The following is a 54,323-nucleotide window of genomic DNA, read 5'->3' on the forward strand; positions in this document are numbered from 1 at the left end:
CACTCATGGTTTCGCTCCTTGTTGGGCGGCAGCGCGTTTCTGTGCCAAGATGGTCTTGGCGCGGGCAATGGCGCGCCGGGTTTCGCCCAGCGTGGCGCTGTTGTTGAGCTGCTGGGTGGCTTTTTGCATGCGCAGGTTGAAGTGCGCTTTTTGCAGCGACTTGACCTCGGCTAGCAGGGCGGTTTCGTCTTTTTGACGCAGTTCGGCGGTGTTCATGCGGTGCTCCGGTTTACTGACCCAACATGCGGGTCACAAAGGTGGTGCGCAGCGGCAGCTTGGCGGCAGCCAGCTCGAAAGCCTCGCGCGCCAGTTGCTCGGGTACACCGACGATTTCGTACAGCACCTTGCCGGGCTGGATTTCGGCCACGTAGTACTCGACCGCCCCTTTGCCGTTGCCCATGCGGACTTCGGCTGGCTTTTTGGAGATCGGCTTGTCGGGGAAGACACGGATCCAGATGCGGCCACCGCGCTTGACGTGGCGCGAAATGGCCCGGCGGGCCGACTCGATCTGGCGAGCCGTCAGACGGCCACGGTCTGTGGACTTCAGGCCGAAATCGCCAAAGGCCACGGTGGCGCCACTGGTGGCGACGCCCGTGTTGCGGCCTTTTTGCTCTTTACGGTATTTACGGCGTGCAGGTTGCAACATGTGTTATTTCTCCTTAGGCCTGCGGTTTGGCAGCGCCATCGGCTGCGGTGCCACTGGCGCGGCGCGGCGCACCGGCGCCAGCGCCTGGGCGGCCACGGCCGTCGGGGCGGTTGTCACCGCGGCCATCGCGGCGCGGGCCACGCGGCGGGCGGCGCTCGTCGTCGGGGCGCGGGGTGCTGTCGAGCGTGGGCGCATCGCTGCGGCCCAAGTTGTCGCCCTTATAGACCCAGACCTTGACGCCGATGACGCCGTAGGTGGTTTTGGCTTCCGAGGTGCCGTAGTCGATGTCGGCGCGCAGCGTGTGCAGCGGCACCCGGCCTTCGCGGTACCACTCGGTGCGTGCGATCTCGATGCCGTTCAGGCGCCCAGCCGACATGATCTTGATGCCTTGGGCACCCAGACGCATGGCGTTTTGCATCGCGCGCTTCATGGCGCGGCGGAACATGATGCGCTTTTCGAGCTGCTGCGTGATCGAGTCGGCGATGAGTTTGGCATCGACTTCGGGCTTGCGCACTTCTTCGATGTTCACCGCCACCGGCACGCCCAGCTTGGCGGCCAGATCCTTCTTCAGCTTCTCGATGTCCTCGCCTTTTTTGCCGATGACCACGCCCGGACGCGCCGAGTAGATGGTGATGCGGGCATTTTTGGCCGGGCGCTCGATCACGACGCGCGACACGGCGGCGTTTTTCAGCTTGGCTTTGAGGTACTCACGCACCTTGATGTCTTCGGCCAGCATGCCGGCGAAGTCGCGTTCGCTGGCGTACCAGCGGCTGGCCCAGTTGCGGCTCACCGAAAGGCGAAAACCGGTCGGATGGATTTTTTGTCCCATGGCGTTTCCTGTCGGTTTAGGTGCCCACCGTCACGTAGATGTGACAGGTCGGTTTGCTGATGCGGTTGCCGCGGCCCTTGGCGCGAGCCGAGAAACGCTTGAGCGTGGTGCCTTGTTCGACGTGGATGATTTTCACCTTCAGTTCGTCGATGTCGGCGCCGTCGTTGTGCTCGGCGTTGGCAATGGCCGACTCCAGCGCCTTCTTGACGATGCCAGCGGCCTTCTTTTGCGTGAAGTTGAGAATGTGCAGCGCCTGATCGACTTTTTTGCCTCGAATCAGGTCGGCCACCAGGCGGCCCTTGTCCACCGAGAGGCGGACGCCGCGAGCGATTGCGCGTGTTTCCATGGTGCGTGTCCTTACTTCTTGGCTTTCTTGTCGCCGGGGTGGCCCTTGAAGGTGCGCGTGAGCGAGAACTCGCCCAGTTTGTGGCCCACCATCTGGTCGGTGATATACACCGGCACGTGCTGCTTGCCGTTGTGCACGGCGATCGTCAGCCCGATGAAGTCGGGCAGGATCATGGAGCGGCGCGACCAGGTCTTGACCGGCTTTTTGTCTTTGGTAGCGACGGCCTTTTCGACCTTGGCCATCAGGTGATGGTCAACGAAGGGGCCTTTTTTGAGTGAACGCGTCATGTCGTCAGCTCCTTACTTCTTGCGCCGCGAGACGATCATGGTCTGCGTGCGACGGTTGTTGCGGGTGCGGTAACCTTTGGTCAGGTTGCCCCACGGATCAACCGGCGGCATACCGGTGCCGGTGCGGCCCTCGCCCCCGCCGTGCGGGTGGTCGATCGGGTTCATGGCGACGCCGCGCACGGTCGGGCGGATGCCCATGTGGCGCTTGACGCCGGCCTTGCCGAGCTGGCGCAGGCTGTGCTCGGGGTTCGAGACTTCGCCGATGGTGGCGCGGCAGTCCACGTGCACCTTGCGCACTTCGCCCGAGCGCACACGCACTTGGGCATAGATGCCCTCGCGCGCCAGCAGCACCGCCGAGGCGCCGGCCGAACGCGCGATCTGCGCGCCCTTGCCCGGCAGCATTTCGATGCAGTGGATGGTCGAACCCACCGGGATGTTGCGGATCGGCAGCGTGTTGCCGACGCGAATCGGCGACTCCGGGCCCGACAGCAGCGTCGCACCCACGGCCACGCCGCGCGCGGCGATCACGTAGCGGCGCTCGCCGTCGGCGTAGCACAGCAGGGCGATGTGGGCGCTGCGGTTGGGGTCGTACTCGAGGCGCTCGACCTTGGCCGGAATGGCGTCTTTGTTGCGCACAAAGTCAACCACGCGGTAGTGGTGGCGATTGCCGCCCCCACGGTGGCGCACGGTGATGTGGCCGTTGTTGTTGCGCCCGGCTTTTTGGAACTTGGGCTCCAGCAGCGGTGCGTAGCCCTCGCCCTTGTGCAGGGTTTCGCGCGTGACTTTGACCATGCCCCGGCGGCCGGGGGAGGTCGGTTTCATCTTGATGACGGCCATGATCAGACTGCCTCCCCACCAAAGCTGATTTCTTGTCCGGCTTGCAGCGTCACGTAGGCTTTGCGCACGTGGTCGCGGCGACCGATGGTTTTGCCAAAGCGCTTGCTCTTGCCTTTTTGGTTGAGCACGTTGACGGCCTTGACCTTGACGTTGAACATCTGCTCCACCGCCGCCTTGATTTCGGTCTTGGTGGCGTTTTGCAGCACCTTGAACAGAATCGCATTGGTTTTTTCGGCCGTGGCGGTGGCTTTTTCCGACACGATCGGCGCCACCAGCACTTGCATCAGGCGGCCTTCGTCAAACTGGATGTTGCTCATGCGAACATCTCCTTGAATTGGTCGATGGCACCTTTGGTGACGATCACCTTTTTGTAGTGCACCAACGAGAGCGGGTCGGCGTAGCGCGGCTCCATCACCAGCACGTGGGGCAGGTTGCGCGCAGCCAGATAGAGGTTGTCATCGACCTGATCGGCGATCAGCAGCACCGATTGCAGGTTCATGGCCTTGAACTTGGCGGCCAGCAGCTTGGTTTTGGGCGCTTCGAGGGTGATCGAATCGACCACGGCCAGACGGCCTTCGCGCACCAGCTGCGACAGGATCGAGGCCATGCCGGCGCGGTACATCTTCTTGTTGAGCTTTTGGCCGAAGTTTTCGTCCGGGCTGTTCGGGAAGATGCGGCCGCCCCCACGCCACAGCGGCGAGGAGGTCATGCCGGCGCGGGCGTTGCCGGTGCCTTTTTGCTTGAACGGCTTGCGCGTGCTGTGCTTGACCATGGCGCGGTCTTTTTGCGCCCGCGTGCCTTGGCGCGCGTTGGCTTGGTAGGCCACCACCAGCTGGTGGATCAGCGCTTCGTTGTAGTCGCGGCCGAACACGGTTTCGGGCACATCGACGTGCGAAGCGGCTTGGCCTTGCTCATTGAGGAGTTCGACTTGCATCAGTTGCCTCCTTTGGGCGCTGCTTTGACGGCCGGACGCACGGTCACGAAGCCGCCTTTGGAACCCGGCACTGCGCCCTTGATGAGCAGCAGCTGGCGCTCGACATCGACGCGCACCACGTCCAAATTCTGCGTGGTCACGGTCTCGTCGCCCATGTGGCCGGTCATTTTTTTGCCGGGGAACACGCGACCGGGGTCTTGCGCCATCGAGATCGAGCCCGGCACGTTGTGCGAACGGCTGTTGCCGTGCGTGGCGCGCTGCGAGGCAAAGTTGTGGCGCTTGATGGTGCCGGCAAAGCCTTTACCGATCGAGGTGCCCTGCACGTCGACCTTTTGGCCGGCGGCAAAGAGCTCGGCCACGGGCAGCACGGCACCGGCGGCGTATTTGCCGGCCAGTTCGGCGCTGACGCGGAACTCTTGCAGGATTTCACCGGCTTCGACGCCGGCTTTGGCCAAGTGCCCAGCGGCGGGCTTGCTCACGCGCGAGGCGCGCCGCTTGCCGTAGGCCAGTTGCAAGGCATCGTAGCCATCGTTGGCTTGGGTTTTGACTTGTGCCACGCGGTTGTTCGATACATCCACCACCGTGACAGGAACGGCGTCCCCATCGTCGGTGAATAGGCGCATCATGCCCACCTTGCGGCCCAACAACCCCAGGGAGTTGCTCAGACTCATTTTTTCTCCATTTCCGCGTTGTGCGCGTGTCCGACTGCAATTGGCCGGAGCTTAGAAACCAGCGCAGCGCCCTTGAAGGCGCCTCTGCCGGTGCAAACGATTTAAAAACCTCTCCCTTGTTTCACATGGCCGCACAGCTGCAGCCACCCAAACACGGGCGAAGCCTTGAATTATAACCCGCTGAAAAATTTCACACAAGGCCTGCGGCGTGTGTGGCTGCCCATCTCTGCTGCCACAGACCCTGTGTGCGTTGCCTTATTGCAACTTGATCTCCACATCGACGCCGGCGGGCAGGTCGAGCTTCATCAGCGCATCGACGGTTTTGTCGGTCGGGTCCACAATGTCCATCAGGCGCTGGTGGGTGCGGATCTCGAACTGGTCGCGGCTGGTTTTGTTGACGTGCGGCGAGCGCAGGATGTCGAAGCGCTTCATGCGCGTGGGCAGGGGCACGGGGCCCTTGACGATGGCCCCGGTGCGCTTGGCGGTTTCGACGATCTCGGCCGCCGAGGTGTCGATCAGCTTGTAGTCAAAGGCTTTGAGGCGAATGCGGATTTTTTGCTTGCTCATGGTCGGTGTTTCCTGCTGGGTTCGTCCGGGTTCGCATCAATCCAAAATCTTCGCCACCACGCCGGCGCCCACGGTGCGGCCGCCTTCGCGGATGGCAAAGCGCAGGCCTTCTTCCATGGCGATCGGGGCGATCAGTTTGACGGTGATGCTGACGTTGTCGCCCGGCATGACCATCTCTTTGCCTTCGGGCAGCTCGATCGATCCGGTTACATCCGTGGTGCGGAAGTAGAACTGCGGCCGGTAGTTGTTGAAGAACGGGGTGTGGCGCCCGCCTTCGTCTTTGCTCAGCACATAGACCTCACCGGTGAAGTGGGTGTGGGGCTTGATGGAGCCGGGCTTGCACAGCACTTGGCCGCGCTGCACGTCTTCGCGCTTGGTGCCACGCAGCAGGATGCCGACGTTGTCGCCGGCTTGGCCTTGGTCGAGCAGTTTGCGGAACATCTCGACGCCGGTGCAGGTGGTTTTCTGGGTGGTGGCGATGCCGACGATTTCGATCTCTTCGCCGACTTTGATGATGCCGCGCTCGATGCGCCCGGTGACCACGGTGCCGCGGCCGGAGATGGAGAACACGTCTTCAACGGGCATGAGGAAGGCGCCATCGACGGCGCGTTCGGGCTGCGGGATGTAGGTGTCGAGGGCGTCGGCCAGTTTCATGATGGCTTGTTCGCCCAGCGGGCCTTTGTCGCCTTCGAGGGCGAGTTTGGCCGAGCCGTGCACGATCGGGGTCTGGTCGCCGGGGAAGTCGTATTTGTCGAGCAGCTCGCGCACTTCCATCTCGACGAGTTCGAGCAGCTCGGCGTCGTCCACCATGTCGCACTTGTTGAGGAAGACGATGATGTAGGGCACGCCGACTTGGCGCGCGAGCAGGATGTGCTCGCGGGTTTGCGGCATCGGGCCGTCGGCGGCGGAGCAGACCAGAATGGCGCCGTCCATCTGCGCGGCACCGGTGATCATGTTTTTGACGTAGTCGGCGTGGCCGGGGCAGTCGACGTGGGCGTAGTGGCGGTTGGCGGTCTCGTATTCGACGTGCGCGGTGTTGATGGTGATGCCGCGCGCTTTTTCTTCAGGGGCGGCGTCGATCTGGTCGTAGGCCTTGGCCTGTCCGCCAAACTTGGCTGCCAGCACGGTGGTGATGGCCGCCGTGAGCGTGGTTTTGCCGTGGTCCACGTGACCGATGGTGCCCACGTTGACGTGCGGCTTGGTCCGCTGGAATTTTTCCTTTGCCATGATGCAAAAATCCTTCAATCAAAAAAAGAACAAAGCCCGTGCGGGTTTAAGGTCTGCGCTGGCGGCGGCGTCACGGGCAACGCCGCCTCACCCAAAGGGGCAACTCAGACCGGGGCCAAGGGCGCCGCCGCCCAACTAGGGGGCCGCGCCGCTTGGCGACAACTTACTTGGCGCGCGCCGAAATGATGGCCTCTTGCACGTTGCGCGGCGCTTCGGAGTAGTGCTTGAACTCCATGGTGTAGGTGGCGCGGCCCTGCGACATCGAGCGCAGCGTGGTCGAGTAACCAAACATCTCGGACAGCGGCACTTCGGCCTTGATCACCTTGCCGCCACCGACCATATCGTCCATGCCCTGCACCATGCCGCGGCGGCTGGACAAATCGCCCATCACGTTGCCGGCGTAGTCTTCGGGCGTTTCGACCTCGACCGCCATCATGGGCTCGAGGATCACCGGCTGGGCCTTGCGGCAGCCTTCTTTGAAGCCGAAGATCGCCGCCATTTTGAACGCCTGCTCCGACGAGTCCACGTCGTGGTAGGAGCCGAAGTGCAGCGTCACCTTGACATCGACCACCGGGTAGCCGGCCAGCACGCCGGTGTTGAGCGCTTCGACCACGCCCTTTTCCACCGCCGGGATGAACTCGCGCGGCACCACGCCGCCTTTGATGGCATCGACGAACTCGAAGCCTTTGCCCGGCTCTTGCGGTTCGATCTTGAGCACCACGTGGCCGTACTGGCCCTTGCCGCCCGACTGGCGCACGAATTTGCCTTCGCTGTCCTCGATCGTGCCGCGGATGGTTTCGCGGTAGGCCACCTGCGGCTTGCCGACGTTGGCCTCGACGCCGAACTCGCGCTTCATGCGGTCGACGATGATCTCCAGGTGCAGCTCGCCCATGCCGGCGATGATGGTCTGGCCCGATTCTTCGTCGGTCTTGACGCGGAACGACGGGTCTTCGGACGCCAGCCGGCTCAGGGCGATGCCCATCTTCTCTTGGTCGGCCTTGGTTTTGGGCTCCACCGCTTGGGCGATCACGGGCTCGGGGAACACCATTTTCACCAGCGTGATCACGGCCGCCGGGTCGCACAGGGTCTCGCCGGTGGTGACTTCTTTGAGGCCGACGCAGGCGGCGATGTCGCCGGCGCGGATCTCTTCGACTTCGTTGCGGTTGTTGGCGTGCATCTGCACGATGCGCCCGATGCGCTCTTTTTTGCCCTTGACCGGGTTATAGACCGTGTCGCCTTTTTTGATCACGCCCGAATAGACGCGCACAAAGGTCAGTTGGCCGACGAAGGGGTCGGTCATGAGTTTGAAGGCCAGCGCCGAGAGCTTCTCGCCGTCGTCGGCTTTGCGGCTGATGGGCTGGTCTTTTTCGTCGCTGCCCACCACCGGTGGAATATCGACTGGCGAGGGCAGGAAGTCGATCACGGCGTCGAGCATGCGCTGCACGCCTTTGTTCTTGAACGCGGTGCCGCACAGCATGGGCTGGATTTCGCAGGCGATGGCGCGGGTGCGGATGCCGAGCTTGATTTCGTCCTCGCTCAAGTCGCCTTCTTCGAGGTACTTGTTCATCAGCTCTTCGCTGGCCTCGGCGGCGGCTTCGACCATTTTTTCGCGCCATTCGGTGGCGCTGGCGGCGAGCTCGGCGGGGATATCTTGGTACTCGAACTTCATGCCTTGCGAGGCTTCGTCCCAGATGATGGCCTTCATCTTGAGCAGATCGACCACGCCCTTGAAGTGCTCTTCGGCCCCGATCGGGATCACCACCGGCACCGGGTTGGCCTTCAGGCGCAGGCGCATTTGGTCGTAGACCTTGAAGAAGTTGGCGCCGGTGCGGTCCATTTTGTTCACAAAGGCCAAGCGCGGCACTTTGTACTTGGTGGCCTGGCGCCAAACGGTTTCGGACTGCGGCTGCACGCCGCCCACGGCGCAATAGACCATGCAGGCACCGTCGAGCACGCGCATGCTGCGCTCGACTTCGATCGTGAAGTCCACGTGACCCGGGGTGTCGATGATGTTGAAGCGGTGCTCGGGGTAGGACAGGTCCATGCCCTTCCAGTAGCAGGTGGTGGCTGCCGAGGTGATGGTGATGCCGCGCTCTTGCTCTTGCTCCATCCAGTCCATGGTGGCCGCACCGTCGTGGACCTCGCCGATTTTGTGGTTGACCCCGGTGTAAAACAGGATGCGCTCGGTGGTGGTGGTCTTGCCGGCGTCGATGTGGGCCGAGATACCGATGTTGCGGTAACGCTCGATGGGCGTGGTGCGGGGCATGAAAAAATCTCCGAAAGATACGGGCCAAGCCCGCCCACTCGGGTGCTCGAGTGCGGCGGGCTTTGGGGATGGGCGATAAGCTGGGTGCCTGTAATGTGCGCCGCTAGCGTGACGGACGGCAGCAGGCCAGCGTGGCTTAGAAGCGGAAGTGGCTAAAGGCCTTGTTGGCCTCGGCCATGCGGTGCACCTCGTCGCGGCGCTTCATGGCGCCGCCACGGCCTTCGTTGGCCTCGAGCAGCTCGTTGGCCAGACGCAAGGCCATCGATTTTTCGCCGCGCTTGCGTGCGGCCTGCTTGATCCAGCGCATCGACAACGCCAGCCGGCGCACCGGGCGCACTTCGACCGGCACCTGGTAGTTGGCACCGCCGACGCGGCGCGACTTGACCTCGACCATCGGCTTGACGTTGTTGATGGCGGTGGTGAACAGCTCCAGCGGGTCTTTGCCGGATTTTTTCTCCATGGTCTCGAGCGCGCCGTAAATGATGCGCTCGGCGACCGCTTTTTTGCCGCCTTCCATGATCACGTTCATGAACTTGGACAGCTCGACATTGCCGTACTTGGGGTCCGGCAGGATTTCACGTTTAGGGACTTCGCGACGACGTGGCATTTTTACACCTCAAAAACTTCAGTTGGCCGCACCCTTGGGTGCTGCCGCGAGAGCCATGCGCGGCTCCCACTTACTTGACCCGCGCACACAGCGTGCGTTTGGGGCCTACACGCTCAAGACACACGCGCTGCGCGCTGGCCTTGGGCAACGAAACACAAGCTACAGCCTCTGGGCTGCGGCTTATTTGGCTTTGGGCCGTTTGGCGCCGTATTTGGAGCGCGACTGCTTGCGGTCTTTCACGCCTTGCAAGTCGAGCGAGCCGCGCACGATGTGGTAGCGCACGCCGGGCAAGTCTTTGACCCGGCCGCCGCGCACCAGCACCACGCTGTGCTCTTGCAGGTTGTGGCCTTCGCCGCCGATGTACGAAATCACCTCAAAGCCGTTGGTCAGGCGCACTTTGGCGACCTTGCGCAAGGCCGAGTTCGGCTTTTTGGGCGTCGTGGTATAGACGCGGGTGCAGACGCCACGGCGCTGCGGGCAGTTTTCCATGGCCGGGCTCTTGGATTTGGTCTGTTCGACCTCCCGGCCCTGGCGCACGAGTTGATTAATGGTTGGCATTGAAAAAAACGTCCCTAAACGTTTGAAAAACGGCTGACCCTCTCGGCCAAATGCCGAAAAGCCCGTGAATGTAGCACGAAAGGCGCGCAGCGGTCAAGCCAAAGGTGGATAGACCGACCCCCAAGCACGCCAAGCCGCCAGCACGGCCACCGCCACGATGCCCGAGGCATAGGCGCTGCCGATGGCGCCGACGAGCAGCGACAGCAGCAGCAGCAGGCCGTCGCGGTGCATCCAGCCCAAGCAGAGCGCGATCAGGCTCAGGCCGGGCAAGATGTTGCCCAAAGGCAACGGTATAAAGATCAGCAGCGCCATCCAGACGATCCACAGCGCCCACAGGCCGCTCAAGCTGTGGTGCGCCAACCACGTCAGGCGCGGGCGTATCCAAGCCGCAGCGCAGTCGTGCAACCAGGCCAGCGCGTGCAGCGTGCGCCGGCTCCAGGCGGGGCTCAGGCGCGCGCGCGCCAGCCGCTGTGGCAACGCCGCTGCCGTGGGCTGCCCCCACTGCCAAGCAATGGCGATGATGGCCACACTCATGGCGGTGCCCAAGCCCATGATGGGAGGCAGGCATAGGCACGCCAGCAGCATGAGCAACAAGGGCCGCGAGCCGCCATGGCCGTGCAGATCGACCAACTCAGCGATGCTGATGCCCGGCGCGCCCCGCGCAGAAGCTTCAGCACCCACTGCAGCTGGTGCGCCCGGCGCCTCTGCCGGGCCCGATGCCGCAGCGCCCAGCCCCCCCGCCCCCAAGCCTTCGGCCCAAGCACGACAACGCTGCGCCCAAGTGCGCGGGCAGTTTTCGGGGCCGTGGTTCATGCGGGCAGCAGCGTGGCTAAAGGCGAAAAGCGGGGTTTGGCGCCAAACGCGGGCAGGTATGCGGGCGGAGCGGGCAACTTCAGGTGGTGCGCAAGTTGGTGCGCAAGCGCTGTGCCTTGCTCAGCGCCCAGTGGCCCAGCAAAGCCAGCACCACGATCAGGCCGGTGACGATGAACCAGACGATCCACAAAATCACCGACAAAATCCCCACCAAGCCCGGCAGGAAGGGCAGCAGCGACTCCAGCACCCCCACGGTCCAAGCGAACAGGTCGCGCAGCGGCAGCAAAAACGCTTCGCCGATCCACGGCGCCAACTCGGGCGGCACCGGCCACTGCGCGATGATGTCGGCCAAGTTGGCGGCCTCGCCGGTGGCGACCTGCGCCGCCAGCCAGTCGGCCAAGCCGGTTAAGACCCAGATGGTGCCGGTCCAGAGAGCCAGAACGAGAAGGGTCACGACCCAAAGCAGTAGTTTCACGCAGAGCTTTCAAAATAATGAGCACAACCTAGGAGGCCGCGCAGCCGCCCCAAGTTCCGTGCCGCACTATAACGAAAATCCGCGACCGTTGTTGCAGCGCATCAAAAGCGGCCCGCTCTGCGCAGCCTCTCAGGGTTTGATCGCCACCTTGAGCACGCCGTCGCGCTGGTTGGCAAACAAGTCGTAGGCGGCGACGATGTCGTCGAGCCGGTAGTGGTGCGTCACCAGCAGGCCCAGATCGAGGCGGCCGCTGGCGACCACGTTCATCAGCCGGCGCATGCGCTCCTTGCCGCCCGGGCACAGCGCGGTGACGATGCGGTGGTCCCCCAGCCCAGCGGCAAAGGCCGAGAGCGGAATCTTCAGGTCTTCGGAGTACACCCCCAAGCTCGACAGCGTGCCGCCGGGTTTGAGCACGCGCAGCGCGGCCTCGAAGGTCGATTGCAGGCCCAGCGCCTCGATGGATGAGTCGGCACCCTTGCCGCCAGTGAGGCGCATGACCTCGGCCACCACGTCGCACTGCTTGAAGTTGAGCGTGATGTCGGCCCCCAGCTGGCGCGCGATCGCCAGCCGGTGGTCGTTGCCATCGACGCCGATGATGGTACTCGCCCCTAATAAACGCGCCCCGGCGGTGGCGCACAGGCCGATGGGGCCTTGGGCGAACACGACCACGGTGTCGCCGATTTTGATGTTGGCGTTCTCGGCCCCCTTGAAGCCGGTGGACATGATGTCGGGGCACATCAGCACCTGCTCGTCGCTCAGGCCCTCGGGCACCGGGGCCAGGTTGGCTTGGGCGTCGGGCACCAGCACGTACTCGGCTTGGGTGCCGTCGATCATGTTGCCAAAGCGCCAGCCGGCGGTGGCCTTGTAGCCGTGACAGCCGCAGCGCCCCGACGGCACCAAGTAGCTGCCGTCTTGCGACGGCGCCCCGTCCTGGGCGGCGTAGGAGTTGAAGTTGGGGCAGATGGCGCCGGCGATCACGCGCTGGCCCTCTTGGTAGCCGATCACGGCCGAACCGAGTTTTTCGATCACGCCCACCGGCTCGTGACCCACCGTGAGCCCCTTGGCGACCGGGTACTCGCCTTTGAGGATGTGCACGTCGGTGCCGCAGATGGTGGTGGTGGTGATGCGCACCAAGGCATCGTTGGGCCCCACCGCGGGGATGGGTTTGTCGGCCAGCTCGATGCGGCCGGGTTCGACGAAGATGGCGGCTTTCATCATGGCAGTCATGCTTGCTCCTTGGGGTTGTGGGCACCACACGCGCCCAGCCGCCAAGGCTCGACCCCGCCTTCAGCGCTGCCACGTGTACGGCCCCAGTCTGGCACGAAACGCGGCGCTTGACCAGCGCGTACCCGAGCGCGTTGCTCGGCTACTGACACGCTCGGCTACTGGATCCAGAGCCGCAGCGCGCCCCAGAAGCGCCCCAGCAGGCCGGCTTGCGGCACCGCCTCGAGCACGAACAGCGGCACTTCGGCCACCACGTCGCCACGGGCGTTGCGCACCCGCAGCGTGCCCAGCGGCTGGTCTTTGAGCAGCGGCGCCAGCAGCGGCTCGGGCCGCAGCAGCTCGGTGCGCAAACCCGCCGCTTGCCCGGCCGGCACCGTGACCACCACGCCCTCAGGGCGACCGAGCGGCACCGTGGAAGCGCGGCCCTGCCACACCGGCGGCTGCGACACCACTTGGCCGGGCGCAAACAGGCGCACCGCCTCAAAGGCCGCGTAGCCCCAGTTGAGCAGGGTCTGGCTCTGCGCGGCGCGGGCGTTTTCGCTGTTGGCCCCCAGCACCACGGCGATCAGCCGGCGCTGCCCGGCATCCCCGGGGCCGAGCGCGGCAAAGGGGCGCTGCGCGCTGGCCACGATGCCGTAACCCGCGGCCTCGGTGTGGCCAGTTTTCATGCCATCGACGGTGGGGTCGCGCAGCAGCAGCAGGTTGCGGTTGTTGACGTTGACCGCCGGCGCGCCGGGGTAGTGGTAGCGCTGGATGGCAAAGTAGGGCATGAACTCGGGGAAGTCGCGGCTCAGGCGCGCCGCCAGCTGCGCCAGGTCGCGCGCCGTGCTGCGGTGGCCGGGGGCGCTCATGCCCTCGGGGTTGACAAAGCGCGTGCGCGTCAGGCCCAGCGCCTGCGCCTGCTGGTTCATGCGCTCGACAAAGCGCTCCACCGAACCCGCCACGCCCTCGGCCAAGGCGACGGTGGCGTCGTTGGCCGAGAGCACGATCATGCCCTTGAGCAAGGCTTCGACGGGCACTTGCGCGCCTTGGGGCGCAAACAGGCGCGAGCCCGGCATGCGCCAGGCGCGCTCGCTCACGGTGAGCGTTTGCGTGCGCTCGATGCGGCCGGCGCGCAGCGCCTCGAACACCAGATAGGCGCTCATCAGCTTGGTCAGCGAGGCCGGCTCGACCTCGCGGTCGGCTTCCCGCTCGGCCAATACCTGGCCGCTGGTGGCGTCGAGCAACACAAACGCGCGCGCCGCGATTTCGGGCGGCTGCGGGCTGCTGGCCCAAGCCGGGCTGGCCGCGCCCAGCAGCCAGCCCACGCACAGCAGAACGTAAAGGAACACGCGATTCAGTAAGGGCAGCGTCATGGTGAGGCGGTGGGCAAATAGTCGGTTCGGTTGTGATCGGCCTAGAGGCGCGAGGAGCGCCGTCGTGGCCGCTATCGGCCACATGGCTTATCAGAAAGCTGGCTCGCAGGCGCGCAAATGCCGCAGCGTCAGCGCTTTGAGCAAGCCGAGGCGGCCGTGAAAAAAATGCTCGACCCCGGGCACCACGGTGACCGGCAGGCTTTGCGGCCGCGCCCAGTCGAGCACGGCGGCCAAGGGCACCGTGTCATCGGTCTCGCCGTGTATGAGCGCCGTGCGCTCGTGAAGTTCAGCCGCCAGCACGGGCAGCTCGAAGCGGCTGGCCGCCGCCCCCACCAGCAGCACCGATTGCGGCAAGCGCTGCGCCGGCAAGCGCTCGAGCGCGCGCAGCACCACGTAGGCGCCAAAAGAAAAGCCGGCCAACGCCAGCGGCCCGTGCGCGGCCTCGAGTTGCAGCAGCGCCAGCAGGTCGTCGGTCTCGCCCACGCCGTGGTCGTGGACACCGGCGCTGGCCCCAACACCGCGAAAATTGAAGCGCAACACCCGCCAGCCCTGCTGCACGTGCGCCCGCGCCAGCGTCTGCACCACTTTGTTGTGCAGCGTGCCGCCAAACAGCGGGTGTGGGTGCGCGATCAGCGCGAGTCCGCCACCGGAACGGGGCTGCGCCGGCTCGTCGATCGCCACCTCCAGCGCCCCTTGCGGGCCCGGGAGCAGACGGGTTTGGGTGTGCGCGTTCATGCTGGCTGCGGGGCTCAACCTCTCAGCGCCCGACCTCGGGATCGAGCAACAGGCGCTGCACCGGCACGCCGTCGCACAGATGCGAGTCGATGATCTCATCCAGATCGGCGCGGTCTAGGTAGGTGTACCACGTGCCTTGCGGATAGACCACCGCCACCGGCCCGCCGGCGCAGCGGTCTAGGCAACCGGCCTTGTTGACCCGCACCCGGCCCGGGCCGTCTAGGCCCAAGGCCTTGACGCGCGCCTTGCAGTGGTCAAAGGCTTGCTGGGCGCCGAGCGCGGCGCAGCAGGCTTGGCCGTTGTCGCGCTGGTTGAGGCAAAAGAAAATATGGCGCTCATAATAGCTTGGCGCGGGTGTGGCGGGGTTCATGCGCGGCGATTGTAGACCTGCCTTGGCGCGGCCCGCAAGGCCAGCCGCAAGCCCACCCACAGCGCCGCAAAGGGCCACAGCGCCCCCAGCCACTGCGTCAGGCCGTGCAACTGGATGAAGCGGCCCCACTCCCACAGCTGCAGCGACTGGGCGAAATACGGCTCAGCGGGCGCGCGGTTGAGCAAGGTCAGCGCCAACACCCAGGCCAGCAGCGACAAAACGGCCGCAGCCCGGTGTCCCAAAGCCAGGCTCAAAAACGCCAGCGCCACAGCAAAACTCAACCCCAAAGACGCCGACGGCGTGAGCCAGGCCCAGGCGTGCGCTGGCCCCCACGTCAGGCTGGCAGACAGCAACAACGCCCCCAGCACCAGCGCCAGCGCCAGCAGCATAAACAGCAAACGCTGCCCAACCCGGCGCAGCACCGCATAGCCCAGCAGCAGCGGCGCCCAGACGCACAAGGCCACCACAATCGCCTCGGTGAGCGGGCTCAGGGGCGGCTCGGGCAAAGGCACAGGCAGCCAAGGTTGCAAAAAACTGCCCTCGGCCCACGCGTAAAGCGTGCCCTCGAGCCGGTACCAGACCTGACCCAGACCAAAGGGCACCGAAGTCGGGTAGACCAAGGCCAGCGGCCACAGCGCCAACAGCGCCGGCGCACCGTGGTTCTGCGGCATCAGTCCGGTCTGGCGAAAGGCGTTCCAGCGCGCCGGCCAGCGCGAACGCAACAGCCACAGCGCCAGCCCCACCCCCAAGGCCGCACCCACCGTGTTCAGGATCCAATCCACTTGCGAAGGCACCCGGTGCTGCACCAGCAGCCCTTGGGCACTCTCGAGTGCCAGCGACAACAGGCACGGCAGCAGCAAGCCCACGCTGGCCGCCAGGCGCGCGCTGCCGCTGCGCGCAACGGCCAGGGTCAGCAAAAGCCCCAGCGGCACGTAGGCCAGCAGGTTGGCAGCCACATCAAAACTCGTCCAGTGGGCCGGCCAAGGGGCAAACAAAAACGCCCACAGCGCCACCCCCTGGTAGCGCCAGCCACTGAATGGGTAGAGGCTGGCGTAAACCACCAGCGCCGCGTACAGCAGCACCAACACCAGCGCCAACGGGTAGGGCCTAGAGGCCGACGACAGGGAGCCGAGGGTGTTCATCGGGCGCGTTGGGTCAGGCCGTTGGGCAAACCAAAGCAGCAGGCGCTTGTGCCACCGGCTTCAAAAAGGCTTGAGCACCACCAGCAACACGCCCGCCACCAGCAACAGCACCGGCGCTTCGTTGAACCAGCGGTACCAGACGTGGCTGCGGCGGTTGCGGCCCGCCTCGAAATCGCGCAGCAGCTGGGCACAATAGCCATGGTAGGCCAACAGCACGACCACCACCAGCAATTTGGCGTGCATCCAACCGTTGCCCGGACCCCAACCTATGCCATACCCGACCCACAACCACAGCCCCAACCCCAAGGCCGGCAGCGCCAGCAGTGTCATGAAGCGCAGCAGCTTGCGCGCCATCAGCAGCAGGCGATCGCGCTCGGCCACGCTGTCGGGCTCAACGAGCGCCAAGTTGACAAAAATGCGCGGCAAATAAAAAAGGCCCGCAAACCAACTGGCTACGAAGATAATATGAAAGGCTTTGACCCACAACATGGGGCTAGTGTAGCCCGTAGCTCAAACAAGGGAAAGGATGCAAAGCATGGCCGACACCAGCGGCACCGACTGGCAAGTGGTGAGCGATGTGCTGTGCGCCGCGGGCGAAGCGCCTTTCTGGAGCGCCCGCGAGGAGCGCCTGTATTGGATCGACCCGCCGCTCAAGCGCGCCTGGCGGCTGCACGTGCCCAGCGGCCGTACAGAGCACTGGGGGTTTGCGAGCCCGATCACTGGGCTGACGCCTTGCCGCAGTGGCGGCTTTCTGCTGCTGCTGGCCGATGGCGTCTACCACGCCCACTCTTGGCTCGACATCCCCACTTTGCTGGCTGTGCTGCCTTCGGTCGGTGCCGAGGCCTTGTGGCGCGCTGGCACCTGCGACCCCTGGGGCCGCCTGTGGCTGGTGGCGCAAACCCGCGACGCCACCCATCGCGCGGCGCACTCCAGCACCCTGTACTGCCTGCGCGCGCGCAGCTCCAATCCGCCGCCGTTGGAGCCGATTCGGCACCAAGTGGGCGACGGCCTCGGCTTGTGCTGGGCCCCAGATGGCCGCAGCGTGACCTGGTGCAACCCCCGCCGCGGTGAAGTGGTGCAAGCGGCGTTGTCGCAGCCCGGCCGCTGGCCGCCCGAACTCAGCGCCCCGATGCCGCTGACGCGCTTTGCGATGCCACCGGACGCATCAAGCGCCCCGCCCAGCCCCAATGCCGCGCCCTTCGAGGGCCTGCCCCGCAGCGGCACCCTCGATCAAACCGGCCACCATTGGGTGACCCTAATCGCTTCCGGCCGGGTGCGGCGCCTAGACGGCAACGGGCGCACCGTGCTCGACCTGCACGTGCCGGCCCTGTATCCCACCGGCGTGTGCCTGGGTGGAGAAGACGGTTGCACCCTGTTTGTAACCTCCATGCGTTCGGGCCGCGGTGCCGCCGAGCTTGAGCGCTATCCCCAATCGGGGGCGGTGTTTGCGCGCCGCGTCGACACCCCCGGCCAGCCCGCACCGCTGTACTGGGACTGATGCCGGGCGTTAAAAAAAATCACGCCACCAGCCTTTCAGCTCGTTACCATTGCGCCCATGCAAGCCCCTCCAGAGACCGCTGCCAGCGCCTTGGCCCCCGCGCTCCAAAGTTGGATTGAAATCCTGCAGGCGGCGCGCCTAGATGGCCGACCTGTGCATCCCGTCGGCGGCGGCAGCAAGGCTTTTTTGTGCCCGCCCCCGGCGCCCGATGCGCTCGCGCTGCACACCGGCGCGCACCGTGGCATCGTGGCCTACGAACCCTCGGAGCTGGTGGTTACGGCGCGCGCCGGCACGCCGCTGGCCGAGATCGAAGCGCTGTTGGCCACGCAGGGCCAGCATCTGGCTTTCGAGCCGCCGCATTTCGACCCTGGGGCCACGCTCGGCGGTGCCGTGGCGGCTGGTTTGAGCGGCCCGGCGCGCGCCAGCGCCGGGGCTCTGCGCGACTTCGTGCTCGGGGTGCATGTGCTCAACGGGCGCGGCCAATACCTCGAGTTTGGCGGTCAGGTCATGAAAAACGTGGCCGGCTACGACCTCAGCCGCGTGCTCGCGGGCAGCTGGGGCAGCTTGGGGGTGCTGGCCCAGGCCTCGCTTAAGGTGCTGCCGCTGCCACCGGCCGAGGCCACCTTGCGCTTCGATCTGCCCCAGGCGGCGGCGCTCGAGCAACTGGCGCGCTGGCGCGCCCTGCCGCTGCCGCTCAACGCCAGCTGCTGGGTGCGCGACCTCAGCGCCGCACACGCCCCCGAACACCTCTACGTGCGCCTGCGCGGCGCCGCAGCCGCGGTGGCCGCGGCCTGTCCACAGATGCTGACCGCGGCCCGCGGTGAGCGGCTCGACGCCACCGCCTGCGCCGCCGACTGGCAGGCCTGCCGCGAGCAGACTTTGCCTTTTTTCACCCAACCCCCCGCGCCCGACGCCGCCCTGTGGCGCCTGAGCGTGGCCCCCACCAGCGCCACACTGGATGCCCCTTGGCCAACCCTGATCGAGTGGCACGGCGGGCTGCGCTGGGTCTGGGCCCCGCTGAACCAGGCCGCCCCCTTGCGCGCCTGGGCACAGGCCCAAGGTGGCCACGCCACCCTGTGGCGCAGCCCACAAAGCGCAGCGGTGGCTGACGCCGACCACAATGCCACTGCCACACAGGCGGCCATGCGCCTCACCCCCCCGGCCCCGGCCTTGCAAGCCATCCACCAGCGCCTCAAGGCCGAATTCGACCCGGACGGCCTGCTCAACCCCGGCCGGTGGGGCTGGGGTTTGTAACCACCCCCTTGTTCGCCCCTTGAGCGCCGATAGCGCCTGTTCATCTCTGTTCATCCCTCTTTTAGCCCGCCCCGCCCGCGATGCAAACCCAACTCGCCCCGCCCTACCAGGGCACCCCCGACGGTCTGACGGCGCAGGAGATCTTGCGCAAATGCGTGCACTGCGGCTTTTGCACCGCCACCTGCCCCACCTACCAGCTGCTGGGCGACGAGCTCGACGGCCCACGCGGCCGCATCTACCTCATCAAGCAGGTGCTCGAAGGCGAAACCCCAACCGAGCGCACGCAGCAGCACCTAGACCGCTGCCTGACCTGCCGCAACTGCGAAAGCACCTGCCCGAGCGGGGTCGAATACGGTAAGCTGCTCGACGTCGGGCGCAAGGTGGTGGCCGCGCAGGTGCCGCGCAGCAGCCCCCAGCGCGCTCTGCGCTGGCTGCTCAAAGAGGGGCTGACGTCGCGCTGGTTTGCCCCGGCCATGCGCCTAGGCCAAGCCATGCGCCCCCTGTTGCCGGCGGCGCTGCGCGCCAAGGTGCCGCAGCGCCTGCCCGCAGGTGCGTGGCCACAGCGGGCGCATCCGCGCCGCGTGCTGCTGCCCGAAGGCTGCGTGCAGCCGGCCATGCTGCCCAGCATCAACCACGCCAGCGCGCGCGTCCTCGACGCCGCCGGGGTGCAGGTGCTGCGCCTGCCCGCAGGCGGCTGCTGCGGCGCGCTGCGGCTGCACCTAGATGACCACAGCGGTGCCTTGGTCCACATGCGCGCCAACATCGACGCCTGGTGGCCCTACGTGCGCCCCGACAGCACGCAACCGGTGGAGGCCATCGTCAGCAACGCCTCGGGCTGCGGCGTGCTGCTTAAAGACTACGGCCACCAACTGCGCCACGACCCGGCCTACGCCGCCAAGGCGCAGCGGGTGAGCGCCCTGGCGCGCGACCTGAGCGAACTGCTGCCCGATCTGGTGCCGGCGCTGCAACGCAAACTGGCCCACGCCGCGGCCCGGCCACGCCCCAAGCTGGCCTACCACCCGCCCTGCACCCTGCAGCACGGGCAGCAACTGCGCGGCGGCGTCGAGCAGGGCTTGCGCGCACTCGGCTTTGAGGTGCACACGGCGCGCACCGAGGCGCACCTGTGCTGCGGCTCAGCCGGCACCTATTCGGTGCTGCAAGCCGCTTTGTCGGGCCAGTTGCGCGAGCGCAAGCTCGGGCACTTGGGCGAGCTGGGGGCCGACCAGATCGTGTCGGCCAACATCGGCTGCATCACGCACCTGCAAAGCGGCACCCAGACGCCGGTGCGGCATTGGGTCGAGGCGCTCGACGAGGCCCTCAGCGCCGCCGCCGAAACCACCGAGGCCTCCGAAGCCTCTATGGCCTGATTGCAGCCCCACCATGCCGCGCCCCATCCTCGCCACCATCCACCTGCCTGCGCTGCAGCACAACCTACAACGCTGCCGCCGCGCCGGTGGCTCGGCCCGGGTGTGGGCGGTGCTCAAGGCCAACGCCTACGGCCACGGCATCGAGCGCGTGTTTGACGCGCTGCGCGCCGCCGACGGCTTGGCGCTGCTGGACCTGGGCGAGGCCGAGCGGCTGCGCGCCCTCGGCTGGCGCGGCCCCATTTTGTTGCTCGAGGGCGCCTTTGAGCCCCGCGACCTCGAAACCTGCTCGCGGCTGCAGCTGTGGCACGTGGTGCACCGCAGCGAGCAGATCGACTGGCTGGCGGCGCACAAGTGCGAAACACCGCAGCGCGTGTTCCTAAAAATGAACTCGGGCATGAACCGGCTCGGCCTGCGCCCCGAGGCCTTTCGCGCCGCCTACACGCGCCTGAGCCACCTGCCCCAGGTCGAAGAAATCAGTCTGATGACGCACTTCAGCGACGCCGACGGCCAGCGCGCCGGCCAGATGGGCGTGCAGCACCAGCTCGAGGCCTTTGTGCGCGCCAGCCACGACCTGCCCGGCGAGCGCAGCCTGTGCAACAGCGCCGCCCTGCTGCGCCACGGGCTGGCACTGCGGCTGGGCAGCGGCCCCGAGGCACAGCCGCTGGCCGCCGACTGGACCCGGCCCGGCATCGCGCTCTATGGCAGCTCGCCCGACTTCCCCACCCACAGCGCCGCGCACTGGGCGCTTGAACCCGCCATGACGCTGGCCAGCCAGCTGATCGCGGTGCAAGAGCTGGCCGCCGGCGAAACCGTCGGCTACGGCTCCACCTACACCGCCCCCGGCGCCATGCGCATCGGCATCGTGGCCTGCGGCTACGCCGACGGCTACCCGCGCCATGCGCCCGGCCACAACGCCCACGGCGGCCCGGTGCTGGTGCGCGGCGTGCGCACGCGCTTGGTCGGGCGCGTGAGCATGGACATGCTGGCGGTCGATCTGGGCCCGGTCGAGGCGCAGCTGGGACCGTGCCACGCGGGCGATGAAGTCACGCTCTGGGGCCGCAGCCGCTGCGGCGCGCTGCTGCCGATCGACGAGGTGGCGCACGCCGCCGGCACCTTGGGCTACGAGCTGATGTGCGCGCTGGCCGCGCGGGTACCGGTCGCGGTCGAGCCGCTGCCTTAAACCGCACTCACCGCCCCAGCACCGCCCCTGCCACAATCCGCATCACCAGCCAGCGGCCCTCGCCTAGGCCGCTTTGGCTGAGAGGCTGAGCTCGCAGGCAGCGCTAGGCACAATCAACCCATGGACACCCTCAGCATCGCCCTGTTGCTCGCCGGCGCCGGTTTTGCCGCTGGCGCGCTCAACGCCATCGCCGGCGGCGGCAGTTTTTTGACCCTGCCGGCGCTGCTGGTGGCCGGGCTGCCGCCGATCGTGGCCAACGCCACCAGCGCCCTGGCCGTGAGCCCGGGCTATTTGGGCAGCACGCTGGGCTTCAGGGCCGAGCTGGCGCAACTGCCGCGCCGGCGGCTGCTGCGCGAAACCCTGCTCTCGGCCGCCGGCGGCGTGTTGGGGGCGCTGCTGCTGCTGGTCACCCCGGCCGAGGTGTTTCGCGGCCTGATCCCGTGGTTGCTGCTCTTTGCCACCGCGCTGTTTCTGCTTGGCCCCTGGTTGGCGCGCCACCTAGTTGCGGCGTCGGCCAGTGCAGAGCCGCGCTGGCGCAACCCCGGGCTGCTGGCGGTGGCCACCTACGGCGGCTATTTCAACGGCGGGCTGGGCATCTTGCTCATGGCGCTCTACAGCGCCAGCGGCGAAAAAAACCTGCACAGCGCCAACGCGCTCAAAAACCTCAACTCGCTGGTGCTGTCGCTGCTGTCGGTGCTCACCTTCGTGCTGGCCGGCGTGATCGCTTGGGGCCCGGCGCTGCTGATGATGGCCACCGCCACCTTGGGCGGCTATGTGGGGGCGCGCCACGCCCGGCGCTTGTCTATGCGCACCGTGCGCGCAGTGGTGGTGTGCACCGGGCTGGTGATGAGCGCGCTGTTTTTCTGGCGCGGTTGAGCGCGGCTTAGCTTGCTGCCCGCAGCCACGCCGCCGCGCGCTCGCCGATCATGATCGAGGGCGCGTTGGTGTTTCCGCCGACGAGCGTGGGCATGATCGAGGCATCGGCCACACGCAGCCCCGCCAGGCCGTGCACGCGCAGCTGCACATCCACCACCGCGCCCTCGTCGGCCCCCATGCGGCAGGTGCCCACCGGGTGGTAGATGGTGTCGGCGCGGCTGCGCACCAGCTGCTCCCACGCCGCTTGGCCCTGCAACTGCTCGTCGAACAGCGGCGTACCGCGCCACGGCTGCAAGGGGCTGCGCAGCAAAATCTCGCGCATCTGTTGCGCGCCTTGCACCAGCAGTTGCAGATCGCGCGCATCGGACAGGTAGGCCGGGTCGATCAGCGGCGCGGCCAGCGGGTCGGCGCTGTGCAGGCCCACCCGGCCGCGCGAATGGGGCCGCAGCACGCAGACGTGGCAGCTAAAGCCGTAGCCCCAGTGCAGCTTGCGCGCGTGATCGTCCACGATGCCGACGCAAAAGTGCAGCTGCAGATCGGGGCGGTCCAGCTCGGGCTGTGAGCGCCAGAAGGCACCGCCCTCGGCGCTGGGCGAACTCAGCGGCCCGCTGCCGTCGCGGCGCCACTGCCGCCAAGCCGTCAAGTGCTGCCAAGCGGCCCCTAGGCCGATGCCAAACAGATCGGTGCGGTCGCTGCGGTACGAGAGCGTCAGGTCTAGGTGGTCTTGCAGGTTCTGCCCGACCCCGGGCAGGCGGTGCAGCAGCGGGATGCCGTGCCGCTGCAATTCCTCCGCCGGCCCAACGCCCGAGAGCAGCAGCAACTGCGGCGTTTGCAAGGCGCCGGCACACAACACCACCTCGCGCCGCGCGCGCAGGCTCAGACTGCGGCCGCGTTGACGCGCCTGCACCCCCACGGCGCGCCGGCCCTCGAACAGCACGCGGGTGGCGTGGGTGCGGGTGAGCAGCGTCAGGTTGGGGCGCTGCAGCACCGGGTGCACAAAGGCCGCCGCCGCCGAGCAGCGCTGGCCGCGCCGGACCGCGTCGTGAAACTGCGTGACCTGAAACAAGAAAGCCCCATCCTGCCGCTCGCCGTTGTAGTCCGGGTTGGGCGCAATGCCGTGCTGCGCGCAGGCCTCGACAAATGCGTGCGTGATCGGCCGTGGGCTGACCTGATCGGCCACATGCAGCGGTCCGCCGACGCCGCGCCAGCCGTTGGGGCCGCGCTGGTTGTGCTCGCTGCGCATGAAAAAGGGCAGCACCTCGGCGTGCGACCAGCCCGCTGCCCCGGCGGCGGCCCAGTCGTCGTAGTCGCTGCGGTGGCCGCGTGCATACAGCATGGCGTTGATGGCCGACGAACCGCCGAGCGCCTTGCCGCGCGGCTGGTAGCCACAGCGCCCGAGCAAGCCTGGCTGGGGCACGGTCTCGAACGCCCAGTTGTTGTATTTGCAGGGGCGTGCAGGCAGCAGCGCCACCACCCCGGCGGGCAGGCGGATGGCCAGGTCGCGGCCCTCGCCGCCGGCCTCCAGCAGCGCCACAGTCACTCCCGGGTCTTCGCTCAGGCGCGCGGCCAGCACGCAGCCGGCCGAGCCGCCGCCCACGATCAGGTAGTCGAAGGCATCGCTTGGGGGGGCGGATATCATGGCCTCCATGCTAGCGCACAATCCACTCTAACCCCAGCAGCGCCCCATGCCCGACAACAGCCCCTACGACCCCGAACAAGGCGACTGGCAAACGCTCACCACCTTTGCCGTGGCCACCGAGGCGTGGCTGCTGCAAGGCCGGCTGCAAGCCTGCGGCGTGCCCACCCTAGTGGCCGACGACCAGATGGCGCAGACTTACTCCCTGCTGGCGCAGGCGATTCCGGCGCGCGTCATGGTGCCGCAGCGGCGCTGGGCCGAGGCCGAGGCGATTCGTCAAGCCTGGTTGCGTGGCGAGTTTGCGCTGCGCGACGACGACCCTGATGTGGACGCCCGCCCCGGGTAAGTCCCTATGCACAATCGTGGTGCGCACGCATAAAATCAATTGGTTCGTTGCCCGCAGCAACCAAATCTGCGGGCAACAAAGGGCAGAAGAGACGCGTCGTACCCATCACAATTCGAAGCTTGGACTTCCATTCCGGCGCATCAGCCGGTTCGCACCAAGGCGCCACCAAGAGCACCCTGCAGCGCAAGCACCCAGCCAGCCTCGAGCTGGCTTTTTTTTGCTCGCCAGCGCCGCCGTGGCCATGGCCGCCGCCCGGGTGGCGCGCTACAGCGGGTGCTCGGTGTAAAACCGCCCGCCGTGGTAGAGCAGGGGGCGCACCTCGAGGCGGTGCTGACAGCGCTCGACTTCGCCCACAAAAATCACGTGGTCGCCCTCTTCGTAGCGGCTGCGGCTGCGGCATTCAAAGCTGGCCACCACCCCGGGCAGCAAGGGCACGCCACCCAAGCCTTCCGCAAACTCCACCCCCTGCCAACGATCCACCCCCTGCGCCGCGAAACGCAACGCCAAATCGCGCTGCTGCGCGCTCAGCACATGGATGGCGTAGTGCTGGGCCTGCATAAACACCGGCAGGGCACCAGAGCGCAGCCCCAAGCTCCAGAGCACCAGCGGCGGCTGCAGCGACACCGAGTTGAAGGAGTTCACCGTCAGCCCCAGCGGTTGGCCGGTGCTGGAGCGGGTGGTAACGATCGTCACGCCGGTGGCAAAACGCCCCAGCGCGGCGCGCACGGTGTCAGGAGTGGGTACATGCATTGTTTAACGCAGAGCTTGGCTGCACCGCATCAGGCTTGGAGGATGTCAGCCAGTTGCAAAGTACATACCCGGTCGCGCCCCTGCCTTTTGGCTTGGTACAGCGCCCGGTCGGCCATGAGCAACAAGGTGTCTGCAGCTTGGCCGGGCTCAGGCAATTCGCACGCCACGCCTGCGCTCAAAGTGAGCACACCGCGCTCGCAGCCTGCATGCTCCAAGGCGCGCTCGCGCACCCTGTCTAGGGCCAGTTGCGCCTGCTGCAGCGCTCCGTACAAATCGGTTTCCGGCAGCAGCATGGCGATTTCTTCGCCACCGTAGCGGCACACCACGTCGAGCGGTCGGATGGCCAAGGACTCGATCACGCCCGCCACAGCCTTGAGACAAGCATCGCCCTGCACATGGCCGTAATGGTCGTTGTAGCTTTTGAAGTGATCGACGTCGAACAACACCAATGACAGCGGCCTGCGCGCACGCAGCGCTTGGCGCCACTCACGGGCGTACATGAGGTCGAAATGGCGCCGATTGCCGATGTCGGTGAGCGCATCGAGGTGCGCCATGGCGTGCATGCGCTCAGCCTGCTGCTTGAGCAGGCGTTCGCGCGCCACCGCCGGCGTCACGTCGCTGACCTGGATTAAAACCAGGCGCTCGCCCGCCGCCTGCGCCACTTCGGCGGGCATGGGCATGATCTGGATGGATTGCTTGAGCCGCTTTTCGGGCGTCGCTGGGCCTGTGGTGGCATACAGAGGCAGCTCGGCTGGATTCAAGGATTCCGAGAGCAAGACCGGAAAACCTGTGTTAAGGCAGTGCTGCAGGCGCGACGCGAAGTGGCTGCCACGCAAGCCCGGAAAGACTTCGTACAGCTCGCGCCCTACAACCTGGTTCGCTGGCAAGCGTGCCCGTCGCAGGAGCCAAGGATTGGCAAAACGCACCTGGAGCGCAGTGTCCAGCACCAGCACGCCGAGCTGAACGTTGCCCAAAACCCACTCGAAGCCCAATGTGGAAGGCGCGGCAATCTTGCTCATCATTCGCACTGCAAGCGCTTGATCAGCGCAGCCAATTTCCGCTCGAGCAACGCAGCAGAGCAGACGTCGAGCACAAACACCAGGTAACCCTCGATGCGCCTGGAAGCGATCTCGAAGCGTACCTGCAGGCTCAGCAACGGCCGGCTGTGGTCGTGCTCGGTCAGCAAGACGTCAGAAACCACCCCCAGCTCCACCTCGGGCAAGGAGCCCTCGAGCGCCAGCTCAAGCTGGTCCGACACACTGGCCAGCACCGAGTTGAGCAAGATGTTGCCGATTTCGGCCAACGCCTCCTGCTCCATTTCGCCCAAGTCTTCGAGCGGCAGGTTTTCGCCGACCATGATCTGCACCAGGCGCAAGCTCTGCGCAGCCGGGAACATGAGCAGGGCCTCGGTGCACAGCTCGCCTTCGAAGGTTTGGCGCACAGCGCTGATGCGTGCACCCGGGTCGGAGCTGAACTGGTCCAGCACGGCCTGCTTGCTTAACAGCTCGACTTTGGGCACCGTCAACAGCACCGGCTCACCGGCCAGTTGGCTCAGGGCACTGGCCGCTTGCCCGACACCGAGGTTGAAGACCTCGACCAAGGCATCGTGTTCAAGTTCGCTCAGCTTCATGCCGCCGCCTGAAAATGCCGCACCACCTGCTCTATAGCGGCTTCGGTCACCGGCTTGGAGACAAAATGCACCCCCAGCAGATTGGCGCGTTCGCGGCTGCTTTCTTGGACATTGGCTGTGAGCAAGACCACGGCCACTTGGGGATAGAGCTCGCGCAGTCGCTGTGCAGCGTCAAAACCACTCAGGCCAGGCATGTTTACATCCATGGTGACGAAATCGGGCTGCCAGTGTAGCGCCTGCTCCAGTGCGGCGTCACCCGAAACGGCCTCCTGCAGCTCCCAGTCCACACCAAGTGAGGCCACTTTGCTTTTGATGATCATGCGCGAGACGCGACTGTCATCCACGATTAAAAACCGTTTGGCCACCCTGTCACTCCTTGAACGTTTATTTTAAGCTATCCGGCAAATCTTTTCATTGTGCGCCACCCCAAGGCGTCAATCAAGCCCTAAAAACGAAAAATTTATGTTTGGATTTTGGCCGCTCATGCGCAGCGCCAGCGCGCGGCCCGAGCCGGGGCCGAGCGTCCAGCCCAGGGTGCCGTGCCCGACGTTGAGCCACAGCCCCGGGATGCGGCTGGGGCCGATCAGCGGCACATTGCTGGGGGTGGTGGGGCGCAGACCGCACCAAAACTGCGGCTGGCCACCGGCCTCGGGCAAGCGCGTGTCGGCCACCCCAGGAAACACCGTTTCGATGCGCTGCAACAGACGGGCGCAGCGGGCCCGCGCCAACGGCGTATCGAGCGCGCGGTCCATGCCCGCCAGCTCGAGCGTGCCCGCCACCCGCAACTGGTCCCCGAGGCGCGAGACGGCGATTTTGCATTCATCGTCGATCAGGCTAATGTTGGGCGCGCGCTCGGGTTGCAGCAGCGCCAGCGTGGCGCTGTAGCCTTTGCACGGATAGACCGGCAACTTCAAACCCAGCGGCTGCGCCAGCGCCACCGAATCGCTGCCACAAGCCAGCACAAAGGCGTCGGCCTGCAGCACCCGGGTCACGCCGGTGTGCTGGTGCTTGAGCACCGCGCGCTTGAGCACGCCGCCTTCGAGCGCCAGGTGTTCGATGTGCTGCTCGTACAGCAGCTGCGCGCCTGCGCCCTGACAACGCCCCGCCAGCGCCTGGGTGAAAACCCGGGCATCGCCGTGTTCGTCGGTGGGCGTGTAGCAGCCACCCACCAAGCGCTCGGCAAAGGGCTGCAGCGCCGGCTCGAGTTGCAGCAGCTCGTCGCGGTTGAGCGCGCGCCGTGGCACCCCGAGCGCACGCACCATGGCGCTCACCCGCTCGGCGCCCTGCAGGCTGGCGGCATCGGTGCAATAGAGCGCAATGCCGCGCTGGCTGCGCGCGTACTCGATGCCGGTTTGCGCGCAAATGTCTTGCAGCGCTTGCTGGCTGTAGCGCGCCAGCGCCACCAGTTGCCGCAGATTGTGGGCAAAGGCGCCGTGCGTGCACTGGCGCAAAAAACGCAACAGCCACGACCACTGGGCCCGATCCCACTGCGGCCGCAACAACAACGGCGCTTGGTTCTGCAGCATCCAGCCCAGCGCCTTCAAGGGGGTATCGGGGTGGGCCCAGGGCACGCTGTAGCCGACCGAGATTTGGGCCGCGTTGGCAAAGCTGGTTTCCAGCGCGGCATCGCTTTGCCGGTCCACCAGCGTGACCTCGTGCCCGGCTTGCAGCAAATGCCAAGCGCTGCAGGTACCGATGATGCCCGCCCCAAGGACCACGACACGCATTCAGGCTCCTTTCGTGGGCCGTTCCAGACCCGTTGATCGGCCGATTTTGCCCCATTCCCGCTCCCGGCCAAGCGAGGCGCGCAAACTGGGCGCCGGCAGGCGCTAAGCTCTGTCGGCAACGGGGTGCGGCATGGGGCACTCGATCAGATGCTCAGGCAAAAACCCAGCCTGTTCGTTTTTTTCCGCATACCCCAGCGGGTTGGCCACCACCCGGCAGCGCCCCACCCGGTAGTCCTGGGCGCAGTGCAGGTGCCCGTGCAGCCACAGGTCGGCCAGCGGCAGCAGCTCGTCGAGCGTGTTGCAAAAACCAGCGGTGCCTGGGTTGATGCCATAGCGCGGGTCGTGGCTGCGCAGGCTGGGGGCAAAGTGTGTCACCACCACCGTCGGCCCCGCGTGCGGCTGCGCCAAGGCGGCGCGCAGCCAGTCTTGACAGCGCAGCGCCTGCTCGCGCATGGCGGCGGCGTCAAAACCCTGGCCGTGGCGCAGCGTGTGCATTTTGCGCAGGTAGTGGTTGGCGGCGCGGTAGGCGCGTTCGCGCAGTTTGAGGCGCCGCGCCAACGGGTCGGCGGGCAGGCCGCGGCCGCTGGGGGGCAGTTCGGCCAGCGCGTCAAAGTCGCTCCACAAGGTGGTGCCGACAAAGCGCACGCCCTGGTAAAACCACTGCTCGCGCTCCAGCCAGACGATGCCGAGGCGCTCGCAGCAGGCGCGCAGCGCCTCGTGGGTGGCGTCGAAATCGAGCCCATCGTATTCGTGGTTGCCAGGGCAAAACAGCACCGGCGTGGGCCAGCCGGCGTATTGCGGCAAGGGTGAGAAGCGGCGCAACCCCCAATCGGGTTCGCGCATCCGGGGCGGAGCCGCCAGCGCACACGGCAGGGGCGGCGCATGGGCAACGGTTTCCGCGGCTGCGCCCGCAGGCACGGCTGGGGACACTGGAGCGCGCTGGTAAGAACCGATGTCACCGGCCAGCACCAACACATCGGCACCACGGGCCGGGCGGGCTTGCCAGGCGGGCTGGACCTCGAGGTGCAAATCGCTCAACAGCTGGATTTGCATAAGGTAGGCCTCTGCCCCCATCGGGGGCCACCCGGATACGGCCCGCTCCCGTGCCAGAGCCGCCAATCGGAATCAAGCTGTAAGGATTTGCAAAAAGGCTTGGCAGACATCTAGGGTTTACCCTAATATCGGGGCCTGTTTATGCTGCATTGCAGCAAAAGGAGTGTGACGATGTCTTCATCGACCAACGATTCGGCGCGCCTGTCGGCAACGGCGCCCGCCACAGCAACACCAAACCCTGCTGTACAGCACACCGTGTCACAGCGCCTTTGGTTGCGCCCGCTGGCGGTGCTGGGGCTCGCGGCGGGCGTGGCCTTGCTGGCGCTGGCCAGCTCAAGGTGGCTGAACACCGAAGCAGACGGGTTCCTGCTGTGGGCGTGGATGGCTTTGTGGGCGCTGCTGTTTGTCGGCTGCTTGGTGCTGTCCGGCACCACAGGCCGCATGAGCCAGCGCGTTGCCTGGGCCTTGAACCAGTGGGCGCGTCGTCGCGCTCTGGCCCGCGCCGACGCCCGCTTCCTGGCGCTGGCACAACACGACGCCCGCTTGCAGGCTGAATTGCGCATGCAACAGGATCGGCAATCGGCCGCAGCGGGCTGAGCGGGTTTCGTGGGCCCAAGAAATTAAGCCACCGCCTCGGCCTCTAGGCGCTGCTCCAGCCGCTCCTTGACTGCCCACAGCTCGGGCGGCAGGCGCTGCGCCAGCTTGTCGAAGTGCTCGGCGTGGTTGGCCAGCTCTTGCCGCCACTGCTGTGCATCGACGGCGCTCACGGCCTCGTACTGCTGCGCGCTGAAAGCCAGCCCGTCCCAGTTCAAATCGGTGTAGCGCGGGCTGGTGCCAAAGGCGTGTTCCTGCCCTTGCGCCTGGCCTTCGAGGCGCTGCAGCATCCAGTGCAGCACGCGCATGTTGTCGCCAAAGCCGGGCCAGACGAACTTTCCGTCGGCGCCTTTGCGGAACCAGTTGACACAGAAAATCGCCGGCAGCTTGGCGCCGCTGGCGCTCAGCTTGGCCCCGAGGTCGATCCAGTGCTGGAAGTAGTCGCCCATGTGGTAGCCGCAAAAGGGCAGCATGGCAAAGGGGTCGCGCCGCACCACGCCTTGGGCGCCAAAGGCGGCGGCAGTGGTTTCGGAGCCCATGGTGGCGGCCATGTACACGCCCTCGTTCCAGTCGCGCGCCTGCGTCACCAGCGGCACCGTGTCGCTGCGCCGGCCGCCAAAGATAAAGGCGTCGATCGGCACCCCGGCCGGGTCGTCCCAAGCGGCGTCGAGCGCCGGGTTGTTGGTGGCCGACACGGTGAAGCGCGCATTCGGGTGCGCCGCCTTGGTGCCGCTGGCTTGGGCCCCTTGCGGCGTCCAGTCGCGCCCCTGCCAGTCGATGGCATGCGCCGGGGCTGGGCCCATGCCCTCCCACCAGACGTCGCCGTCGTCGGTGCGCGCAACGTTGGTAAAAATCACGTCGCGCTCGAGGCTGCGCATGCAGTTGGGGTTGGTGAGCGTGTTGGTGCCAGGGGCGACGCCAAAGTAGCCGGCCTCGGGGTTGATGGCGTACAGCCGCCCATCGGCGCCGGGCTTGATCCAAGCGATGTCGTCACCCACGGTGCTCACCTGCCAGCCCTCGAAGGCCTTGGGCGGGATCAGCATGGCGAAGTTGGTTTTGCCGCAGGCACTGGGGAAGGCGGCGGCGACGTGGTACTTTTTGCCTTGCGGGTTGGTCACGCCCAAAATCAGCATGTGCTCGGCCAGCCAGCCGGGGTTGCTGCCGCTGCCTTGCGCGGCGGCGCGCCCCATGGTCGAGGCGATGCGCAGCGCTAAGCACTTTTTGCCCAGCAGCGCGTTGCCGCCGTAGCCGGAGCCATAGGACCAGATTTCGCGCGTCTCGGGGTAGTGCACGATGTACTTGGTGGCCGGGTTGCAGGGCCAGACCGCATCGGCCTGCCCCGGCTGCAGCGGCGCGCCGACGGTGTGTACACAGGGCACGAACTCGCCGTCGCGGCCCAGCACCTGGTACACGGCGCGGCCCATGCGCGTCATGTGGCGCATGTTGACGACCACGTAGGGGCTGTCGGAAAGCTCGACGCCGATGTGCGAGATCGGCGAGCCCAGCGGCCCCATGGAAAAAGCGATCACGTACAGCGTGCGCCCGCGCATGCAACCGGCAAAGAGCGGTTGCAAGGTGGCGCGCATCTGCGCCGGGGCCATCCAGTTGTTGGTCGGGCCGGCGTCTTCGGGCCGTTCGGAGCAGATGTAGGTGCGGTCTTCGACCCGCGCCACGTCGGAGGGGTCGGTGCGGGCGAGGTAGGAGTTGGGGCGCTTGGCAGGATTGAGGCGCTCGAGGGTGCCGGCCGCGACCATCTGCTGGCACAAGCGGTCGTATTCGGCCTCGGAGCCATCGCACCACTCGATGCGCTCGGGCTGGCACAGGGCGGCGATTTCGGCCACCCAAGCCTGCAGGCGGGTGTGCTGGACCCAATCGGGTGCGTTCAGGGCCAAGCCCGGTTGCGCAGGTGCGTTCATGCAATCAACTCCTAAAGCTAAAAAACAAATGTGGAAAAACCCCGCTTCAGGGCCTTTCCAAATCTGTTTTTTGGGCTGTGTGGAAGTGGGCCTAGCGGGCGGCCTGTAAGCGCAACATGAATTTAATGAAAAGCGTGTGAAATTCTCGGAATTTTATTATGAACCGCAAAAGTCCGCGCACCTTGGGCGGGCTTGGGGTTGCCGCCAGTGGTGCCGCGCGAAGCACCCAGCGTGACCGCCTTCAAAGCCGGCGCTCGAGCACGCGCAGCACTTCCTCGCCGTAGGCTTGCAGTTTTTTCTGCCCTAGGCCGGGGATGCCTTGCAGGTCGGCCAAGGTGCGCGGCAGGCGCTGCGCCAGCGCCTCGAGCGTGGCGTCGTGGAAGATCACGTAGGCGGGCAGGTTGTGCTCGCGCGCCACTTCGGCGCGCCAGGCTTTGAGCGCGGCCAGCGTTTCGCGCGCCGCCAGCGGCAGCGTGTGGGCGGCGCTGCGCGCGCGCGCCGTGCTGGCCGGGGCGGTGCGGGTGTGGGTTTGCAGCTTGAGGCTCACGCTTTGCTCGCCTTTGAGCACGGCGCGCGCGCCCTCGCCCAAGCGCAAGGTGTTGAAGTGCGCGCCATCGACCCACACCGCCGTGCGCGCGATCAACTGGCGCAGCAGGCTGCGCCATTCGCTCTCGCCCAACTCGGCCCCGATGCCAAAGGTGCTCAGGCGCTGGTGCCCGTGCTGCTGCACCTTCTCGGTGAGCTTGCCGCGCAGGATGTCGATCAGGTGCCCGGCCCCGAAGGCACCGCCGCTGGCCTGCTGCACCCTGAAGATGCACGATAGCAGCTTGCGCGCCGCCTCGCTGGCGTCCCAGGTCTGGGGCGGCGCGAGGCAGTTGTCGCAGTTGTGGCAGGGCTGCGCGCCTTGGCCAAAATAGCCCAGCAGGCGCACGCGGCGGCAGTCGCTGGCCTCGGCCAAGGCCAGCAGGGCGTCGAGCTTGCCGCGCATGACCTGCTTGAACTCGTCGGCGGCCGGGCTGGCGTCGATCAGGCTGCGCTGCTGGATCACGTCTTGCAGGCCGTAGGCCATCCAGGCGTTGGCGGCCACACCGTCGCGGCCGGCGCGGCCGGTCTCTTGGTAGTAGCCCTCGATATTTTTGGGCAAATCGAGGTGGGCGACGAAGCGCACGTCGGGCTTGTCGATGCCCATGCCAAAGGCGATGGTGGCGACCATGATCAGCCCGTCTTCGCGCAAAAAGCGGTCTTGGTGCCGCTGGCGCATGGCCGCATCGAGCCCGGCGTGGTAGGGCAGCGCCTGCAGGCCGTGCGCCGCCAGCTGCGCCGCCACGTCTTCGACCTTGCGCCGCGACTGGCAATAGACCACGCCCGCGTCGTGCTGGCGCTGGCCGTTGACCACGCTGCTGTGCTCGCGCTCGATGAAGCGCAGCAGCTGCTGCAGGCTGTCCTTTTTCTCGACAATGCGGTAGCGGATGTTGGGCCGGTCGAAGCTGCTCACGAAGGCGCGCGCCTGTTGCAAGCGCAGCTGCTCGACGATGTCGGCGCGCGTGAGCGCGTCGGCGGTGGCGGTGAGGGCGATGCGCGGCACGCCGGGAAAGCGCTCGTGCAGCGCCACCAGCCCGCGGTAGTCGGGCCGGAAATCGTGCCCCCACTGGCTCACGCAGTGCGCCTCGTCGATGGCGAACAGGCTCAATGCGCCGCGCTCGTACAGCGCTTGCAGCTGCGCCATGCAGCGCGCCGTGGCCAAGCGCTCGGGGGCGGCGTAGAGCAGCGTGAGCTCCCCGCTGAGCATGCGCCGCTCGACTTCGCTGGCTTGCTGCGGGCTCAGGCTGGAGTTGAGGTAAGCCGCTTCCACACCGGCCTCGAGCAGCGCGCCCACTTGGTCGTGCATGAGCGCGATCAGCGGCGAGACCACCACCGTCAGCCCCAGCCCGGCGCGCTGGCGCACGATTGCCGGCACCTGGTAACACAGCGATTTGCCGCCGCCGGTGGGCATGAGCACCAGCGCGTCGCCGCCGTCGCTCAAATGCGCCACGATCTCGGCTTGCGCGCCCCGGAAGGCGGGGTAGCCAAACACTTCTTGCAGCACCTGCAGGCAGCGGTTTGCCGTGGCAGATTGGGCGGCAGGAGCGGCAGGCGCCGCCAGCGCGCCCGGCTCTGGTGCCGCTGGCGCCAAGCCAAGGCCGGGCTCTGGCTGCAGCGCCCCCAAGGGTGCCAGCGCCGCTTCAGCCACGGAGCGCAGTCAACGCGGTCAAAACCGGCTTCACATTTGCTCCCACGGCAGGCCGTCGAAGCGCCAGCCGTTGCGCGTGGAGCGGTGAAAATGGGCGTCGAGGTCGCCCTCAAAGCCGTGCAACACGTGCGCCACCTCGCTAAAGCCGGCCGCTTCCAGCGCCGCCCCGGCTTCGAGCGTGCGTTTGCCGCTGCGGCAGATCAGCAACAGCGGGCGCTCTTTGCTGCCGGCTTCGCACTCCACCTGCTGCACGAAGCGCTGCGCGTCGGGCTTGAGCTCGGGGTACTCGTACCACGGCACCTGCACCACCCCGGGCGGGCGCCCGACGTAGAGCGACTCGACCTCCATGCGCACATCGACGAACAGCGGCTCCGCATCTGCCGCGCGGCGTGCTTGCAGCCATTCCCAAGCTTGGCGGGGTAAGAGGTGTTGCATGGCCTTATTGTCGCTGCAGCAGCCGCGCCGCCTCGCGCGCAAAGTAGCTCAGAACGCCGTCGGCGCCGGCGCGCTTGAAGGCCAGCAGGCTCTCGAGCATCACGGCGTCGTGCGCCAGCCAGCCGTTTTGCGCCGCCGCCTTGAGCATGGCGTATTCGCCGCTCACCTGGTAGGCAAAGGTTGGGACGCGGAATTCGTCTTTCACCCGGCGCACGATGTCGAGGTAGGGCATGCCGGGTTTGACCATCACCATATCGGCCCCTTCGGCCAAGTCGAGCGCCACTTCGCGCAGCGACTCGTCGCTGTTGCCGGGGTCCATCTGATAGACCTTTTTGTCGGCGCGCCCAAGGTTGGCGGCACTGCCCACGGCGTCGCGAAAGGGGCCATAAAAGGCACTGGCGTATTTGGCACTGTAGGCCATGATGCGCGTGTGTACGTGCCCTTGCGCCTCCAGCGCCTGGCGGATGGCGCCGATGCGCCCGTCCATCATGTCGCTCGGGGCCACGATATCGACCCCAGCCGCCGCTTGGCACAGCGCCTGCTGCACCAGCACCTGCACCGTGGCGTCGTTGACGATGTAGCCGCTGTCGTCGAGCAGGCCGTCTTGGCCGTGGCTGGTGTAGGGGTCCAGCGCCACATCGGTGAGCAGGCCCAGCGCCGGAAAGCGGCCTTTCAGCGCCGCCACCGCGCGCGGCACCAGCCCGTCGGGGTTGAGGGCTTCGCGCCCGTCGGGGGTTTTGAGCGCCGGGTCGATGACTGGAAACAGCGCCAGCGCCGGAATGCCCAGCGCGACGCATTCTTCGGCCACCGGCAGCAGCCGATCGAGGCTCAGCCGCTCCACGCCCGGCATGGAAACCACCGGCTCGCAGCGGTTGGCGCCGTCGAGCAGGAACACCGGGTAGATCAGGTCGTGCGCCGTCAGGTGGTGTTCGCGCACCAAGTCGCGGCTGAAGGCGTCGCGGCGCAGGCGGCGTGGGCGCGACAGGGGGTAGGGGGCGGGGGGCAGGCTCATGGGCGTATTGTGGCAAACTCTGCCGCAAGGGTGCGCTTAGGTCCCGCGCGCCTCGCCCTAGGTTACCCCAGCCTGCCCCAGCCTAACCGCCCCCGAAGTGCGTCCCCATGACCCCAACCGATTCTGACGCAGCACCCACCAACCGAAGCCTAGGCGCCAGCGAGCTGCCGCCCGCTGCGCCCGCCACCCCCGACCCGGCGTGGCGCATGGCCGAGCACTGGCCCGAGCTGAGCGCGGCCTTGAGCAGCCAAGCCGCCGAAGCGGCGGACCGGGTGCTGCGCGGGCTCGAGCTGCTGCGCCAGCGCGAGCGCCTGAGCGCCGCCGAAATGCGCGTGCTGGCCACCCCGGCCCTGCGGCTGCAGCAATGCGCCAAGCAGGCGCAACAGATTCTGCGCCTGCAAAGCGGGCAGGCGCGGCAAACCCACGAAAAAATCGATCTGGCGCAAGTGATCGAGGCCGCGCTGGACGACCGGCGCGACGAATGGGTGGCCCAAGGGCTGACGCTGCAGCGGCAGCTGCAGCCGGTGGAGCTGTTGATCGACCCGACGCTGGGCTACAGCCTGTGCCACGCGATGGTGGACTGGGCGCAACGCTTTGGCGAGCACCTCGAGCTGTGCCTAGAGCGCGACCCGGTTCAGGCTTGCGCGCTGCTGCGGGTGCGCACGCGCGACAGCGGCCAGGCCGTGGACGCCGAGCGCCTGCTGCACGACGCGATCGAATGGCTGCTGCTGCGCCAACTCGCGGCTACCGACGGCGGCATCGAGCTGCAGCGCCGCGCCACCGACGAGGGCGTTGAGCTGAGCGCGCTGTTCCGCCGCACCGTGCTGGCCCTCTAGTACGTGCAGCCACAGGGCCTGTTTTCAGGCCAGCTCCATGGCTTCTATGGTATCGCGCACCACCGGCAGGGCACACGCCAACACCTCCAAGCTGGCAGCACCTAGGTTCAGCCGAATGGCGTGCGGATAGCTGACCGCCACCGCAAATGCTGACGACGGCGTGACCGCAATGCCCAGCTCAGCCAACCGCATGGTGAGCGGCTCGGCGCGCACCGCTTCGGGCAGGCGCACCCACACGAAAAACGAATCGGGATGCGACTGCAGTTTAAGCCCCGCCAGACAGCGCAACGCCAATTGCTGCTTGGCGCGGGCGGCGCTGCGCTTGTCCTGTTCCAGTCGGCGCACGCAGCCGGTATCGAGCCAGTGCGCCCCAAGGGCCGACATGAGCGTAGGCTGGCTCCAGGCAATGGCGCGCAGCGTGCGTTCACAGCGTGCCACCAACTGCGCCGGCAAGGCCACATAGCCCAGCCGCACGCCACCGCCCACGCTCTTGCTCAGGCTGGACACATACACGGTGCGCTCGGGCGCCAGTGCGGCCAGCGGCGGCGGCGCGGCGCTGGCCAGAAAAGCGTAGGAGGCATCTTCCAGCAACCACACCTTGTGGGCACGCGCCAGTGTCACGAGACGCTCGCGGCTGGCCAAGTCCATGACCCAGCCGGTGGGGTTGTGCAACGTGGGCATGGTGAACACCAGCTTCACTGGGCGCTGCTGCAACACGCGCGCCAAGTGGTCGAGGTCGGGGCCAGCATCGGTCCAGCGCAGCGGCTGCAGTTCCAGCGCCTGGGTCTGCGCCAGGCTGGTGAAGCCGGGGTAGGTGAGCTCGTCCACCACCACCACATCGCCGGGCTGCAGGAGCGCCATGACGGCGCATGCCAAGCCCTGCTGGGCGCCACCCACCAGCAGCACCTGTTCGGCTGGCACGGCCACGCCGACCTCGGCCAGGTGACGCGCCACGGCGACCCGCTCGGGCAGGCCACCGCCGACGGCTTGCGGCTCCATGAGGCGGGGCATCTGGCCCAGTTGGCGCAGGGCCTGCAGCGCGGCATCTAGCAAGGCACCTGCGTTGGGCGTGTCGGGGTAGTTGAAGGCCAGGTCGATAGGAGCTGGGCTCGGCATGGCAGCTTCAAGCCGGCGCTCGGTCAGGGCGTGGCGCTCGGCATCGGCCTGCCATTCGCGCACGAAGGTGCCGCGTCCGGTTTCGCCCACCACCAAGCCGCGGCGTTCCAACTCGCGGTACACCTTGCTGGCGGTGGCCAGCGCCACGCCATGCTGGCGCGCAAAGGCCCGGTGCGTGGGCAGGCGGGCCCCGGCGGCGTAACGGCCCGCGCGTATGGCCTGCACCAATTCATCCAGCAGGAGCGTGTGGCGGTGGGGGGCGGCGGGCATGGTGTGCCTTTAAGGTGGGGGGCGGCTTGTATATAGGACAATTTTTTGATTGTACTAATGTGCTGCCGGATACTGGCACTCCTTCCACTGGCACCTTCCACACAGAAGCCACACCATGTTCGACCTCACCCTGTCCGCCCTCACCGCCACCGCGCTGTTTGCCTTGGCCACCTCCATCACGCCGGGACCCAATAACACCATGCTGCTGGCCTCTGGGGTGAACTTTGGCTTCCGGCGCACGCTGCCGCACCTGCTGGGCGTGTCCGTGGGGCTTCTGGTCATTCTGCTGCTGGCCAGCGCGGGCCTGAAGCAATGGATGGTGGCGCACCCGCAGTGGCACGAAGCCATGAAATGGCTGGGCTCGGCCTACCTGCTTTATCTGGCGTGGCGGGTGGCCACCAGCCACAGCGGGGCGGTGGCGGCTGCAAGCGAATCCGGCAAGACCCCGCGACCGCTCGGCTTCTGGGGTGCGGCCGCGTTCCAGTGGGTCAACCCCAAGGTCTGGGTGATGGTGCTGGGATTCTTCAGCGCCTACGTGCCGACGGGCGCAGGCGTGGCCGGTGTGGTGCTGCTGTGCCTGCTGTTCAGCGCCGTGAACCTGCCCTGCGTGGGCGCCTGGGCGCTGGCGGGAGACCGGCTCAGCCGCTGGCTCACCGAAGGGCAGCGGCGGTTGTGGTTCAACCGCAGCATGGGCGCGCTGCTGGCGCTGTCGGTGTGGGGGGCTTGGGTGGGCTGAGGCTGGTTCAGCTCGACAGGTCCCAAGCGGTGGCCAACTATTCGCTCGGAAGCGCCCAGATCCACCCGGCGCGAACCGGAGCCTACAAGCTCAACCCGCCTTCACTTTCAAGCGCCAAGCGTGCAGCAGCGGCTCGGTGTAGCCACTGGGCTGGGCGCAGCCTTTGAACACCAGGTCGAGCGCGGCTTGGTAGGCGGCGCCGTCGGGGTGGGCCAGCAGGCTGCGGTAGGCAGGGTCGGCGGCGTTTTGGGCGTCCACCTTGGCGGCCATGCGCGCAAAGCTGGCGCGCACCTCGGCTTCGGTCACGACGCCGTGCAACAGCCAGTTGGCCACGTGCTGGCTGCTGATGCGCAGCGTGGCGCGGTCTTCCATCAGGCCGATGTCGTTGATGTCGGGCACCTTGGAGCAGCCCACGCCTTGGTCCACCCAGCGCACCACGTAGCCCAGTATGCCTTGGATGTTGTTGTCCAGCTCCTGCTGGCGTTCGGCGGCGCTCCAGTTCGGGCTGGTGGCCACGGGCACGGTGAGCAAACCGGTGAGCAGGGTGTCGCGCTCGGCGTCGGCGTCGGTGCGCTCGAGCTGCTGCTGCACCTGGGCCACATCGACCTGGTGGTAGTGCAGCGCGTGCAGGGTGGCTGCAGTCGGGCTGGGCACCCAAGCGGTGTTGGCGCCGGCCTTGGGGTGGGCGATTTTTTGTTCCAGCATCGCCGCCATCAGGTCCGGCATGGCCCACATGCCCTTGCCGATCTGCGCCCGCCCGCGCAGGCCCATGCCCAGCCCCACGAGCACGTTGTTGCGCTCGTAGGCGGCGATCCAGGCGCTGGCTTTCATCTCGCCCTTGCGCACCATGGGGCCGGCCTGCATGGCGCTGTGCATCTCGTCGCCGGTGCGGTCCAGAAAGCCGGTGTTGATGAAGGCCACGCGGCTGGCGGCGGCGGCGATGCAGGCCTTGAGGTTGACCGAGGTGCGCCGCTCTTCGTCCATGATGCCGAGCTTGACGGTGCTGTCGGGCAGGCCCAGCAGGCGCTCGACGCGGCCAAAGATCTCGGCGGCAAAAGCCACTTCGTGCGGGCCGTGCATCTTGGGTTTGACGATATAGACGCTGCCGCTGCGGCTGTTGCGCACCGCCTCGCCGCTGGGCAGGCGGCCGTGGCCTTGCAGGTCGTGCAAGGCGATGGTGGTGGTGAGCACGGCGTCGAGGATGCCCTCGGGGATTTCGCGCTGCACGCCTTGGGCGTCGGTGTAGAGCACGGCCGGGTTGGTCATCAGGTGCCCGACGTTGCGCACGAACAGCAGCGAGCGCCCGTGCAGGCGCAGCTCGCCGCTGCCGTCTGGCCGGGTGTAGTAGCGGTCGGGGTTGAGGCCGCGCGTGAGCGTGCGCCCGCCTTTGTCAAAGCTTTCGGTGAGCGTGCCTTGGAGGATGCCGAGCCAGTTGCGGTAGCCCAAGATTTTGTCTTCGGCATCGACGGCGGCCACCGAGTCCTCGAGGTCGAGGATGGTGGACAGCGCGGCTTCGAGCACCACGTCGGCGATGCCGGCCGGGTCGGTGGCGCCGATGGCGGTGCTGCGATCGAGCACGATCTCAAAGTGCAGCCCGTGGTGCTGCAACAGCAGGGCGCTGGGGGCCTCGGGCTGGCCGCGGTAGCCCAGCAGCTGGCCGGGGTGGCGCAGGCCGGTGTGCGCGCCGTCGTCGAGCGCCACTTGCAACTGGCCGCCTTGCACGCGGTAGCTGCGCGCGTCTTTGTGCGATTCGATCGCCAGCGGCGCCGCTTGGTCGAGGAAGTCGCGCGCAAATTCGATCACGCGCGCGCCGCGCAGCGGGTTGTAGCTGCGCCCGCGCTCGCAGCCGCCGACCTCGGGGATGGCGTCGGTGCCGTAGAGCGCGTCGTAGAGCGAGCCCCAGCGCGCGTTGGCGGCGTTGAGCGCGTAGCGCGCGTTCAAAATCGGCACCACCAGCTGCGGCCCGGCTTGCAGGGCCAGTTCGGCGTCCACGTTGGCGGTGCTGGCGCGCACGCCCACCGGCGGCGCCACCAGGTAGCCGATGCCCTCGAGGAACTGGCGGTAGGCGGGCAGGTCGGCGATGGGGCCGGGGTGCGCGCGGTGCCAGCGGTCCAGCTCGGCCTGCAGGCGCTCGCGCTCGGCCAGCAGGGCGGCGTTTTTGGGCGCCAGATCGGCGACGATGGCATCGAAACCGGCCCAAAAGGCCACCGGATCGACGCCAGTGCCGGGCAGCACCTGCTGGTTGACAAATTCGTACAAGGCGCTGGCTGCGTGCAGGCGGCCGACGGCGGTGCGGGCGGTGGACATGGGGTTAGGGCTCCAATAAGAACGAATGGGCACGCCCCGTCTGGCGGCGGCCGCAACATTTAAGTGTAATCGCTCAAAACAGGCTGTAGAGCAGCAGCGCCGCCATGCCCCACATCATCAGCGCCACCAGCCCATCGAGGGCGCGCCACAGGCGCAGCGACTGCAGGCGCTGCCCCAGCCAAAATGCCGCCCCGCCCAGCACCAAAAACCACAGGACCGAGCCGGTGGCCGCACCCAAGCCAAAGTCGGTGCCGGCAGCCCCCCAAGCCAGCGAGGCGGTGCCGATCAGCACCGCCGTGTCCAGCCAGGCGTGCGGGTTGAGCCATGAAAAAGCCAAGGCCGCCAGCACCGCTTGGCGGCGCGTGATCGGGGCCGCTGCGTTGGCCTGACCCGCTACCAAGCCCGTGCCCGCATCGGTCGCAACCGTGGCCCCTGATGCGGCCACAGGCGCCGCCGCGCCGAGCGGTTGCCGGCAGCGCTGGAAAGCCAACCAGCCGTAAACGAGCAAAAACACCACGCCGGCGCCCACCAGCGCCCCGTGCAGCCTGTCCGACAAGCCACCCAACTGCGCCAGCCCCAGCACCCCGAGCGCGATCAGCACCAAGTCGGCCAGCACGCACACCGCCACCGTCAGGCCCACGTGCTGGCGCTGCAGCCCCATGCGCAGCACGTGGGCGTTCTGCGGCCCGATCGCCATGATCAGCGACAGGCTCAGCAGCAGGCCGGCAAAAAAAGCCGGGGTGGACAGGGTCAGGGTCAAGACGGCACTCCTACAAATCGGGGGCGGCTGGCGCGCGCAACGCCGGCTGGGTTGCCTTGCAGTGTGCCGCAAGCCGCAGCGCAATTTAAGGGTTTTAAATTAAATTGATTCGCTTAAATTACACTTAACGCGGTGCACCGGCTCCGCGCTGCGCCACGCGCCTACCTCCTTTGCTACTCCCAGCCCAACCGCCCATGCTCGACCCACGCCAACTGCAAGCCCTGAGCGCCGTGGTGGAGCAGCGCAGCTTTGCCGCTGCGGCGCGCAGCCTGTCGCTGTCGGTGGCAGCGGTGTCGTTGCGCCTCAAGGCGCTCGAAGATGCGCTCGGCCAGCGCCTACTGGTGCGCGGCAAGCAGGTGCGCGCCACCGCCGCCGGCCAGACCCTGCTGGCGCACGCCAAACGGGTGCAGCTGATGGAGGCCGACTTGCTGAACGCGATCGCCGGTGCGGCTCCCGAGCCGCAGCGGCGCGCGCACTGGCACAGCCTGTCGGTGGCGGTCAATGCCGACTCGGTGGCGAGCTGGTTCCTGCCCGGTGTCGCGCCCCTGCTGCTGCAGCAGCGCCTGCTGCTCGATGTCTGGATCGACGACCAGGACCACACCCACGACGCGCTGCACAGCGGCGAGGTGATCGGCTGCGTCAGCACGCTGGCGCAGGCCATGCGCGGCTGCATGGCCGAGCCGCTGGGCACCATGCGCTACCGCTGCGTGGCCACGCCCGAGGTGGCGCAGCGCAGCCGCAGCCCCGCAGGGGCGGTGTCGGTGCACCGCCTGCTGGAGTGGCCGGCGGTGATCTTCAACCGCAAAGACGCGCTGCAAGACCGCTTTCTGGCGCAACACTTCGGCCTGCACCAAGCGCACTACCCGCGCCACTTCGCCCCGGCCATCGACGCCTTCGAGGCAGCGATCGACCTCGGGCTGGGCTGGGGCATGGTGCCCGAGCTGCACCTGCTGCGCCGGGCGGCCACGGCGGTGCCGCTGGTGGACCTGCTGCCCGGGGCCAGCGTGGCGGTGGCCTTGTACTGGCACCACTGGGCGCACGAGCCGCTCAGCGCGCAGCGCCTGACCGAGGCCGTCAAGGCCGCAGCGGCGGCGGCGCTGCCAAAGCCCGGTACAGCCACCGAGGCGGCCACCGGCGCGGCCGCACCCGACAAGCCCTAAAATCCCCCCATGCACAGTGTCAAATCCGAACTGCTCGCCGCCTTGGCGCGCGGGCTGAGAGGCTGAGCTCCGGAAGGGGCCGATACGACTTTGGGAGGATGGGGCCTACGCCCCCTGGATGCAGGTTTTTTCCCGACAATAAAGCTTGGTTATTCAAGCAAGGAACATCATGCACACCCCATCGATCGCGCACCCGCTGCTGCAGCAAACCTTGGGCCAGATCGCGCTGGCCATACCCGGGGCCACGGCCTTGTTGCGCCAGCACAAGCTGGATTTCTGTTGCCAAGGCGAACGCACCTTGGCCTTGGCCTGCGCCGAGCGCACCCACGAGTTGCCGGCCCTGCTCGAGCAGCTCGAAGCGCTGCAGCGCCAGAGCGCGCCGCTGGCCCCCTGCAGCGACCCGGCGCAGTTGATCGACCGCATTCTGGAGCGCTACCACGACACCCACCGGCAACAATTGCCCGAACTGGCGCGGATGGCGCGCCGGGTCGAGGCCGTGCACCAGACGCATCCTGCGGTGCCCGTCGGGCTGGCCGATTTTCTGGAGCAGATGCAAGCCGAGCTCGAAAACCACATGGCCAAAGAGGAGCAGATTTTGTTTCCGCTGCTGCGCCGCAGTGGCCAGGCGCCGATTCGGGGCCCGATTGCGGTCATGCGCCACGAGCACCTCGAACACGGTGCCAGGCTCGAGCGCCTCGCCGAGCTGACCTGCAACCACACCCCGCCGCCCGACGCCTGCACCACCTGGCGCGCGCTGTACGCCGGCACCGAGCGTTTGGTGGACGATCTGATGCACCACATCCATCTGGAAAACAACGTGCTCTTTCCGATGTTCGAGCGCTGAGGGGCTGAGCGGCTGAGGGGGCGGATGCTCAAGGGCTGACATGGCCCAGCAACAACGCCAGCCCGGCCACGAGCAGCAGCGTGTCGATGGCCACGCTCAGGCCGCGCACCCTTGGGCGCATGGGCCAAGGCGCCTGCCGCAACACCCCCCCAGCCATCGGGCCGCAAAAAGCGCCAGACTGCAGGCCACGCTGAGCACATGCAGGTGTTTGATGAACGCGTAGTGAACGCCGATTTCAGCCATGAAGCAAAGGGGCTGCGGCCAGCCGCTGGCTTCGGTGCATTTTGAGGCACATTTTTAGGTACAACGGCGCCGAAGGCCTAAAATCAAGGGTTATGCTCAGTGTCAAATCCGAACTGCTCGCCGCCTTGGCGCTCGAGCTGGAACGCCTCGCCCCCGGTGCCGCCAGCTTGGCGCGCTTCGAATCGCCCAAGCTCGCCGCGCACGGCGACTGGGCCTGCACCGCCGCCATGCCGCTGGCCAAGCAGCTCAAAACCCAGCCGCGCCAGCTGGCGCAGCAGTTGGTTGCGGCCTTGCAAGGCACGGCGGCTTTTGCGCGCTGGGTGCAGGCGCTCGAAATCGCCGGCCCGGGCTTCATCAACCTGCGCTTGCAGCCGGCGGCGCAGCAGCAGGTGGTGCGCGAGGTGCTGCAAGCCGGGGCGCGCTTTGGTTACCAGCCCGAGCACGGCCAGCGCGTGCTGGTCGAGTTCGTCTCGGCCAACCCGACCGGGCCGCTGCATGTCGGCCACGCGCGCCAAGCGGCGCTGGGCGACGCCATCTGCAACCTGCTGCAAACCCAAGGCTGGCAGGTGCAGCGCGAGTTTTATTACAACGACGCTGGGGTGCAGATCGACACGCTGGCGCGCAGCGTGCAGTTGCGCGCCCAGGGGCTGAAGCCGGGCGACCCCGACTGGCCCGAGGCCGCCTACAACGGCGACTACATCGCCGACATCGCCGCCGGTTTTCTGGCGCGCCAGAGCGTGCGCGCCGACGACCGCAGCTACAGCGCCAGCGGCGACCCGGCTGACCTCGACGGCATGCGCGAATTTGCCGTGGCTTGGCTGCGCCATGAGCAAGACCTGGACTTGCAGGCGCTGGCGGTGCGCTTCGACCACTACTACCTCGAGTCCAGCCTTTACAGCAGCGGCCGCGTGGCGCAAACCGTGCAGCGCCTGGTCGAATCGGGCCACACCTACGAGCAAGACGGCGCCCTGTGGCTGCGCAGCACCGATTTTGGCGACGACAAAGACCGTGTCATGCGCAAGTCCGCCACCATTGGCGCCGACGGCAGCCGCACCGAGGGCGGCTACACCTACTTCGTGCCCGACGTGGCCTACCACATCAGCAAGTGGGAACGCGGTTTTGCGCGCGCCATCAACATCCAGGGCAGCGACCACCACGGCACCATCGCGCGCGTGCGCGCCGGGCTGCAAGCGGCCGGGGTCGGCATCCCGAGCGGCTACCCCGACTACGTGCTGCACACCATGGTGCGCGTGCTGCGCGGCGGGCAAGAGGTCAAAATATCGAAGCGCGCCGGCAGCTACGTGACGCTGCGCGACCTGATCGAGTGGACCAGCCGCGACGCCGTGCGTTTTTTCCTGCTCTCGCGCAAGCCCGACACCGAATACACCTTCGACGTCGATCTGGCGCTGCAACAAAACAACGACAACCCGGTCTACTACGTGCAGTACGCTCACGCGCGCATCTGCTCGGTGCTGGCGGCTTGGGGCGGTGCGCCCGAGCAGCTGCAAGCGGCCGACCTGAGCCCGCTGCAAAGCCCGCAAGCGCAAGCGCTGCTGCGCCTGCTGGCGCGCTACCCCGAGATGCTGAGCAACGCCGCCGCCGATTTTGCCCCGCACGACCTGAGCTTTTATCTGCGCGAACTGGCCGCCATGTACCACAGCTACTACGACGCCGAGCGGATTTTGGTCGATGACCCGCTGCTCAAACACGCCCGGCTGGCGCTGGTGGCGGCGACCGCGCAAGTGTTGCACAATGGCTTGGCGCTGCTCGGTGTGAGCGCGCCCACGAAGATGTGAAACCCGCCTCCACCCACCCCTCTCGCACCGCAATACGACCGATGTACACCACGCCCCGTACCCGCCTCCGTGGCGGCACTCTGTTGGGTTTCGCTGCCGGCCTGTTGCTGGGGCTGGCGTTGGCGCTGCTGGTGGCGCTCTACGTCACGCGCTCGGAAACGCCGCTTGAGGACCGCAACACGCAGCGACCGGCCGGGTCTGCGGCACTGGAGGCCGAACAAAACCGCAACTGGAACCCCAACGCCGGGCTCTCGACCCGGCCGGCCGCGCCGGCTGCGCTGCAATCCCCGGATGCGGCTGCGGCCCCTCCCGCGGCACCTGCACCCACTCCCGCTGCCGCTCCCGCTGCCGCCGCACCCGCGCCCGCTGCCGACCCGCTGGCTCAGTTGATCGAGCAACGCACCGCTGCTGCCGCCGCCACTCCCGCAACTGCTGCCGCCGCCGGCATCAGCTACTTCGTCCAAGCAGGCGCCTTTGGCAGCGCCGAAGAGGCGCAGGCCCAACGCGCCCGACTCGCCATGCTGGGCCTTGATGCCAGCGTGAGCGAGCGCCAACAAAATGGCCGCACCATGTTCCGGGTGCGGCTGGGCCCCTTTGCCACCCAAGCCGAAGCCGACGCCATCGGCCAGCGCCTACAAGCGCAAAACGTGGAAACCGCGCTGGTGCGCGTGGCGCGCTAAAGCCTGCCCCCAGGTTTGCAACAGCTGGTAAAACCGCGGAACTTCAAGGGCCCAGTCCAACCCCCAATCAGAGCACGACCGCGCAGCCCTTTTTTTGTGCCCTATCCAAACCGAGGACGCACCATGCACAGACGACTCTTTTCTCAAGCCCTGATGGGCTTGGGCGGCCTTGCCACCGCCGGCAGCGCTTTGCCCCTTGCCGCCCAAACGGTGTCTGCACCCACTGCCGGGGCTTTTCGTGAAGGCACGCACTACCGCCGCTTGCGCCAGCCGGCGCCGGTCGATGCCCCGGCTGGGCGCATCGAGGTGCTGGAGTTTTTCGCCTACACCTGCATCCACTGCTACAACTTCGTGCCGGTCTTCAAGGCTTGGAAGCAGACCGTGCCCGCCGATGTGCTGGTGCGGCATGTGCCGGTGGGCTTTACGCCCGATTTTGAGCCGCTGCAGCGCCTGTATTACACCCTCGAAGCCATGGGCCGCCTCGACAGCCACCACGAGCGCGTGTTCCAAGCCGTCCACGGCCCGCAGCGCCAGCGCCTGCACAACGCCGAAGCCATCGCCCAATGGGCGGCCAGCGCCGGGCTCGATCGGGCCCAGTTCACCCAAACCTACAACTCCTTCGCCGTGGTCGGGCGGGTGCGCCGCGCCACCCAGTTGCAAGACGCCTACCAGGTCGAGGGCACCCCGGCGCTGGGCATAGCCGGGCGCTTTTACATCCCGGGCCAAGCCCAGCGCACGGTGCAGATTGCCGACGCCCTGATCGCTCGGGTGCGGGCGGGCCAAGGGCGGTCTTAAGTTTGGCGGCGGGCACAACGGGTTGGGCTCAAGGAGTCGGGCTTAATAAGTCGGGCTTTGGCTCTGGCTACCGCCTGTGATCTGAGTACCGCCGCCTTCAGCCACGGCCAGCCTTGGCCCTGCGCGCTGCGGCAGTGCAAATCTGCCGACTAAGCCAAGTAGCGCAGGCGTGGCTACAATGCTGGCTATGGCTTATGCAATTTCCGTGCCGCGCCCCTTTTGCGCTTCCAATCGCCTCATGCCACTGCGCCAAGTGCTGGCGCGCTTGACCTTGAGCGCCGCCTTGGCGCTGGGTCTGGCCCCCGGCTTGCACGCGCAGCCGGCACAGGGCGCACAACCGGCGCAACCCATGCTGATCGAGGCCGATGCCCTCAACCACGATCAAGCCGGGATGGTCAGTGTGTTCACCGGCAACGTGGTCATCACCCAAGGCACGCTGCTGCTGCGCGGGCAACGCGCCGAGTTGCGCCAGGATGCCCAAGGCAACCAGTCCGGGGTGCTGCAAGGCGCCGCAGGCCAACGCGCGTTTTTTCGCCAGCAGCGCCCGGGCCTGAACGAACTGCTCGAAGGCGAGGCGCTGCGCATCGAGTACGACAGCGCCACCGGTGTGCTGCGCCTGATCGACCAGGCGGTGCTGCGCCGACTGCGCGCTGGCGCGCTAAGCGACCAAGCCAGCGGCAGCCTGATCGTCATCAACCGCCAAACCGAGCGTTTCTCGGTCGAGGGCGGCACGGCAGCGCGCACCCCCGAAAACCCCTTGGGGCGCGTGCGCGCCGTGATCACGCCCCGACCGGAGGCACCACCGGGCGCTACGCCCGCCACAGCACCTGGCACCACGCCAGCCACCGCACCTCGCGCTCCCGCCCCGCCGCTGCAACCCAGCCCGCAACTGGAGCCGCGCCGGTGAAGGCGGATGCAGCGCGCAGCAGCCTGGACGTGCGCGGGCTGCAAAAAAGCTACGGCCGCCGCCAAGTCGTCAAAGACGTGTCGCTGCGCGTGGCCAGCGGCGAGGTGGTGGGCCTGCTGGGCCCCAACGGCGCCGGCAAGACGACCTCGTTCTACCTCATCGTGGGGCTGATTCGGCCCGACGCCGGCACCATCTTTCTGGACGGACAGGCGATCCACGGCTTGCCCATCCACCGCCGCGCCCAAATGGGCTTGGGCTACCTGCCCCAAGAGGCCTCGATTTTTCGCAAGCTCACGGTGGCCGAGAACGTGCGTGCGGTGCTGGAATTGCAGCGCGACCCCGACGGCCGGCCGCTGTCGCCGCAGCGCATCGAGCAGCGCCTCGAGGCCTTGCTCGACGAGTTGCACGTGGGCCATTTGCGCGATGCCCCCGCGCCGGCGCTGTCGGGTGGCGAGCGGCGCCGGGTCGAGATCGCCCGCGCCCTGGCCACCGACCCGCGCTTCATCCTACTCGACGAGCCCTTTGCCGGCATCGACCCGATCGCCGTGATCGAGATCCAGCGCATCATCGGCTACTTGAAAGAGCGCGGCATCGGCGTGCTGATCACCGACCACAACGTGCGCGAAACGCTGGGCATCTGCGACCACGCCTGCATCATCAGCGACGGCCGCGTGTTGGCCCAAGGCACCCCGGCCGAGATCGTGGCCAACCCCGAGGTGCGCCGGGTCTATCTGGGCGAGCACTTCCGCCTTTGAGCACGCTGCCGCCATGAAGCAAGGACTGTCGCTGCGCTTGAGCCAGAGCCTGGCGCTCACGCCGCAGCTGCAGCAATCGATCCGCCTGCTGCAGCTGAGCACGCTGGAGCTGGAGCAAGAGCTGGGGCAGATGCTCGACGACAACCCCTTTTTGGAGCGCGATACCTCGGACGACACGCCAAGCGACTCCCTCGATGGCAGCCTCGATGGCAGCCCCGACCGTGGCCTAGCTTCCACCTCCGATGACGGCCTAGGCGGCGCGCCCGAAGCCAGCGCGCTCGCTCCGCCCGAGCCGCCTTGGGCCGCAGCCAGCCCCGAAGCGGATGCGCAATCCGGCATGGATTCGGCTGTGGCCTATGAGGTATCGGCCCACGAGGTATCGGCCAACGAAGTGCCGGCGCTCGACACCGCCTTCGAAGCCGCCTGGGATGGCGAGGCAGCGGCGCTGGGAATGGGCGCGCAAGCCGAGGCCGGCGAACCGGGCGAGCTGGGAGCGCAGGGCGAAGGCCTCGATTGGGGCGAACCGGGCGCGCTGCGCAACGGCGCCGCGCCCGACGCCGACGACGGTTCGGGCCCCGATTGGGCGCGCGCGCCCGAGTCGCTGGCGCAGCACCTGCACCAACAAGCCGGGGCGCTGCGGCTCGAGCCCAGCGTGGCGCTGGCGCTGCACGCGCTGATCGAATCGCTCGACGACAACGGCTACCTGGCCGATGGGCTCGATGAATTGGCTGCGGCGCTGTGCGCCCAGGAGCGCGCCTTTGAGGCGATCAAGGCCAGCGAATCCCTCATTGCAAGCGCACCCGCCACCGGCAACCGCGCTGGGCCGACCGACCCACCAGCGCCAGACCCGCGGCTGGCGCACTGGTTGCACGCGCTGCAGCAGGCCCTCGAGCATCTGCAGCAAATGGAGCCCACCGGTGTGGGTGCGCGCCACTTGGCCGAGTGCTTGCAGCTGCAGATACTGGAGCTGCGCAACAGCCCCGAGAGCCGCACCGCGCTGGCCATCTGCCAGCAGCCGCTCGATCTGCTGGCGCGGCGCGACAGCCGCCGCCTGGCGCAGCTGTGCCGCTGCAGCGAAGCGCTGGTGCGCGCCGCCTTTGGCCTCATCGCCCGCCTCGAACCCAAGCCCGGCCGTCGCTTTGCCGTGCTCGAGCCGCACCAGCTGCGCCCCGACGTGATCGTGACGGTGCAAGGCAGCGGCTTCAAGGTCGCGCTCAACCCCGAGGTGCTGCCGCGGCTGCGCCTGCAAGACGCCTACGCGCTGGCCCTGCGCCAAGGCCGGGGCGGCGAGGCCCACGCCGGCCTGCAGCAGCGGCTGCAAGAGGCGCGCTGGTTCATCAAAAACGTGCAGCAGCGCTTCGACACCATCTTGCGCGTGGCCACGGCCATCGTCGAACGCCAGCACCAGTTTTTCCGCCACGGCGACTTGGCCATGCGGCCGCTGGTGCTGCGCGAAATCGCTGACGAGGTCGGGCTGCACGAATCCACCATCAGCCGCGTGACCAGCGCCAAGTTCATGGCCACGCCGCAAGGCACCTTCGAATTCAAATACTTTTTTGGCTCCGCGCTGGCCACCGAGGCCGGCGCCCACACCTCCAGCACCGCCGTGCGCGCCCTGATTCAGCAGCTCATCGCCGCCGAAAACCCCCAGCAGCCCTTGAGCGACAACCAGATCGCCGACCTGCTCAAGGCCCAGGGCATCGCCTGCGCGCGCCGCACCGTGGCCAAATACCGCGAGGCGCTGCGCATCGCCCCCACCCATCTGCGCCGCGCGCTCTGAACGGCCCCAGCCCACCATGCACAACCTGACCCTGTTCCTGCCCTGCCCCGCCGGGGTGGAAGACTTCCTGCTGGCCGAAGTGCAAGCCATCTGCCCAGCGGCGGCCGCCAGCGCGCAGCGCCAGCGCGGCGGCGTCGAGCTCACCGGCACCTGGGACGATGTGCTGCGGCTCAACCTGCACAGCCGGCTGGCCCAGCGCGTGCTGGTGCGGCTGGCGCTGCAACCTTGCCCGCACGAAGACGCGCTCTACCAAGCCGCCCACCAGGTGCTGTGGGAGCTGTGGTTCACGCCCGCGCAGACCTTCAAGGTCGAGCTCACGGCCCACCAGTGCCCGTTCCAGAGCCTGAACTTTGCCGCCCTGCGCATCAAAGACGCGGTCTGCGACCGCATGCGCGAGCGCTTTGGCCAGCGCCCCAGCGTCGATACCGTGCAACCCCAGGTGCGCCTGCACGCCCACCTGGGGCCGGATCAGGTCTGGCTCTACATCGATACCTCGGGCGAGCCGCTGTTCAAGCGCGGCTGGCGCAGCGACACGGGCGATGCGCCGCTCAAAGAAACGCTGGCCGCCGCGATGATCGCCGCCAGCGGCTGGACTGGCCTGGACGCCCAAGGTCAGCCGCAGCCGCTCTACGACCCCTGCTGCGGCAGCGGCACGGTGGCCATCGAAGCCGCGCAGCGCGCCTTGCAGATCGCGCCGGGCAAACTGCGCCGCTTTGGTTTCGAGCGCCTGCTGCCACACCGGCCCGAACGCTGGCAGGCGCTGCGGCTGCAAGCCGAGGCCGCCGAGCGCCCCCTGCCCGGTGGCCAGCCCTTGGTGTTTGGCTCCGACGTGTCTTTTCGCATGGTCGATTTTGCGCGCCGCAACGCCGAACGCGCTGGCGTGGCGCATGCCATCGAGTGGCGCGGCGGCGACGCCCTCGAGCGCCTGCCGCCATGCCCCACGCCCGGGGTGATGCTGCTCAACCCGCCCTATGGCGAGCGCATCGCTGCCGCCGGGGTGGCCGGCCAGCCGGCACAGGAGCGGGCGCGAGCGCAACCGGGTTCGCCCCCGGGCCCCGCCCAGGGTGCAGGCCGCGAAAGCGCGCGCCACGCCGATGGGCAGGAGAACGCCGATTTTTTCGCGCAACTGGCCAGCCACTGGAAAAAACACTACGCCGGCTGGACCGCCTGGCTGCTGACCCCCGACCCGCAGCTGCCGGGACAGATGCGGCTCAAACCCTCGCGCCGGGTGCCGCTGTGGAACGGCCCGATCGAGTGCCGCCTGTTTCGTTTCGACCTCGTGGCGGGCAGCGCACGCACGCCCCGCGCCGGCGCCGGCACCCGCCCCGAAAGCCAGCCCCCTCAATAGCGCATACATATTTCCGCAATAGGGGATTTTTGGCAGCCCGAGTTGATGCTTGTGCTGAACTTGGTTTACACTTGCGCTGGGCTGGTTAATCCCGGCCCCCCGCTTTTCCTCCCTGAGCGGGTGCCTTTGTGTGTGACAGCAAAAAGGCTTTCAAACCTGGCTCCTTTAGAGCCAGGTTTTTTTTCGTCTGCGCAGGCAAGGCGGGGGGCCGGGCTTCAGTCAAAAATATCGCTGAGCCACGATTTTTTCTTTTTCTGCTTGCTTCCAGCCGCAAAGCCACCCGGCAGGCCACCACCGAGGCCACCCAGCCCGGCCAAGCCGCCGAGTTTGGCGCCCAGTCCCCCCGGCGCAGCGCCGCCGCTGCGCTTGCGAAAGTCGGAGTCTTGGAAATCGGGCTGGCGCAGCGGGGCGTCTTGATGGCGCGCGCGCCCGGGCGACGGACTCAGGCTGCGCTCGATCAGCTTGTCGAGCTCGCCACGGTCGAGCCAGACGCCGCGGCATTGCGGGCAGTAGTCGATCTCCACACCCTGGCGATCGCTCAGCAGCAGTTCCACATCCACACAGTTGGGGCATTTCATGCAAGGCTCCTTGGGGCCAGTTGAAGGGAGCTTGCAGTCTAGGGCCTTTGGGGCGCGCAATAAAGCAGAATATCGGGCAATCTCGCATCGAACCAAGCTGAACATGAGCCTCACCTACAGCTACCGCCACCTGTACTACTTCTGGATCGTGGCCCAAGAGGGCGGCATGTCCAATGCCGCCGCGCGGCTCGGCATGGCGGTGCAGACCGTGAGCGCCCAGGTGCGCGAGCTGGAAAAGGCGCTGGGTTGCCAGCTGCTCAAACCGGCTGGACGCGGCGTGGCCCTGACCGAGGCCGGGGTGCTGGCGGCGCGCCAAGCGCAGCAGATTTTCGAGCTCGGCGAGGCCCTGCCGACGCTGCTGCGCCAATCCGCGCTGGCGCCCAGGGTGCGGCTGGCGGTGGGCATGGCCGACGGCCTGCCCAAGCTCGAGGTGCTGCGCCTGCTGCGCCCGGTGCTCGATGTGCCCGACCTGCACCTGATCTGCCACGACGGCGAGATCGACGATTTGCTGGCCGATCTGGCCACGCACCGGCTCGACGTGGTCTTGACCGACCACCCGGTGAGCAGCCGCGCGCACCTCAAGGTGCACCACCACCGCCTGGCCAGCAGCGCCTACGGCTGGTTTGCCGCGCCGCCGTGGCTGCAAGCGGCCCAGCGCCCGTTCCCGGCTGCCCTGCAGGGGCTGCCGCTGCTGCTGCCCACGCGCCACGCCAGCGTGCGTGCGCAGCTCGACCAGTGGCTGGCGCGCCACGGCCTGACGCCGCGCATCGCTGGCGAGTTCGAAGACAGCGCGCTGCTCGAAACCTTTGGCGGCCAAGGCATGGGGGTGTTCCCGGCTGCGCTGGCGCTGGCCGACACGCTGCAACAGCGCCACGGCGCGCTGCTGCTAGGGGTGTGCGAAGGCGTGGCGGCCCCGTGCTACGCGCTCAGCTTGGAGCGCCGGGTGGCGCACCCGCTGCTGCGCCGCCTGCTCGAACCCGGCGCTTGAGCGCCGCACCTAGCGGCTAGGGGAGCGGCGCCGGCCCGCTCACGCACCGCGCCGGCCCACATCAGGCAGGTCAGAGGCCAGTCAGGCCGGTTGCGGCTGCAAAAACACGCGCGCCTTTTTGGGCGAGAGCAGCACCCGGTCGCCCTCTTTGAGTCCCAGCGCTTGCAGGCGCTCGGCCGGTATTTGCGCCTCGATCAGCGGGTCGTGGCCGTCGGGGGATTCGGCGTCCAGCGGCCAAAGCTCGAGCCGGGCGATGGGCCCGACCACCAGCGCGCGCTGCAACTCGGCCGCGATGCCCACCGCGCCCGGGCGCCAGCGCTCGACTTCGAGGTCGTGTGGGCGCACGTAGGCAAAGGCTTTGGCGTCGCGCGCCTGCGCGTGCTCGGGCGTGTCGATGGCCACGCCTTCGAGGTGCAGCTGGCCCTCGTGGGCGCGGCCGTGAAACAGGTTCACGTCGCCCAAAAAGCCATAGACGAAGGGGCTGGCCGGGTGCTCCCAGACCTGCTGCGGCGTGCCCACCTGCTCGACGCGGCCCTGGTTCATGAGCACCACGCGGTCGGCCACCTCCAGCGCCTCTTCTTGGTCGTGGGTGACGAAGACGCTGGTCACGTGCAGCTCGTCGTGCAGCCGCCGCAGCCAGCGCCGCAGCTCTTTGCGCACCTTGGCATCGAGCGCGCCAAAGGGCTCGTCGAGCAGCAACACCTTGGGCTGCACCGCCAGCGCGCGCGCCAAGGCGATGCGCTGGCGCTGCCCGCCCGAGAGCTGCGAGGGGTAACGCTCGGCCAGCCAGTCGAGCTGCACCAGACTGAGCAGCTCGTGCACGCGCTCTTTGATTTGGGCCTCGCTGGGGCGCAGCGCGCGCGGCTTGACGCGCAGGCCAAAAGCCACGTTCTCGAACACAGTCATGTGGCGAAACAGCGCGTAGTGCTGGAACACGAAGCCCACGTTGCGCTCGCGCGCATGGGTGTCGGTGGCGTCGGCGCCGGCAAACAGCACGCTGCCCTGGTCGGGCGACTCCAGCCCGGCGATGA

General features: G+C 67.4%; 58 protein-coding genes (2 of these 58 cut by a window edge). 19 read left to right on the forward strand and 39 right to left on the reverse strand.

Translation table 11 applies throughout. The features are described from left to right. The 23 genes from rpsQ to SMCB_RS10705 all read right to left on the reverse strand — a co-directional run. Window positions 1-7, reverse strand: partial view of a 30S ribosomal protein S17 gene (rpsQ, locus tag SMCB_RS10595; protein ID WP_034110320.1) — the 5' end (the start) only. The gene continues 275 nt to the left of window position 1, outside the view; the window shows 7 of its 282 coding nt (coding positions 1-7); its start codon is at window positions 5-7; its stop codon lies off the left edge, out of view. Further along, a complete protein-coding gene (gene rpmC / locus SMCB_RS10600) occupies window positions 4-216 on the reverse strand; it encodes a 50S ribosomal protein L29 (protein ID WP_034110321.1) in 213 nt (70 codons plus the stop codon). The genes rpsQ and rpmC overlap by 4 nt, the downstream gene beginning before the upstream one ends. Before the next feature lie 13 nt (window positions 217-229). Continuing rightward, window positions 230-646: a 50S ribosomal protein L16 gene (gene rplP / locus SMCB_RS10605; protein WP_034110323.1), complete on the reverse strand. Its 417-nt coding sequence runs from the start codon at window positions 644-646 to the stop codon at window positions 230-232. Window positions 647-659: 13 nt separating this feature from the next. Beyond that, a complete protein-coding gene (rpsC, locus tag SMCB_RS10610; RefSeq protein ID WP_045536907.1) occupies window positions 660-1,475 on the reverse strand; it encodes a 30S ribosomal protein S3 in 816 nt (271 codons plus the stop codon). A 16-nt stretch (window positions 1,476-1,491) separates the two neighbouring features. After that, on the reverse strand, window positions 1,492-1,821 hold the full coding sequence (rplV, locus tag SMCB_RS10615) for a 50S ribosomal protein L22 (protein WP_045536909.1): 330 nt from the start codon (window positions 1,819-1,821) through the stop codon (window positions 1,492-1,494). 11 nt (window positions 1,822-1,832) lie between these two features. Beyond that, window positions 1,833-2,108: a 30S ribosomal protein S19 gene (gene rpsS, locus SMCB_RS10620; RefSeq protein ID WP_029463320.1), complete on the reverse strand. Its 276-nt coding sequence runs from the start codon at window positions 2,106-2,108 to the stop codon at window positions 1,833-1,835. A gap of 12 nt (window positions 2,109-2,120) precedes the next feature. Further along, a complete protein-coding gene (gene rplB, locus SMCB_RS10625; protein WP_045536911.1) occupies window positions 2,121-2,945 on the reverse strand; it encodes a 50S ribosomal protein L2 in 825 nt (274 codons plus the stop codon). Between the two features lie 2 nt (window positions 2,946-2,947). Continuing rightward, window positions 2,948-3,262, reverse strand: coding sequence for a 50S ribosomal protein L23 (gene rplW, locus SMCB_RS10630; RefSeq protein WP_045536912.1), 315 nt, complete (start codon window positions 3,260-3,262; stop codon window positions 2,948-2,950). Next, on the reverse strand, window positions 3,259-3,879 hold the full coding sequence (rplD, locus tag SMCB_RS10635) for a 50S ribosomal protein L4 (protein ID WP_045536914.1): 621 nt from the start codon (window positions 3,877-3,879) through the stop codon (window positions 3,259-3,261). Before rplD ends, rplW begins: the two co-directional genes overlap by 4 nt. Further along, window positions 3,879-4,550, reverse strand: a complete 672-nt coding sequence (rplC, locus tag SMCB_RS10640; RefSeq protein WP_045536916.1) for a 50S ribosomal protein L3 — start codon at window positions 4,548-4,550, stop codon at window positions 3,879-3,881. Before rplC ends, rplD begins: the two co-directional genes overlap by 1 nt. A gap of 255 nt (window positions 4,551-4,805) precedes the next feature. After that, window positions 4,806-5,117 carry a 30S ribosomal protein S10 gene (rpsJ, locus tag SMCB_RS10645; protein ID WP_045536918.1) on the reverse strand — a complete coding sequence of 104 codons (312 nt, stop codon included), beginning with the start codon at window positions 5,115-5,117 and terminating at the stop codon, window positions 4,806-4,808. A gap of 36 nt (window positions 5,118-5,153) precedes the next feature. After that, window positions 5,154-6,344 (reverse strand): elongation factor Tu, encoded by a 1,191-nt coding sequence (gene tuf / locus SMCB_RS10650; RefSeq protein WP_045538050.1) that lies wholly within the window; start codon window positions 6,342-6,344, stop codon window positions 5,154-5,156. A 163-nt stretch (window positions 6,345-6,507) separates the two neighbouring features. Next, window positions 6,508-8,610 (reverse strand): elongation factor G, encoded by a 2,103-nt coding sequence (gene fusA / locus SMCB_RS10655; protein ID WP_045536919.1) that lies wholly within the window; start codon window positions 8,608-8,610, stop codon window positions 6,508-6,510. A 136-nt stretch (window positions 8,611-8,746) separates the two neighbouring features. Next, on the reverse strand, window positions 8,747-9,217 hold the full coding sequence (gene rpsG / locus SMCB_RS10660; RefSeq protein ID WP_029463501.1) for a 30S ribosomal protein S7: 471 nt from the start codon (window positions 9,215-9,217) through the stop codon (window positions 8,747-8,749). Window positions 9,218-9,397: 180 nt separating this feature from the next. Further along, a complete protein-coding gene (gene rpsL, locus SMCB_RS10665) occupies window positions 9,398-9,775 on the reverse strand; it encodes a 30S ribosomal protein S12 (RefSeq protein ID WP_029463500.1) in 378 nt (125 codons plus the stop codon). A 93-nt stretch (window positions 9,776-9,868) separates the two neighbouring features. Further along, the gene (locus SMCB_RS10670) at window positions 9,869-10,588 is read right to left on the reverse strand and encodes an exopolysaccharide biosynthesis protein (RefSeq protein WP_045536921.1); all 720 of its coding nucleotides are present in this window, start codon (window positions 10,586-10,588) and stop codon (window positions 9,869-9,871) included. Window positions 10,589-10,667: 79 nt separating this feature from the next. Then, window positions 10,668-11,042, reverse strand: a complete 375-nt coding sequence (locus SMCB_RS10675) for a hypothetical protein (protein ID WP_144400350.1) — start codon at window positions 11,040-11,042, stop codon at window positions 10,668-10,670. A gap of 150 nt (window positions 11,043-11,192) precedes the next feature. Continuing rightward, the gene (locus SMCB_RS10680; RefSeq protein WP_045536927.1) at window positions 11,193-12,290 is read right to left on the reverse strand and encodes an NAD(P)-dependent alcohol dehydrogenase; all 1,098 of its coding nucleotides are present in this window, start codon (window positions 12,288-12,290) and stop codon (window positions 11,193-11,195) included. Between the two features lie 155 nt (window positions 12,291-12,445). Beyond that, a complete protein-coding gene (locus SMCB_RS10685) occupies window positions 12,446-13,642 on the reverse strand; it encodes a D-alanyl-D-alanine carboxypeptidase family protein (RefSeq protein WP_052468505.1) in 1,197 nt (398 codons plus the stop codon). A gap of 90 nt (window positions 13,643-13,732) precedes the next feature. Next, window positions 13,733-14,377: an alpha/beta hydrolase gene (locus tag SMCB_RS10690; protein ID WP_045536929.1), complete on the reverse strand. Its 645-nt coding sequence runs from the start codon at window positions 14,375-14,377 to the stop codon at window positions 13,733-13,735. A 22-nt stretch (window positions 14,378-14,399) separates the two neighbouring features. After that, window positions 14,400-14,747, reverse strand: a complete 348-nt coding sequence (locus SMCB_RS10695) for a (2Fe-2S) ferredoxin domain-containing protein (RefSeq protein WP_045536931.1) — start codon at window positions 14,745-14,747, stop codon at window positions 14,400-14,402. Beyond that, a complete protein-coding gene (locus SMCB_RS10700; RefSeq protein ID WP_045536933.1) occupies window positions 14,744-15,889 on the reverse strand; it encodes a VanZ family protein in 1,146 nt (381 codons plus the stop codon). Before SMCB_RS10700 ends, SMCB_RS10695 begins: the two co-directional genes overlap by 4 nt. A gap of 60 nt (window positions 15,890-15,949) precedes the next feature. Beyond that, entirely contained in the window at window positions 15,950-16,378 is a 429-nt protein-coding gene (locus SMCB_RS10705) for a CopD family protein (RefSeq protein ID WP_045536934.1), read from the reverse strand. A gap of 46 nt (window positions 16,379-16,424) precedes the next feature. Here SMCB_RS10705 and SMCB_RS10710 point away from each other — a divergent pair, with 46 nt between their 5' ends. From SMCB_RS10710 to SMCB_RS10730, 5 genes are all read left to right on the forward strand, one after another. Continuing rightward, window positions 16,425-17,387 (forward strand): SMP-30/gluconolactonase/LRE family protein, encoded by a 963-nt coding sequence (locus SMCB_RS10710; RefSeq protein ID WP_171820304.1) that lies wholly within the window; start codon window positions 16,425-16,427, stop codon window positions 17,385-17,387. A gap of 57 nt (window positions 17,388-17,444) precedes the next feature. Next, window positions 17,445-18,641, forward strand: a complete 1,197-nt coding sequence (glcE, locus tag SMCB_RS10715; protein ID WP_045536938.1) for a glycolate oxidase subunit GlcE — start codon at window positions 17,445-17,447, stop codon at window positions 18,639-18,641. An 80-nt stretch (window positions 18,642-18,721) separates the two neighbouring features. Then, window positions 18,722-20,008 carry a glycolate oxidase subunit GlcF gene (glcF, locus tag SMCB_RS10720; protein ID WP_045536940.1) on the forward strand — a complete coding sequence of 429 codons (1,287 nt, stop codon included), beginning with the start codon at window positions 18,722-18,724 and terminating at the stop codon, window positions 20,006-20,008. A gap of 13 nt (window positions 20,009-20,021) precedes the next feature. After that, window positions 20,022-21,188, forward strand: a complete 1,167-nt coding sequence (alr, locus tag SMCB_RS10725; protein ID WP_045536942.1) for an alanine racemase — start codon at window positions 20,022-20,024, stop codon at window positions 21,186-21,188. Between the two features lie 120 nt (window positions 21,189-21,308). Next, a complete protein-coding gene (locus tag SMCB_RS10730) occupies window positions 21,309-22,064 on the forward strand; it encodes a sulfite exporter TauE/SafE family protein (protein WP_045536944.1) in 756 nt (251 codons plus the stop codon). Window positions 22,065-22,071: 7 nt separating this feature from the next. On the opposite strand, the gene SMCB_RS10735 is transcribed toward SMCB_RS10730, so the two are convergent. After that, entirely contained in the window at window positions 22,072-23,703 is a 1,632-nt protein-coding gene (locus tag SMCB_RS10735) for a GMC family oxidoreductase (protein WP_045538054.1), read from the reverse strand. A 46-nt stretch (window positions 23,704-23,749) separates the two neighbouring features. Between SMCB_RS10735 and SMCB_RS10740 the strand changes: the two genes are divergently transcribed. Next, complete coding sequence (locus SMCB_RS10740) at window positions 23,750-24,046, forward strand: putative signal transducing protein (protein ID WP_045536946.1); 297 nt, start codon at window positions 23,750-23,752, stop codon at window positions 24,044-24,046. A 264-nt stretch (window positions 24,047-24,310) separates the two neighbouring features. Here SMCB_RS10740 and SMCB_RS10745 read toward each other — a convergent pair whose 3' ends face one another. From SMCB_RS10745 to SMCB_RS10770, 6 genes are all read right to left on the reverse strand, one after another. Beyond that, on the reverse strand, window positions 24,311-24,796 hold the full coding sequence (locus tag SMCB_RS10745; protein ID WP_045536948.1) for a flavin reductase family protein: 486 nt from the start codon (window positions 24,794-24,796) through the stop codon (window positions 24,311-24,313). Between the two features lie 29 nt (window positions 24,797-24,825). Beyond that, the gene (locus SMCB_RS10750) at window positions 24,826-25,818 is read right to left on the reverse strand and encodes a sensor domain-containing diguanylate cyclase (protein ID WP_045536950.1); all 993 of its coding nucleotides are present in this window, start codon (window positions 25,816-25,818) and stop codon (window positions 24,826-24,828) included. Further along, window positions 25,815-26,426 carry a hypothetical protein gene (locus SMCB_RS10755; RefSeq protein WP_045536952.1) on the reverse strand — a complete coding sequence of 204 codons (612 nt, stop codon included), beginning with the start codon at window positions 26,424-26,426 and terminating at the stop codon, window positions 25,815-25,817. The genes SMCB_RS10750 and SMCB_RS10755 overlap by 4 nt, the downstream gene beginning before the upstream one ends. After that, window positions 26,423-26,770, reverse strand: coding sequence for a response regulator (locus SMCB_RS10760; RefSeq protein WP_231851206.1), 348 nt, complete (start codon window positions 26,768-26,770; stop codon window positions 26,423-26,425). Before SMCB_RS10760 ends, SMCB_RS10755 begins: the two co-directional genes overlap by 4 nt. Window positions 26,771-26,860: 90 nt before the next feature. After that, complete coding sequence (locus SMCB_RS10765; protein ID WP_045536955.1) at window positions 26,861-28,153, reverse strand: D-amino acid dehydrogenase; 1,293 nt, start codon at window positions 28,151-28,153, stop codon at window positions 26,861-26,863. Window positions 28,154-28,255: 102 nt separating this feature from the next. Next, window positions 28,256-29,206 (reverse strand): metallophosphoesterase, encoded by a 951-nt coding sequence (locus SMCB_RS10770; protein ID WP_045536956.1) that lies wholly within the window; start codon window positions 29,204-29,206, stop codon window positions 28,256-28,258. 171 nt (window positions 29,207-29,377) lie between these two features. On the opposite strand from SMCB_RS10770, the gene SMCB_RS10775 reads away from it, so the two are divergent. Continuing rightward, window positions 29,378-29,803: a hypothetical protein gene (locus tag SMCB_RS10775; RefSeq protein WP_144400352.1), complete on the forward strand. Its 426-nt coding sequence runs from the start codon at window positions 29,378-29,380 to the stop codon at window positions 29,801-29,803. Window positions 29,804-29,826: 23 nt separating this feature from the next. On the opposite strand, the gene SMCB_RS10780 is transcribed toward SMCB_RS10775, so the two are convergent. The 4 genes from SMCB_RS10780 to hemB form a co-directional block, all read right to left on the reverse strand. Further along, window positions 29,827-31,716: a phosphoenolpyruvate carboxykinase (GTP) gene (locus SMCB_RS10780; protein WP_045536960.1), complete on the reverse strand. Its 1,890-nt coding sequence runs from the start codon at window positions 31,714-31,716 to the stop codon at window positions 29,827-29,829. A 241-nt stretch (window positions 31,717-31,957) separates the two neighbouring features. Continuing rightward, entirely contained in the window at window positions 31,958-33,859 is a 1,902-nt protein-coding gene (gene recQ / locus SMCB_RS10785) for a DNA helicase RecQ (RefSeq protein ID WP_231851292.1), read from the reverse strand. A 117-nt stretch (window positions 33,860-33,976) separates the two neighbouring features. Beyond that, the gene (locus SMCB_RS10790) at window positions 33,977-34,381 is read right to left on the reverse strand and encodes a rhodanese-like domain-containing protein (RefSeq protein ID WP_045536963.1); all 405 of its coding nucleotides are present in this window, start codon (window positions 34,379-34,381) and stop codon (window positions 33,977-33,979) included. Between the two features lie 4 nt (window positions 34,382-34,385). Further along, window positions 34,386-35,393: a porphobilinogen synthase gene (hemB, locus tag SMCB_RS10795; RefSeq protein ID WP_045536965.1), complete on the reverse strand. Its 1,008-nt coding sequence runs from the start codon at window positions 35,391-35,393 to the stop codon at window positions 34,386-34,388. A 107-nt stretch (window positions 35,394-35,500) separates the two neighbouring features. Between hemB and SMCB_RS10800 the strand changes: the two genes are divergently transcribed. Further along, window positions 35,501-36,229 (forward strand): hypothetical protein, encoded by a 729-nt coding sequence (locus SMCB_RS10800; protein ID WP_045536967.1) that lies wholly within the window; start codon window positions 35,501-35,503, stop codon window positions 36,227-36,229. A 24-nt stretch (window positions 36,230-36,253) separates the two neighbouring features. Here the strand turns inward: SMCB_RS10800 and SMCB_RS10805 are convergent, their stop codons facing one another. After that, complete coding sequence (locus tag SMCB_RS10805) at window positions 36,254-37,615, reverse strand: aminotransferase-like domain-containing protein (protein ID WP_045536968.1); 1,362 nt, start codon at window positions 37,613-37,615, stop codon at window positions 36,254-36,256. A gap of 115 nt (window positions 37,616-37,730) precedes the next feature. Here SMCB_RS10805 and SMCB_RS10810 point away from each other — a divergent pair, with 115 nt between their 5' ends. Next, entirely contained in the window at window positions 37,731-38,351 is a 621-nt protein-coding gene (locus tag SMCB_RS10810; RefSeq protein ID WP_045536969.1) for a LysE family translocator, read from the forward strand. Between the two features lie 90 nt (window positions 38,352-38,441). On the opposite strand, the gene SMCB_RS10815 is transcribed toward SMCB_RS10810, so the two are convergent. Continuing rightward, window positions 38,442-40,658 carry a malate synthase G gene (locus SMCB_RS10815; RefSeq protein ID WP_045536970.1) on the reverse strand — a complete coding sequence of 739 codons (2,217 nt, stop codon included), beginning with the start codon at window positions 40,656-40,658 and terminating at the stop codon, window positions 38,442-38,444. A 73-nt stretch (window positions 40,659-40,731) separates the two neighbouring features. Then, the gene (locus tag SMCB_RS10820) at window positions 40,732-41,412 is read right to left on the reverse strand and encodes a LysE/ArgO family amino acid transporter (protein ID WP_045538058.1); all 681 of its coding nucleotides are present in this window, start codon (window positions 41,410-41,412) and stop codon (window positions 40,732-40,734) included. Between the two features lie 200 nt (window positions 41,413-41,612). Here SMCB_RS10820 and argP point away from each other — a divergent pair, with 200 nt between their 5' ends. The 9 genes from argP (at window position 41,613) to SMCB_RS10865 (ending at window position 51,726) form a co-directional block, all read left to right on the forward strand. Continuing rightward, complete coding sequence (argP, locus tag SMCB_RS10825; RefSeq protein WP_045536971.1) at window positions 41,613-42,578, forward strand: HTH-type transcriptional regulator ArgP; 966 nt, start codon at window positions 41,613-41,615, stop codon at window positions 42,576-42,578. Window positions 42,579-42,747: 169 nt separating this feature from the next. Next, window positions 42,748-43,422, forward strand: a complete 675-nt coding sequence (ytfE, locus tag SMCB_RS10830) for an iron-sulfur cluster repair protein YtfE (protein ID WP_045536973.1) — start codon at window positions 42,748-42,750, stop codon at window positions 43,420-43,422. A gap of 335 nt (window positions 43,423-43,757) precedes the next feature. Further along, entirely contained in the window at window positions 43,758-45,461 is a 1,704-nt protein-coding gene (gene argS / locus SMCB_RS10835; RefSeq protein WP_045536974.1) for an arginine--tRNA ligase, read from the forward strand. A 41-nt stretch (window positions 45,462-45,502) separates the two neighbouring features. Beyond that, complete coding sequence (locus tag SMCB_RS10840; RefSeq protein ID WP_045536975.1) at window positions 45,503-46,141, forward strand: SPOR domain-containing protein; 639 nt, start codon at window positions 45,503-45,505, stop codon at window positions 46,139-46,141. A gap of 123 nt (window positions 46,142-46,264) precedes the next feature. Next, on the forward strand, window positions 46,265-46,936 hold the full coding sequence (locus SMCB_RS10845) for a thiol:disulfide interchange protein DsbA/DsbL (protein ID WP_045536976.1): 672 nt from the start codon (window positions 46,265-46,267) through the stop codon (window positions 46,934-46,936). 238 nt (window positions 46,937-47,174) lie between these two features. Then, window positions 47,175-47,843, forward strand: coding sequence for a lipopolysaccharide transport periplasmic protein LptA (lptA, locus tag SMCB_RS10850; protein ID WP_052468507.1), 669 nt, complete (start codon window positions 47,175-47,177; stop codon window positions 47,841-47,843). Then, complete coding sequence (gene lptB / locus SMCB_RS10855; protein WP_045536977.1) at window positions 47,840-48,598, forward strand: LPS export ABC transporter ATP-binding protein; 759 nt, start codon at window positions 47,840-47,842, stop codon at window positions 48,596-48,598. The genes lptA and lptB overlap by 4 nt, the downstream gene beginning before the upstream one ends. 13 nt (window positions 48,599-48,611) lie before the next feature. Continuing rightward, window positions 48,612-50,378 (forward strand): RNA polymerase factor sigma-54, encoded by a 1,767-nt coding sequence (gene rpoN, locus SMCB_RS10860; protein WP_045536979.1) that lies wholly within the window; start codon window positions 48,612-48,614, stop codon window positions 50,376-50,378. Between the two features lie 16 nt (window positions 50,379-50,394). Beyond that, on the forward strand, window positions 50,395-51,726 hold the full coding sequence (locus SMCB_RS10865) for a THUMP domain-containing class I SAM-dependent RNA methyltransferase (protein WP_045536981.1): 1,332 nt from the start codon (window positions 50,395-50,397) through the stop codon (window positions 51,724-51,726). 215 nt (window positions 51,727-51,941) lie between these two features. Here the strand turns inward: SMCB_RS10865 and SMCB_RS10870 are convergent, their stop codons facing one another. Next, window positions 51,942-52,304 (reverse strand): TFIIB-type zinc ribbon-containing protein, encoded by a 363-nt coding sequence (locus tag SMCB_RS10870; protein WP_034111301.1) that lies wholly within the window; start codon window positions 52,302-52,304, stop codon window positions 51,942-51,944. Window positions 52,305-52,407: 103 nt separating this feature from the next. On the opposite strand from SMCB_RS10870, the gene SMCB_RS10875 reads away from it, so the two are divergent. Continuing rightward, a complete protein-coding gene (locus SMCB_RS10875) occupies window positions 52,408-53,292 on the forward strand; it encodes a LysR family transcriptional regulator (protein WP_045536984.1) in 885 nt (294 codons plus the stop codon). An 81-nt stretch (window positions 53,293-53,373) separates the two neighbouring features. Here the strand turns inward: SMCB_RS10875 and SMCB_RS10880 are convergent, their stop codons facing one another. Further along, window positions 53,374-54,323, reverse strand: partial view of a sulfate/molybdate ABC transporter ATP-binding protein gene (locus SMCB_RS10880; RefSeq protein ID WP_045536987.1) — the 3' portion only. Its footprint extends 139 nt past the window's final position; the window shows 950 of its 1,089 coding nt (coding positions 140-1,089); its start codon lies beyond the right edge, outside the window; the stop codon is at window positions 53,374-53,376.

This window comes from Serpentinimonas maccroryi (assembly GCF_000828915.1).
In the GTDB taxonomy this organism is placed as follows: domain Bacteria; phylum Pseudomonadota; class Gammaproteobacteria; order Burkholderiales; family Burkholderiaceae_C; genus Serpentinimonas; species Serpentinimonas maccroryi.

Excerpts from the sequence above, each read along its gene's own strand:
- rpmC (WP_034110321.1), bottom strand. The coding sequence starts at position 216 with ATGAACACCGCCGAACTGCGTCAAAAAGACGAAACCGCCCTGCTAGCC.
- rplP (WP_034110323.1), bottom strand. The coding sequence starts at position 646 with ATGTTGCAACCTGCACGCCGTAAATACCGTAAAGAGCAAAAAGGCCGC.
- rpsC (WP_045536907.1), bottom strand. The coding sequence starts at position 1,475 with ATGGGACAAAAAATCCATCCGACCGGTTTTCGCCTTTCGGTGAGCCGC.
- rplV (WP_045536909.1), bottom strand. The coding sequence starts at position 1,821 with ATGGAAACACGCGCAATCGCTCGCGGCGTCCGCCTCTCGGTGGACAAG.
- rpsS (WP_029463320.1), bottom strand. The coding sequence starts at position 2,108 with ATGACGCGTTCACTCAAAAAAGGCCCCTTCGTTGACCATCACCTGATG.
- rplB (WP_045536911.1), bottom strand. The coding sequence starts at position 2,945 with ATGGCCGTCATCAAGATGAAACCGACCTCCCCCGGCCGCCGGGGCATG.
- rplW (WP_045536912.1), bottom strand. The coding sequence starts at position 3,262 with ATGAGCAACATCCAGTTTGACGAAGGCCGCCTGATGCAAGTGCTGGTG.
- rplD (WP_045536914.1), bottom strand. The coding sequence starts at position 3,879 with ATGCAAGTCGAACTCCTCAATGAGCAAGGCCAAGCCGCTTCGCACGTC.
- rplC (WP_045536916.1), bottom strand. The coding sequence starts at position 4,550 with ATGAGTCTGAGCAACTCCCTGGGGTTGTTGGGCCGCAAGGTGGGCATG.
- rpsJ (WP_045536918.1), bottom strand. The coding sequence starts at position 5,117 with ATGAGCAAGCAAAAAATCCGCATTCGCCTCAAAGCCTTTGACTACAAG.
- tuf (WP_045538050.1), bottom strand. The coding sequence starts at position 6,344 with ATGGCAAAGGAAAAATTCCAGCGGACCAAGCCGCACGTCAACGTGGGC.
- fusA (WP_045536919.1), bottom strand. The coding sequence starts at position 8,610 with ATGCCCCGCACCACGCCCATCGAGCGTTACCGCAACATCGGTATCTCG.
- rpsG (WP_029463501.1), bottom strand. The coding sequence starts at position 9,217 with ATGCCACGTCGTCGCGAAGTCCCTAAACGTGAAATCCTGCCGGACCCC.
- rpsL (WP_029463500.1), bottom strand. The coding sequence starts at position 9,775 with ATGCCAACCATTAATCAACTCGTGCGCCAGGGCCGGGAGGTCGAACAG.
- SMCB_RS10670 (WP_045536921.1), bottom strand. The coding sequence starts at position 10,588 with ATGAACCACGGCCCCGAAAACTGCCCGCGCACTTGGGCGCAGCGTTGT.
- SMCB_RS10680 (WP_045536927.1), bottom strand. The coding sequence starts at position 12,290 with ATGACTGCCATGATGAAAGCCGCCATCTTCGTCGAACCCGGCCGCATC.
- SMCB_RS10685 (WP_052468505.1), bottom strand. The coding sequence starts at position 13,642 with ATGACGCTGCCCTTACTGAATCGCGTGTTCCTTTACGTTCTGCTGTGC.
- SMCB_RS10690 (WP_045536929.1), bottom strand. The coding sequence starts at position 14,377 with ATGAACGCGCACACCCAAACCCGTCTGCTCCCGGGCCCGCAAGGGGCG.
- SMCB_RS10695 (WP_045536931.1), bottom strand. The coding sequence starts at position 14,747 with ATGAACCCCGCCACACCCGCGCCAAGCTATTATGAGCGCCATATTTTC.
- SMCB_RS10700 (WP_045536933.1), bottom strand. The coding sequence starts at position 15,889 with ATGAACACCCTCGGCTCCCTGTCGTCGGCCTCTAGGCCCTACCCGTTG.
- SMCB_RS10705 (WP_045536934.1), bottom strand. The coding sequence starts at position 16,378 with ATGTTGTGGGTCAAAGCCTTTCATATTATCTTCGTAGCCAGTTGGTTT.
- SMCB_RS10710 (WP_171820304.1), top strand. The coding sequence starts at position 16,425 with ATGGCCGACACCAGCGGCACCGACTGGCAAGTGGTGAGCGATGTGCTG.
- glcE (WP_045536938.1), top strand. The coding sequence starts at position 17,445 with ATGCAAGCCCCTCCAGAGACCGCTGCCAGCGCCTTGGCCCCCGCGCTC.
- glcF (WP_045536940.1), top strand. The coding sequence starts at position 18,722 with ATGCAAACCCAACTCGCCCCGCCCTACCAGGGCACCCCCGACGGTCTG.
- alr (WP_045536942.1), top strand. The coding sequence starts at position 20,022 with ATGCCGCGCCCCATCCTCGCCACCATCCACCTGCCTGCGCTGCAGCAC.
- SMCB_RS10730 (WP_045536944.1), top strand. The coding sequence starts at position 21,309 with ATGGACACCCTCAGCATCGCCCTGTTGCTCGCCGGCGCCGGTTTTGCC.
- SMCB_RS10735 (WP_045538054.1), bottom strand. The coding sequence starts at position 23,703 with ATGATATCCGCCCCCCCAAGCGATGCCTTCGACTACCTGATCGTGGGC.
- SMCB_RS10740 (WP_045536946.1), top strand. The coding sequence starts at position 23,750 with ATGCCCGACAACAGCCCCTACGACCCCGAACAAGGCGACTGGCAAACG.
- SMCB_RS10745 (WP_045536948.1), bottom strand. The coding sequence starts at position 24,796 with ATGCATGTACCCACTCCTGACACCGTGCGCGCCGCGCTGGGGCGTTTT.
- SMCB_RS10750 (WP_045536950.1), bottom strand. The coding sequence starts at position 25,818 with ATGATGAGCAAGATTGCCGCGCCTTCCACATTGGGCTTCGAGTGGGTT.
- SMCB_RS10755 (WP_045536952.1), bottom strand. The coding sequence starts at position 26,426 with ATGAAGCTGAGCGAACTTGAACACGATGCCTTGGTCGAGGTCTTCAAC.
- SMCB_RS10765 (WP_045536955.1), bottom strand. The coding sequence starts at position 28,153 with ATGCGTGTCGTGGTCCTTGGGGCGGGCATCATCGGTACCTGCAGCGCT.
- SMCB_RS10770 (WP_045536956.1), bottom strand. The coding sequence starts at position 29,206 with ATGCAAATCCAGCTGTTGAGCGATTTGCACCTCGAGGTCCAGCCCGCC.
- SMCB_RS10775 (WP_144400352.1), top strand. The coding sequence starts at position 29,378 with ATGTCTTCATCGACCAACGATTCGGCGCGCCTGTCGGCAACGGCGCCC.
- SMCB_RS10780 (WP_045536960.1), bottom strand. The coding sequence starts at position 31,716 with ATGAACGCACCTGCGCAACCGGGCTTGGCCCTGAACGCACCCGATTGG.
- SMCB_RS10790 (WP_045536963.1), bottom strand. The coding sequence starts at position 34,381 with ATGCAACACCTCTTACCCCGCCAAGCTTGGGAATGGCTGCAAGCACGC.
- hemB (WP_045536965.1), bottom strand. The coding sequence starts at position 35,393 with ATGAGCCTGCCCCCCGCCCCCTACCCCCTGTCGCGCCCACGCCGCCTG.
- SMCB_RS10800 (WP_045536967.1), top strand. The coding sequence starts at position 35,501 with ATGACCCCAACCGATTCTGACGCAGCACCCACCAACCGAAGCCTAGGC.
- SMCB_RS10805 (WP_045536968.1), bottom strand. The coding sequence starts at position 37,615 with ATGCCCGCCGCCCCCCACCGCCACACGCTCCTGCTGGATGAATTGGTG.
- SMCB_RS10810 (WP_045536969.1), top strand. The coding sequence starts at position 37,731 with ATGTTCGACCTCACCCTGTCCGCCCTCACCGCCACCGCGCTGTTTGCC.
- SMCB_RS10815 (WP_045536970.1), bottom strand. The coding sequence starts at position 40,658 with ATGTCCACCGCCCGCACCGCCGTCGGCCGCCTGCACGCAGCCAGCGCC.
- argP (WP_045536971.1), top strand. The coding sequence starts at position 41,613 with ATGCTCGACCCACGCCAACTGCAAGCCCTGAGCGCCGTGGTGGAGCAG.
- ytfE (WP_045536973.1), top strand. The coding sequence starts at position 42,748 with ATGCACACCCCATCGATCGCGCACCCGCTGCTGCAGCAAACCTTGGGC.
- argS (WP_045536974.1), top strand. The coding sequence starts at position 43,758 with ATGCTCAGTGTCAAATCCGAACTGCTCGCCGCCTTGGCGCTCGAGCTG.
- SMCB_RS10840 (WP_045536975.1), top strand. The coding sequence starts at position 45,503 with ATGTACACCACGCCCCGTACCCGCCTCCGTGGCGGCACTCTGTTGGGT.
- SMCB_RS10845 (WP_045536976.1), top strand. The coding sequence starts at position 46,265 with ATGCACAGACGACTCTTTTCTCAAGCCCTGATGGGCTTGGGCGGCCTT.
- lptA (WP_052468507.1), top strand. The coding sequence starts at position 47,175 with ATGCCACTGCGCCAAGTGCTGGCGCGCTTGACCTTGAGCGCCGCCTTG.
- rpoN (WP_045536979.1), top strand. The coding sequence starts at position 48,612 with ATGAAGCAAGGACTGTCGCTGCGCTTGAGCCAGAGCCTGGCGCTCACG.
- SMCB_RS10865 (WP_045536981.1), top strand. The coding sequence starts at position 50,395 with ATGCACAACCTGACCCTGTTCCTGCCCTGCCCCGCCGGGGTGGAAGAC.
- SMCB_RS10870 (WP_034111301.1), bottom strand. The coding sequence starts at position 52,304 with ATGAAATGCCCCAACTGTGTGGATGTGGAACTGCTGCTGAGCGATCGC.
- SMCB_RS10875 (WP_045536984.1), top strand. The coding sequence starts at position 52,408 with ATGAGCCTCACCTACAGCTACCGCCACCTGTACTACTTCTGGATCGTG.